The organism is Clostridium rhizosphaerae, assembly GCF_016765585.1.
In the GTDB taxonomy this organism is placed as follows: Bacteria; Bacillota; Clostridia; order Clostridiales; family Clostridiaceae; genus Clostridium_AT; species Clostridium_AT rhizosphaerae.
The window spans coordinates 173015-230685 of the sequence record NZ_JAESWC010000008.1; the positions used below are offsets into that span (position 1 = coordinate 173015).

The window sequence follows — 57671 nt, forward strand, 5'->3', positions numbered from 1 at the left end:
ACTGTCATCAGTGCAAGCATACTTTGAATTACAGTAATTATAACCATAGCAATGATTGGAGTTTCATCCTTTGTAATTTTGCTGAATATTTTAGGGAAATATCCTTCAACTGCAGAACCCTTAAACACTTGTGCAATAGTAAACTGCCAGCTGAATAAAGAACCAAAGCAGGATATAACCATAAGACCCATAACAAGTTTTCCTATAGTTGAATTAAACATAGTAGCGAAAGCTAGTCCGAAAGGCGCACTGGAATTTAATAACTGTGCATTTGGAACAATACCAGCCATTACGTTAGTTGAAATAACATATATTATTGCTGCTCCGATAGTTCCTCCTAAACACGCAATAGGCACGTTTCTCTTTGGATTTTCAACTGCATCCATATTTGCAGCAGCTGATTCAAGCCCTAAGAAAGCCCATAAAGTTATTGATATTGATTTGCTTACTGCAGTGAAGAATGGAATATGATTAGGATTCCATGCGGATGCATATAACTTTCCGCTAAAGAAGAACCATCCAAAAATAGAGATACCTACAACAGGACCAATTACTCCCCATATTGTAAAGGAACTTATTCTTCCTGTAACTCTAGCTCCCTTAAAGTTAAGTACTGTAGCCAGCCATAAAGTAAAGATTGTCCATAAACCTACTGATATAGGAGATAATTCTTTTCCTAAGAATCCGCAAGCATAACCTACAGCAGAAATAGCAATAGCAACATTAGCAATTAATAATGATACCCCATAAGTATAGTTTGCCATAAAGCTTCCTGCTTTTCCGAAGGAGTACTCTGAATATCCTCCCATACCTGCAGCCTTTCTGCTGAACATTCCTGCCTGTGCAAAAGCATACGCTAACGCCATGGAACCAACAGCAGTAACTAACCATGATAGAATTGACATTGTTCCAACTTGAGCTAAATTGGTTGGAAGCATTATTATTCCGGAACCCATCATGTTTATAACGGTTATTATTGTTAGCTGCCAAACACTCATCTTATTATTTGATTTACTCATAATTAACTACTCCCTTTTTATTTTTAGCTTAGGATATAGTCGAAGCTATATCCGTAAGCTATTAGTTTTTTTAGTTAATTTTTTCTGTCTAGTACATAGCCGTATGCTTTAACGCGGCCATTTTCTTTTTCAAGGTATACACCTTGAATTTCAGGTGCAAAACCTGGGAATTCATTAATTCCATCTTGAAGTATTAAGAAATATCTTTGAGCTACCTCGCTCCATACTTCCCCAGGAACAACACAGAAAACTCCTGGCGGATATGGTAGAGCTCCTTCTAAAGCTACTTCGCCTACTATATCCTCTAAGGCTACAAGCTTAGCCTCATTTCTTAATAGCGCCCATCTGGCTTGTTGAGGAGTAAATATTTTCTTAGTTTCTTTCTTTGAAGAAGTAGTTGCTGCAACTTCATCTAAAGCATTCCAATTAGTTTCTTCTGAAACAACTGCTCTCTTAGGTAAAAATTCAGCTCTGAACAATTTCTTTTGATAATCTTTTGCATTGTTACCTTTATAGAAATCATGCATTTCCTGGCATAATCTTCTGATTGTATATCCTTTATACCTATCCATGTTATTTCTATAAATGCTCGGAAGAACTGTGCTTAATGGTGCATCCTCTTCCACAAGTTTTTCAAACTGTGCTAGAAGTGCAACAAGGTTCTCCATCTTTGTTGATGTTTCAGCTGGCGTTAATAAGAATAATATTGAGTTCAAATCATTCTTTTCTGGTATAAGTCCATGTTCTCTTAAGAAGTTAGCTAGTATTGTAGCCGGTATACCAAACTCTTCGTATTCGCCAGTTTGAACGTTTATACCTGGTGTTGTAAGCATAAACTTGTTAGGATCAACGAAGTATTGGTTTTCACCATATCCTTCAAAAGAATGCCACTTTTCACCTGGTATGAACTTGAAGAACTCTATGTTATTAGCAATTTCTTCTGTATCATGATCTTCCCAGTTCTTTCCATTAACAGTTGGAGGTATAAAAGGTTTAAGCATTGAACAGTTTTTTAATACCGCTTTTCTAGCTTCGATACCTAATTTTATGCATTCAGCCCACAAACGTCTTCCTGCTTCACCTTCCTGCATCTTCGCATTAACATCAAGTGTTGCATATAAAGGATAAAATGGACTTGTTGAAGCATACATCATAAATGAGTTATTAAAACGCTTGTGATCAACATAACGTCTTTGTCCTTTAATATGATTGTCCTTCTTGTGAATCTGTGAAGCTTGAGAAAATCCTGCCTGCTGCTTGTGAATAGATTGAGTTACTAATATTCCAGGATCATTTTCATTTAAATCTAAAAGTAGTGGAGAACAATCTCTCATCATAGGAATAAACTGCTCATAACCAACCCACGCTGAGTCAAATAAAATATAGTCACAAAGATGTCCTATTTTATCAACTACCTGTCTTGCATTGTAAATAGTTCCATCATAAGTTCCAAGCTGAATTACAGCTAATCTAAATGGTCTCTTGTCATTAGCTCTTTCTGGAACAGTTTTAGCTATTTCTCCTCTAAGGTAAGCTTCATCAAAGCAGTGAGAATCGATACCACCGATAAATCCAAAAGGATTACGTGCTGTTTCAAGGTATACTGGATTTCCGCCTGATTGAACTAAAGCTGCATTATATACAGATTTATGATTATTTCTATCAAATAAAACCAAATCTCCTGGAGCAACTAATGCATTTATAGCTACAGTATTTGCTGTGCTTGTACCATTCATTACAAAGTAGGTTTTATCAGCGTTGTATATTCTTGCTGCATTCTGCTCTGCATCTACAGCTGGTCCTTCATGTATCAGAAGGTCTCCTAAAGCAACGTCGGCATTGCATATATCTGAACGGAATATGTTTTCTCCGTAGAACTCATAAAAATATCTTCCTGCAGGATGCTTTCTGAAATATTGACCACCTTGATGTCCAGGACAATCAAATTGAAGGTTTCCTCTTTCTACGTAATTGCTTAAAGCTTTGAAGAAAGGCGGAAGTACATTTTCCTCATATTGACTTGCAGCGTTTTCAAGTTCTCTGTTATAAAGATTTGAATCAAAATTGCTTCCGTCAATTGCACGATAAACTTTTTTTGCTAATTCGCCATCTAGCTTGTCTATGTTTTTTAAAACAACAAATACAGGTATGCCAAACTTTGTATCATATATTTTATTGATTAAGTCAGCATCCAAATCAGTTACCACAACTGCTGCTACATCTGTATAATCAGTACTTTCAGCTAATATTAAATCTCTTTTAGTTGAAAAATACTCTTTAGCTTCTGCAGTGTATGCAATTTTTAACTGCTTCATATTCGACCTCCATTATTTTAATAGTTTGAATATTTTTTTCTATAGCAATATAATACACCATTCGACAGTGTTTTAGCTTTGTAATTATTTAAATTAAAAATTATGTCATTTTGTAAAATTTACAAAGGATTATTGATAAGATTATATATTCTAATTGATAAAGCTAATTCCTCATAAAAATGATCATAGGTATTACCTTTGCATAATATTTTATTTATTTTATCTATTCTGTATCTCACAGTATTTCCATGCTGAAATAATTCCTGTGCTGTAGCTTTTATATCTCCATTATTTTCAACATACTTTACTGCAGTTTTTAAAAGCTCTGTTTCATTATCTTTATCATAAGAAACTAGTGGTTCTATCATTTCCTTATAATATTTTAGAACCCAGGGGTTATCAAGAATCGGTAGAATTACTCTATTAATTCCAATATCATGGAAGAATGAAACATCTTTATTATAAGTAACTGAATATTTGCAGGCATATAAACTTTCTTGTATTGCCTTATTCAGCTTTCCTAAGTTTTCATATAAGCTGCTTATACCTATAAAGTATTCTTTTTGAGTAAGTCCCCACCATTCCAGCCTTCTTAGTATATTTTTATCAATATGCTGCTGCCCCGCATCTTCAAAGGTATTAATAAGAATATACCCATCTTTATACGGGATAACCTTGCTAAAAGCTTCCTCCATCTCTTTATTATAAAAGCTTTTTATCCCTGTTGCTTTACCGCTTTTTTTCCTGCAAAAGGCTACTATATTTTTTTCTTTAAAATTTATATTAATTTTCCGGGCAATTTCTTTTATGCTTGGTTCATTCAAGTTATTATATAAAATGTTATCTATTATTGCTGTTAAGTTTTCATATTTCCTTTTTTCATTAATAGCTTTATTTACATATACAATTACATCCTCGGTAAAGGTATCGCTAAAGATCATGATAGGAAAATTTTCTTTATTAGAAAGTTTAATCACTTCTTCAGGAATATAATTAAAATAAATATTTTTGATAGCCAGACAGCTTATTCCTACCGCTATCATCCTTTTTACAATTCCATATAATTCATCAATATTATCTCTTATAGCAACTAATGTGCTTAAAGCAAAATCACCCGAACTAAAATTTTCTGCAATTAAGTCTCCTATTTCATAATCCCAAACTGCTACATGGGTTATTTTATTGGATAGCCCCTTTTCTCCTGCAATGACCTTAAATCCTTTAAGTATTTCAAGTTCTAAAGCTTCATGTACTGTTATAGCCATAAAATTTCCACCCCCTTCTTGCTGTAATAATTTTAGCTTATAAAAGCCCGAATATAAATTCAGTGAACCATTCACTTTACTAAATTTATTGTAAATTAATAACCATAAATAATTATAAAGAAGGATTATAATAAAATCAAATAATTATGAACTTTTTTATATTATTTTGTCTACTTTTGTCGCTAGTAATATATGGCATCTTTTTAACATCAAAAAAAATTTAAGGGTACAAGTTTAAACTTATACCCTTAATCTATATCCAGCTCCCCATACAGTTTCTATATACTGCGGTTCAGAAGGATTTGCTTCTATTTTTTCTCTCACTCTTCTTATGTGGACAGTTATTGTAGCGTTATCTCCAAGAGCTTCTAATCCCCAAACTCTTTCAAACAGTTCTTCTCTTCCAAAAACTCTGTTTGGATTCTGTGCAAAATATAAAAGCAGATCAAATTCCTTTTGAGCTAAGGTTACTTCTTTATCATTTATGAATACCTGTCTTGAATCTTTTAGTATCTTAAGCCCTCTTATTAATATGCTGTTCTTATCTTCACTACCTTTAAATTTGCTCTTTAGCCTTTCATAATTTTGGATATGAGACTTTACTCTTGCAACTAATTCCCCCGGACTAAAAGGCTTTGTAATATAATCATCCGCTCCTAAAGACAAGCCTTTTATTTTATCAATTTCCTCTTTCTTAGCTGAAACTAAAAGCACAGGAATATCTTTTATATCTTGGATTATTCTTAAAATATCAAAGCCATCTATATTAGGAAGCATTACATCAAGAATAACCAAGTCATAATTATTTTCTTTTATTTCATTTAACCCTGATACTCCATCAGTGCATATGTTAACATCAAAACCAGAAATCTCCAAATAATCTTTTTCAAGTTCTGCAATACTTAAGTCATCTTCAACTATCAATATTTTCTTCATAATCCCCTCTGACCTCTTCAACTTTTTTTAATGATATTATAATGCTTGTTCCTTCATTGTCGTGGCTGACAGCCCATATCCTTCCGTTGTGGCCTTCAACAATCTGCTTTGCTATAGCGAGGCCTAATCCGCTTCCCTTTGCTCCGCTTCTTGCAGCATCGGCTCTGTAAAACTTATCAAAAATCTTGTTTACATCTTCACTTTTAATTCCCATACCATTATCTCTAATTTCAATGATAATACTTGAATTTGTTTCTCTTAATTCTAAGCTTATTTCCCCCTGCTCTTTCCCCATATATTTTCGAGAATTGTCAATAATATTAATTATAACTCTTCTCATCCTGTCTCTATCAATCGTGACAAATTTAGAATGCTCTAAATCGTTTTTAAGAGTTATTTTTATACTATTCTTTTCTAATTCAGGCTCCATTTCACTTACACAGTAATTGAAATACTCAATTATATCTGTCTTTTCAAAATTAAAGGGGATCTGATTTAAATCAAGCTTTGAATAAAGTAGTAAATCATCAATCATAATGTCTACCTGCTCAGCCTTTGAGTAGATTGTTTTTAAATACCTTTCCATCTTTTCAGGAGTAGCAGCGACACCATCTAATATACCTTCAACATATCCTTTTATAGAAGTTATCGGAGTTTTCAAATCATGAGAAATACTTGATATAAGCATTTTCCTATTATCATCGTACTTAAGCTTCATTGCTATAGAGTCCTTAAGCTGTATTCTCATAACCTCAAAATCATGACAAAGATCTTTTATCTCCTCATCTCCTTCCTCTGTAATTTCACAGTTTAAATTACCGCTGCTTATTTCAGAGGCTGCATTCTTTAGAGAGGTTATAGGATTTAAAAATCTTTTTGAAAGCCCATAGGTCATAATAATATTAACTGCTATAAAGGATATTATATATGTCAATATAATAACTAGAATAAACTCCTGGAATAAGTTTTCATTATGTCCTATAGGAGCAAGCAGCATTATTTTGCTTTCTGAGGAATCTTTTAATGCTAAACGTGCAGTTTCAAACATATAAGAGGTAGAATTGATTTCTACAACTTTTTCAATGTGCTGATCCTCTGATTTTTCAAAAGCCTTTTCAGCATCGATTTTACTTATATCGCTAATTGAAGACATGATATTGTTATTTGCAGATATTATGTAATCTCCTTTAAGGCTTGAAAGCTTTTTAGATAATATACTTTTTAGTTCTCCTTCACTTAAAGCACCTAAATTTTGTTCAGATATACTATTAGCTGTACTAAAAAGTTCTGTTTTTACTTCTGCAATTTTTTTAATGTTATTATATCCGATTTCTTTATTTAAAAACTTCGAAGAAATAAATAAGAAAGCAATGGCAACTACTAATGTAACAATAAATGGAATTATTACTATTAATGTATTGGATATTACTAATCTTTTCTTTATATTCATTTATCCACCCTAAAAATCTTTTTTATCAAATAGGTAATAACCTAAGGTAAATAATATTATACCATAGCTTACAAGCATCATAAACTTGAGCAAAATTTTAAATACCGGAAATGGAGTTATAATCCATAAGTTATACCAGTCAAATATTGAGGTAAAAAATATGCCTGAGTATCTTGAAAAAACTATTTCAAGCACTTTAAAAACCAAGAAAATTAGTACAGAAATAAAAAAAACACTAACTCCGCTTTTTAAAATGTTGCTTATAATTGCAATAACCATAGCAAGGATAAGCATTGGTAAAGCAGTTACAAGGTAGGACAATACAATATTTATAATTGCTTTTAAGGTAAAGGAATTAGAATTAAATAAAACACCCGCAAAAATTGAAATAAGCATAACTAAAATAAGATTAAATAAAATAAAAATAAATATTGCTGTAAGCTTTGCAGTAAAATACTTGAATCGGGTTACCGGTCTTGCAAGGGATATTTTCATTGTATTCTGAGAAAATTCTCCTGAAAAACTATCAATAGTAACAAGTGCAGTAAACAAAGGCAAAATAGTATTAACCAGTATCGACAATACCAATATAGGAAACTCCATGCTTGAAGCTCCTCTAAGTCCAAATCTGCTTCTTAATGCCATAACAGCACCTTGACCTGCTATAATGAAAATAAAAGATATTATAATTGCCAGCAAAAACTTTTTCTTTTTGCATAATTTTTCAATTTCATTAATTAAAGCTACTTTAAAACCTGCCATTTCTCTCAACCTCACTAACAAAATAGTTTTCAAGCGTTGCATAATTCTTTAATATGTTCTTAGTGCTGTCTACATTAATCATTCTTCCATTATAAAGAACTCCAATGCTGGTGCAGGTAAGCTCCACATCATGGATAAGATGGCTTGATATAAAAAAGGTTGTCCTCTCTTTTTCAGCTAAATTTTTAATAATATTTCTCATAGAAATCATTCCTTCAACGTCTAGTCCATTTAAAGGTTCATCCAAAACAACTACCTCTGGTCTTCCTAAAATTGCTGCTGAAATTCCAAGACGCTGTTTCATTCCAAGTGAAAATTTTCTCGGCTTTTCATTTTTATATTTTAAAATTCCTGTTAGTTCTAAAACTTCATCAATTCTATTATCATCAACATCCTTATAATACCTTGAAAACTGCTTTAAATTTTCATAAGCTGTTAGGTAAGGATAGGCTTCTGCTGTCTCTACTATACAACCTACCTTTTCCATTGCTTTTTCAAAATCCTCAAATATGCTGAAGCCATTTATTTTCACATCTCCGCTGTCCGGTTTAACAAGTCCTGTCATGACTTTCATTGCTGTAGTTTTTCCTGCTCCATTAGGTCCTAAAAAGCCAAAAATATCACCCTTATGTATATCTAAATTTATATCCTTAATTCCTCTGCCATTTTTATATACTTTAGTTAGGTTTTTTATCTCAATAACCTTGTCCATTGTAATCTCCTCTTATAAATGAAAGTTGATTTTTCAAGGGGGGCAGCCTTATCAGCCGCCCTAATTTTTAACAGGTGTTATCAACTAATCAATTACTTTATCAAATTCTCCATCAAATATGGCGTTTCCATCAGCAGAAACTCCACTACGAGCATTATCAAAGTCAAAGTATAGTCTTGGGAACCCATAGTTCATTCCAATGTTTCCCTTTATGTTTTTGCCTTCTGAATTTGTATAAGTAAAGTTTGCATTATAAATGTTTTTATCAAACACAGCATTAAATTTAAAGCTCTTAGCCTTAGCAGCGTAATCTTCATACCCTTTTAAGTATTCTTCGCTGTATGATCCTGAAATATTCTTCTCAGTAATTTTATCAATACTTACAACTCTTTCACCGATTTTTTTAAATTTACCGTCTTTTTTAATAAATATATTATTTTTGTAGGTACCTATATAAAGTTCAGGATTGGATATTTTAGTATTGTCTTCAATGACTGTCTTTTCAACCTTCTTACCATTAAGGTCAGGCTTGTTGATAACAGTCTTATTTACATCATAAGCCTTAGCTAAAACTTCAAAGGTCAGGCTGTGTTCTTTTCCTGCATCATCCTTGCCATAAAGAACTCCTGTGCCAAGAATGTTTTGAACCAGACCATTTTTATCTACAGTCATCTTTCCCTTAAGATCTTTTACAAATATATCCTGAGTAATTTTAGGCATTAAACTTTTATTATCTTGGTTATTTGGGTTATTTTGATTATTTGAATAAAAACCAAATTGGCGTTTTAATTGATAAGAAACTATAGCATTTGCAAGCGTAGGAATTTGAGCTTCATTTAAAGAACCTGAAAACTCTTTACTTCCATCAGAATTGTCTGAAGCCACAACAGAGTCCTTAAGGTTGCCGATAAAAGCATCTGCTATTTTTTCAAGATCTCCTGCTTCCTTTTGTTTAAAAGGATTGTTTATCCAGAACTTATCATCATTTATCTTTTGTTCTGTTACATGATAAATGCCATCTTTATTGTTATAGCTGATATAGCCAGCTTTATCTCTGTAGTAGAAGCCCTCATTTTTCTCCTTGCCTTCCACAGTGGTTGTAGTATTCTCGCAGGAAAGCTTTTTTAAATCATATTTGTTAACAGAGTTTTGCGAGCTTATAACAGTTCCATTGTCCTTTAAAGCAAAAGAAACATCTACAGTATAGCTTGAAAGTTTGCTTGTATAATTGTCAGCAGAATATTTCATTGCCTCCTTAGCCTGATCATAACCACTTTTTGAAACTACTTCAGCAAATGCTGTAGTTGTAAACATTAAAGTTCCAACAGCAAGACTTACTATCATGGCAGTCTTTTTTTTCATTTTCAATTCATAACATCCCCTTACTTAAGCTAATTCCAGGAAAGCTTTCCATGTTTCTATTTTAAAGTCAATATCTCTACTTTACATAAACTAATTATAAACAAATTATAAACTTTGGGGAATATACGAAAGTTACCAAATAGAATAGCCGCAGGCTTTAAAAAAATTCAGCAAACTTAAAATATTTTTATCTTGCTCAGAAGAGAGGCTCTAAGCTTTTCAATATCACTTCGCCAAGAACATGTGTAAAGTTATCAATCAAATTGAAATATTATTTTCTACACCTGCTCTCGGTCTTTACAACCAGCCTATATATCCTATACGCAATTATAAGTATCTTTCTATACGACTTACTAAATGATTGTTTTTATGATTAAAACTTTTGGATTTGTTAAAAGCAAGTAATGGCCTTTTTATCATTCGTATATTTATATATAAACCTATAAAAATATTTACTTGAGCCATGCTGGTTTGCAGTAAATTTGCTTTCTACAATATCAAATAACCTGTTTATATAAACACTATTATTAAACAGCACCAAACTCTTTAATGCTTAATCTAGTTAATTGAAGCAAAAGTATTATAGACTTGCTTTAAAGTTTGTAGGGCAGTGTGGAAAATAATATATAAGATTAATTAAGTACTTTGCCCATGTTCTTGGTGAAATGAAATCATAATACTTAGAGCCTCTCTTCTGAGCTAACAAAATGTAAAATACGATATCCACATTTATTATAGAAGCTTCGCTTTATAATCAGAAAAAGTTAAAGCGAATTCCTAGAGACTCTTAGTTTTATGGCTTCACGAACCTTAGAACATCCGCAAAGTAATCACTAATCTTAGATATTATTTTCCACGCAAAATCCTGCGGACTTTAAAGCAAGCCTGCGTCAATTTTATTTCATAATCTACTTATTATCCAAACAGTTCTTTAGGACCTTCCTTTAAATTCATTTCCGCATTTCTTGCAGGTAATTACAACCTTACCCTTTTTTCTAGGCACTCTAAGCTTTTGAGAACAATTTGGGCACTTAAAAATTTTATATTTTCGTCTTTCCTCAATAGAAATATTGGATATATTAAATTTTCTTTTGATTATCAATATAATATTTTCATACTTGGCCAGCTCTTGATATCTTTTATATTTGTTTTTCGAACAAATTCTAAAAATTCCGTAAGCAACAAAAACAAGGCTTATACCTAATGTATACCTTGTTAAGGAAAGTACTGCCCCCAAAATTACAACATCTCGTGAAAGCCTGTCAAATCCATAGCAATCCTTAAAATAATATAAAAACTTGTTTAGATAATTATTAAACTTCAATGAAACTCCTCCCAATAATATATTCCTACCGTAAATATATAAATATGTAAATATATATTTATACGGTATCACAGCTATCTTGCTGATACAACAAAAATTCTGTTAACATTTCATTACGAAATTTAATACTCTTCTTCTTCGTATCGGCCTGCCTCTGTGGGACAATTTGACCAATCTAATAAACACGGAAATAATCTTAAACAATAAAACTCCTCTCAGTATATTTTGAGCTTTTCTTCTTTCCTACGTATTAAAATGATTCATCTTAAAATCATTGACAAAATTCATGCTTTAGAATATAATGTTATAAAATATTAAGCTTTGAACAGGAATAGTAATATTGCAATCAATTTAAGAGAGCTGTTGTCTGGTGCAAAACAGTATTTGATGAAATATGAACTCGTCTGGGAGCATACCTGCAGAAAAGCAGGTACGGTAAATCCGTTATCTTTTTAAGCTGAGATTTATGATATATTTTTTCCTTTTCATAAATCTAATTAGAGTGGTACCGCGGAATTTTAATCTTTCGTCTCTTTTATGAGATTGAAGGATTTTTTTATTTGAAGGAGGTTTTTTAAATGGCTAACTATGGTACAGACGTTGATAAGAAATGGCAGCAAAAATGGGAAGAAACAAATCTTTATAAATTTGATAAAGATAAATTAGATAAAAAGCTATATGTACTTGAAATGTTTTCTTACCCATCCGGAAGCACACTTCATGCCGGTCACTGGTTTAACTATGGTCCGGTAGATTCCTGGGCTAGAATGAAAAGAATGCAGGGTTATAATGTTTTTCAGCCAATGGGCTTTGATGCTTTTGGTCTTCCTGCTGAAAACTACGCGATTAAAACAGGAATACATCCAAAGGATTCTACACTTAAGAATATTGAAACTATGGAAAAGCAGTTAAAATCCATGGGTGCAATGTTTAACTGGGATAATGAAGTTGTAACCTGCGACCCTGAATATTATAGATGGACACAATGGGTATTTTTAAAACTATATGAAAAAGGCTTGGCTTACAGAAAGAAAGCTCCTGTAAATTGGTGCCCTAGCTGCAATACTGTTCTTGCAAATGAGCAGGTAGTTGACGGACACTGTGAGCGCTGCGAAACTGAAGTTACAAAGAAGGACTTAACTCAATGGTTCTTAAAAATAACTGATTATGCAGATGAACTTCTTGAAAAGCTTGATGATTTGGATTGGCCTGAAAAAACAAAGGCTATGCAAAGACACTGGATTGGAAAATCTACTGGTGCTGAAGTAACCTTTAAGGTAACTGATTCAGATTTAAGCTTTAATGTATTCACAACAAGAGTTGATACTTTGTTTGGAGTTACCTATGTTGTTTTAGCTCCAGAAAATGAGCTTGTTGATAAACTTACTTTAGCTGAAAGCAAGGCTGCTGTTGAAGAATATAAGGAAGCTGCCAAAAAGCAGACAGATATAGAAAGACAATCTATTACAAGAGAAAAAACCGGAGTGTTTACAGGCTCCTATGCCATAAATCCTATTAACGGAAGAAAGGTACCTATCTGGGTTGGAGACTATGTACTTGCAACATATGGTACCGGTGCAGTTATGGCTGTTCCAGCTCATGACGATAGAGACTTTGCTTTTGCATCAAAATATAAGCTTCCAATAGAAAGAGTTATAGCAAGTGATACAGAACTTCCTTATACTGAACATGGAAAGCTTGTAAACAGCGAAGAGTTTACCGGACTTACTACTGAAGAAGCAAAGGAAGCAATTGTTAAAAAGCTTGAAAGCGTAAAGCTTGGTTCAGCTAAAGTTAACTATAGATTAAGAGACTGGCTTGTATCAAGACAAAGATACTGGGGTGCTCCTATTCCTGTTGTTCACTGCGAGCACTGCGGAATAGTACCTATACCTACAAATCATCTTCCAGTAGAGCTTCCATATGCTGTAGAATTCTCACCTGACGGCAAATCACCACTTGCTAAATCAGAAGAGTTCATGCATACAACTTGTCCAAGATGCGGTCATGAAGCTTTAAGAGATGCAGATACTCTTGACACCTTTGTTGATTCATCCTGGTATTATTTAAGATATGCTGACAATAAAAACAGTGAGAAGGCTTTTGATCCAGAAATCATTAACAAAGTACTGCCTGTTGACAAGTATGTAGGCGGTCCAGAACATGCCTGCATGCATTTATTATATGCAAGATTTATTACAAAAGCTCTTAGAGATATGGGCTACTTAAACTTTGATGAACCTTTCCTTTCATTAACTCATCAAGGCTTAATACTTGGACCAGACGGACTTAAAATGAGTAAATCTAAGGGAAATACTATTACACCTGACGACTATATCAAAGACCATGGTGCTGATGTATTCAGAATGTATTTAATGTTTGGGTTTGGCTATACAGAAGGCGGAGCTTGGAGCGATGACGGGATAAAATCTATTGCCAGATTTGTAGATAGAATCGAAAGAATGTTTGACGCTTCAAGACAGGTAATAAACTCAGGAAATACCAAAACTACTATAGATAAGGCTGAAAAAGAACTTAACTACTGGAGACATTTTGCAATAAGAGGCGTAACTTCAGATACCGAAATTCTTCAGTTTAATACTGCTATAGCCAGAATGATGGAGCTTACAAATGCATTATCAAAATACTTAAATGAAGAAACTAAAAATGCCTCCTTCTTAAAGGAAGTTATTGTAGACTTCATAAAAATGCTTGCACCGTTTGCACCTCACTTTGCTGAAGAACAATGGGATCTTTTAGGTATGAACTACTCTGTATTTAACGAAGAATGGCCAAAATTTGATGCAGCTGCTCTAGTTAAAGACGAGGTTGAAATCGCTATACAAATTAACGGAAAAATAAAAGCTAGAATAAATGTTCCTTCTGATTTAAATGAAGATGGAATAAAAGAAGCTTCATTAAACAATGAAGATGTTAAAAAGGCACTTGAAGACAAAGCTGTTGCTAAGATTATTGTAATTAAAGGAAAACTTGTGAATATAGTAGCGAAGTAATTAAGAATTAAAAAATACAAATAGCTGGAGGGTTATACCCTTCCAGCTATTTGTATTTTTCCAAAGTTTTTTCCGTTGCCTGAAGCAAATTATTTAAATCGTAAACTTCTCCTTCTTCTATAAGCTTATTAAGCTGCATTTGAAATCTTGTAGATTCTCCCGGCTTGCCTATGGAAGCTAAAGTTATTATGTTATTCATTATATTTGATATTAAGCTTGACTTAACTTCAAATAATTTTTGAGCATCTTTAATCTCATCCTTTATCTCCAGCATAAGCTGATCTAAATTAGAGGCTGCATCAGCTGCATTCTTAAGCTTTTGTCTAATATCATGAGGAATCTCATGCTTATATTTATAGTTAAGTGAATGCTCAATAGTGGCCCAAAAATTCATGGCAAGAGTTCTTATTTGAAATTCTGCTAAAATATCCTTTTGACCTTCTGCTAAGTTTACGGGATATTTAATAATCATATGATAGCTTCTATAACCACTTTCCTTATAATTAGTCACATAGTCTTTCTCATACATAATCTGCATATCTTTTCTAATTCTAATAAGCTGTACTACTCTTTCTATATCATCCACAAACTGACACATTACTCTTATGCCTGCTATATCTTCCATTTCATATTCTATTCGATCTAAAGGTATATTAAATTTGTTAGCTTTTTCAAGTATACTTGCTATTTCTTTTACTCTTCCTGTGACAAACTCAATCGGTGAGTATTCATTTTTTCGTCGGAGTTCTGTTCTTATGCTTCTAAACTTTACTTTTAACTCATCAACAGCTTGTTCATAAGGTATCAGAAATGTTTTCCACTCTCTTATTGCCATAACCTTCATCCTTTACTATAAGTGTTTCAATATAATGTATTTATAATGCAATAAAATTCTTACATTAACGATGTCATAAAATATCCGATCTTCAAGGATTTTGGGGACATCTTTAATGTATTATAATTTTGCATTGTATGTATTAAAACTTTCACATTATATATTTATATTAACCTAAAAACAGATATTGTCAATGTATAAGAATTTTTTCTATAAATTAACTTTAACACTTTAAATAAAAACAATAGAATATTCCTCATATTTTGCTATAATAGAACTATAAAGAAATTCAATTTGTTAGGGTGATAATTATGAAGGAAAATATTTTTTCAGGTTTAGAAGGATTAGGTTTCAATGATATTGATGATTTAGAGCTTTTTAATAAAAAGAAAGAAGAAGAAAAGGCGGCTTCTACAGAAAAAAAAGAAGAAGATCCTAAAAATTCTCTTTACGATACTACAGTTACTTGTCCTGTATGCGAAAACAAATTTCAGGCTCACACTGTAAAAAGCTCAGCTATCAGAAGACAAAAAAGCGACAGTGACTTATTTGTAAGATACACTTCTGTAAATCCATATTTTTATGAAGTTTATCTATGCAACGTATGTGGTTATGCTGCTATGAAGCAGGATTTTGAAAAAATCAGAGATTATCAAGTAGAACTTATACAAAAAAAGATTACTCCAAGATGGCAGGGAAGACGCTATCCAGAGGTATATACTGCTGATATAGCTATCGAAAGATATAAGCTATCTTTACTAAACAGCGTAGTAATTGAAGCAAAATCCAGCAGGAAAGCCTTAAATTGTCTTAGAATAGCTTGGATGTGCAGAATAAAAGAAGATGAGACTAATGAAAAATTATTTTTAAGTCAAGCTTTAGAAGGTTTTAATGACGCCTATACTAATGAGGATTTTCCTATATGCGGTATGGACAAATTCACTTTAATGTATTTACTAGGTGAATTACATAGAAGAACCGGTAATTTAGAAGAGGCCAATCAGTGGTTCAGCAAGATTATAACTACACCAAATTCACCTCAGAAGATTAAAGATTTAGCTAGAGATCAAAGAGATTTAATCAAAGAAGAATTAACAGAGTCAATGGAAAGTCCGGAAGAACAAGCTGAGGATGTAAAAAAATCAGGATTTTTTTCAAAATTTTTTAAATAATTTTTTAAATGGTATAAAATTTATTTCAGAAGTTACGATAATTGTTGTAAGAAGTTTTCACGAAGAACAAAAGAGAGGGGATAGCTTACATGTTTTTTAGCAAAAAAAAATCCACAGAATCTTCAAGTACTAACCTACCTGTATTAGATAATTCAAGAGATACTGTTTTAAGTGAATCTCTAGCAAAGACTTACGAAAAAATTAAGGGTGAAATTGTGACGGTTGAAGAAAGTTCAAATAATATAATTTCTATTTCTTCAAATATTGAAGCGGCAGTAAATCAAATAACTTCGTCTAATTCAAGGCAAAACGAAGAAATCAGCAGTACACTTGGTATCTTAAAAGATTTCAATTTAGACATGGAGAATATGGCTGGAGGAATAACAAACGTACAAATAAAAGTATTAGATACCACTTCAATGGCTGATGAGGGGCTTAAGAGCATTGAGGAATTAGATTCTTCTCTAAATCAGCTGCAGACAGCCTTTTCTAGTTCTACTTCAACGGTAAACGACTTGGTTTCAAAAATAGATTCTGTAAATACTATTACTGATTCTATAAGCCAAATAGCAAGCCAGACAAATCTCCTTGCTTTAAATGCTGCAATAGAAGCTGCAAGAGCTGGTGAAGCAGGACGTGGTTTTTCGGTAGTTGCAGAGGAAGTTAGAAAGCTTGCAGAAAACTCCAAGCTTGCAGTTGAAAACATTACAAAAATCTTAGATGAGATAAAGATTGATATTATAAGTACTTCTAATTCTATGTCTCAAGGTGAAACTGCAATAACTAATCAAAACAGCACTTTAAAAACTACTAAAAATACCTTTATAAATATAAAAGCTTCTATAGACGAAGCTGCAGGTGAAATTGACAACAGCATAGCAACATTAGTTGAAACCTCAGAAAAAAAGAATACTATACTGTCCAAGGTTGAAGATTTATCTTCTATCTCAGAAACAAATTCTTCACTTTCAGAGGAAATAGCAGCTTCACTAGAAAGTCAAGCGCCTGCTTTCGTTCAGATTAAAAGAAATATAGACAAGCTTAACGAAACTCTTGATATGCTTAATCTAAAATAAAGGGAACTGCCCTAAGAACAATTAAATCTAGCGTGTTATTTGAATTCGTAGAAACATTTGAGCAAGCAGTAATAAGACTTTAACTAAAAAATTTATAAAGCCGTTAAGAATCCTATATTGTTTGAACGAAGAGAATTAGTAGGATTTAGGCTTTATATATTTTTTAGTTATTAGCCTTATCTGCGATGCGAAAGTTTCCCAGGATTCAAATAACACGCGGCAGATTAAAATTGATTTTAGGGCAGTCTATTTTTATTCTTCATTTAAAAGCATTTTTATAAGTTTCTCTACTCTTTCATCACATACCCTGTAATTTATCTCTAAACCGTTTCTATCCCCTTCTATTATACCTGCTGTTCTAAGCTTTTGAAGATGCTGAGAAACTGTTGATTGGGGCATATCAAGACAAGTCTGCATATAAGTCACATTACATTGTCCCTTATTTAACAATCCTTTAACAATGCAAAGCCTTACTGGATGTGCAAGTACCTTTAAAAGCTCAGCAGTATCGTTATACCTTTTATAATCCTTCTCCATAAACATTCCTCACTTCTAACTAAAAATCTTAATTGGATTAAAGTCTATATAATCAGCGGAGGTTAAAATATATTCAATACCATCAATATTTCCTACCATAACCCTGCTTAAAGCTGGTCCGTGAAGATGACCGTATATTACTTTTTCAACCCCGTATTCCTTAAATATTCTTATAAATTCTGTTTCATTAAACTTTTCATTTGTTGGAGGATAATGAACCATAGCTATAAATTTTTTAAAGCCAGCCTTAACAGCTGAATCTAAAGATAATCTTAATCTATTTAATTCTCTTGTATATATTTTTTCATCATGAGAAGTAAAATGCTCTCCCCCTGGGCAGTTCCAGCCTCTAGTACCGCATATTGCATAGTCTTCATAGCTAAAGAAATTGTTTTGTATAAAATTCATATCTCCATAAAGTGCATTAAGCTTTGAAATGCTCTGCCACCAGTAATCGTGATTTCCTTTAATAAGTATTTTAGTTCCCGGAAGCTCATGAATCCAATCCAGATCCTTTAAACCTTCTTCCATCTTCATAGACCAGGATATATCTCCGCCAATTAAAACTGTATCTTCTTTTTTTATCTTATCAAGCCAGTTACTTTTAATCTTCTCATCATGCCTATACCACTTCTCACCAAAAACATCCATTGGTTTATCACCGCTAAGAGCTAAGTGAAGGTCTGATATTGCATATAGTCCCATGCACTTCACCGTCCTTACTTGTTTCTATCCTTATCCATTACAAAAGCTATAATTTTAGCCACAGCTTCATATAGCTCTGCTGGTATATTGTCTCCAACATCTACATTTGTTAAAAGCTCAGCCATTTCTTTATTATAAACTATTGGAACATCATTATCCTCTGCTTTTTCAATAATTTTGTCTGCAATAACGCCCATACCTGCAGCTGTGACTATTGGAGCATTATATCCGCTTTCATATTTTAATGCCGCTGCCTTTTTAATCTTTTTCATAATTTACACCCTTATATTTATACTATTTATGCCGCTATCGTCAAAAAAATCACTGCAATTAGAAAGGTTTACTTCTGCTTGTTTTTCGGTAACGTCAATAAAAGCATTATAGCCTAATTCTCTGAGCTCATTTAATATTATATTCTTGCCAGAATCAAGAAGCTTAATGCTGCTCTCTTCACATTTAATATCTATATTCATACTTCGCTCTCTTACTTTAACATAAGCATCCACTGTTCCTATATTAACAGTTTTTACGCTTACAACCAAGCTTACATTTTTAGAATCTATTTTTTTCCCTGACTTTCTGTCATCTTTTATTATAAGCCTGCAGGGATATTCTTCTTTTCTTAAATTTATAGGAATATCCATATAGTAATATTGATTGCTTAAAGAATTAAAGACTTTAAAATCATTAATATTTTCTTTAATAGAAGCAAAAACCTTGCTAAAGGTTTCAGAATCAGCCTCCATATCTTCTTTAAGTAAGTTTTTTATTATAGTTTTTATTTCCTCTGTTTTATCAGAAAGCTGCTGCTTTACTTCAGCCTCTATTTCACTTCTATTTGAATTGACATTATTTTTATGCTTAATTTCGGTGTGCTTTATCTCATTATCTTGAATCTTGATATTATTTACATCATCTTCAGCTGCAGTAGAATCACCCTCAGGTTTCTTTATAGGAACTTCCTTAGTATCAGTATTCTGCTTTTTATCTACATCATCGCTCATTATTTTTTTTAAGTCCTCATAAAGTTTTATATTTTCAGAAGATAGATTGCCTTCCTCCATATCCGCTTCTAATACTTTTAAAATGCTGTAAACTTTATCTTTTTGTTCTATAATCTTCTTGTCATTGCTCTCTGCTAAAAAAGTATTTTCTTTTACAGTTTCATTATCTGATACTGCCATTTTCTTTGTAACTTCAAGCCCACTTGCTTTTTGGGCAATATTCTTTACTTCTTTATATACTACAGAATTCTCATTAACTAACTTCTTAAAGCTCTTTATATTATCTTCATTGATATCTATATTATTTTCAAGCATAGTGAAAATATCATCCTCTGATAAATTCTTAAGCTCATCAAAAAATCCTTTTAATATATTTTGGACATTTTTGCCCTTTTCACTATTTATATCTATATTTTTATTTGAAGTATATTTTAATATAAACTTATCTTCTTCGCTGCTATCACTTAATATTTTATTCTTAAAATCTATTATTGTCTTTACTTTAGAAATATTTTCTCTTGTTAGAGGCATATTATGCTTAATCATTTTCTTTAAAGTATCATAATCCTCTTTGCTTATATCAATATTGCTCTCTAAAAGCAAATCTTCTAAAGTATCCTTATTTATATCTTCATTTTCATCTTTTAAGTTTACCAATTTTATCTGAAGCTTACCGTCTTTAAAGCCTTTCACCTGAAATCTTACTAAACCGTCAGGAACAAAATCCAATGGCCTTTGAAGCTTTGCAGGAAACTGCCAGCCATCTAAAAGCTTCAGTATCAATTCTTTATTTTGCTCACTTATAGCAGCAACTCTGGCTGTAAACACTTGTCCAATTTCAAAGCTTAATTTACTGGAAACTCTTTTAGGATTTATATTATAAGCTCCTATAATACTATTTATTCCTGCCACACTTCCACCACCTTCATATTCCATTATTTAATTATCGTATAATTTTAATAAAACCTTAAGCTAATGAATATACTAATAAAATTATCGCAGGCTGAGCATAAAGACCAAAAGCAAGTGTAGAAAATAATATTTTAATTTCATTGATAACTTTGCCCATGTTCTTGGCGAAGCAATGCTGAAAAGCTTAGAGCCTCTCTTCTGAGCAAGCTAAAAGTATTTTAAGTTAACTAAAGATATTTTGAAGCCTACATCTATTAAAGAAACAAGAATCCAAAGCGAATTTATAGAGGCTATTAGCTTTTCAGCATCGCAAGCATTAGAACATACGCAATGGAATCATAAAGTAAAATATTATTTGCTACACTAGGCTCTAAGGTCTTTACCCCACAGCCTGCGGCCATTTTATTTTGCAACTTACTTATTTGTTTCATAAAAAAAACCGAGAAACTCGGTTTTTTATTCTATAACTATTTTATTGTAGTTTTTCTTTCCTCTTCTTACAAGCATGCTTCCATCTTTGAAGTGCTCCTCTGTTACAACCATATTGATATCTGTAACCTTAACATCATTTACAGTTAATCCGCCCTGCTGAATCAATCTTCTGCCTTCTCCTTTAGATGGAATAACCTTTGCTGCTGTAAGTATATCTAAAATAGTAGAGCCCACTAAGCTGCTGCTTATTGAAGCAGTTGGAACATTCGCCATGTCTCCGCCGCCTGCAAATAATGCTTCTGCTGCTGACTTAGCCTTTTGTGCTTCTTCTTCTCCATGAATAAGCTTAGTAACTTCATAAGCAAGCACTTTCTTTGCTTCATTTATTTCAGCACCTTCAAGTGCTCCAAGTCTTCTAACTTCATCCATCGGAAGGAAAGTAAGCAGTGCAAGACATTTTTCAACGTCGGCGTCGTTAACATTTCTCCAATATTGATAAAAATCATATGGAGAAGTTTTTCTGCTGTCAAGCCATAAAGCACCGCTTTCAGTTTTACCCATCTTTTTGCCTTCACTGTTAGTTAAAAGAGTGCAGGTCATAGCAAAAGCAGGCTTATTTTCTTTTCTCCTTATAAGATCCGCACCGGCAAGCATATTTGACCATTGGTCATCTCCACCAAGCTGCATAACACAGTTGTATCTTCTGTTTAATTCAAGAAAATCATAGCCCTGCATAAGCATATAGTTAAACTCTAAGAAGGAAAGTCCCTTTTCAAGCCTTTGCTTAAAGCACTCTGCTGTAAGCATTCTGTTTACAGAAAAATGAACCCCTATTTCCCTAATAAAATCTACATAATTCAAATTTAAAAGCCAATCTGCGTTGTTTTCAAGTATTGCTTTTCCATCGCTAAAGTCAATAAATCTTTCCATTTGAGCTTTAATGCATTCTACATTATGAGCAATATCTTCTTTTGTAAGCATCTTTCTCATATCTGTTTTTCCTGATGGGTCACCAACCATTGCTGTTCCGCCGCCTACTAAAGCAACAGGTCTATGTCCTGCTCTCTGCATATGTGCCATCATCATCATTGCAATAAAGTGTCCTACATGCAAGCTGTCAGCAGTTGGGTCAAAGCCTATGTAAAATGTTATCTTTTCTTTTTCCAATAATTCTTTAATTTCTTCTTCATGCGTAAATTGTTTAAGAAATCCACGCTCAATAAGTGTATCGTATACGCTTGCCATTATTATCTCTCCTTTAGTACATATCTTCTATATACAATGCAAAAATTCTATACATTTTGCTCGGCATAATGCAAGAATTTTAATGCTTCTATATAGTATATAGTTAAAATCATATTTTATCAACATTTTAGGAGATAATTAGGAGAATTTATTCGTAATATGGAATGCATAAAAAAATGATTATGCGTATATTGTACAAATTATCATTTTTATGTTAAAATTTAGTATATAATATATTTTTGAAAGGAAGTTTTAACATGCAGAGCTGGAACTTTAAGTCTCTAGTACTTTGTAATGAAATAAACCTAAATAAAATAGCTGCTCATTTTGGGATAAATAAAAAATTCAAATGGGAGGATCCATTAGTACTTCAGGATAGCACTTTAAAGGGGTTAGTTAACAACTTAGAAAATAAATACGTATATGTATATTATTATGGTTCTATTGTATTTATAAATATGGAACATCATGAAATGATGGATATAGTAAACTATCTTAAAAACGTTGATGAAAACTTGAAAAATAATTTTCCTGATGAATACATAGATGAATACAGGCTTGAGGTAGATCAAAGCTATGACTATATGCTATATAATGACTTAATGACTTCAAATGAATTTGCACCTTATTATTTAGATATTTTATCCTCAGTGCTTGCTAAGTCTACTTCTCTTAGAAAAATTGAAACTGATACTGATAAGCTTCTTGACAGTATAGAAAATGTAATAAATTATCTTGATACAGGTAAGTTTAATATGTCTGATGAAGAGATTGCCAAAACCTCTGCAAAGGTATTAAGATTTAAATATCATACAATTTCTAATCTTATGCTTCTAGATAAGCCTCGTTCAGCATGGGACAATGAAGACATTGAAAGCTTCTTTATGCAGGTTACTGAACTATTTGATTTTAAGGACAGATATCAAAAGATAACTCGTAAAACTGAAGTTCTTCAAGACATTACAGATGTATTTGCATCTTTAACTCATGAAAAAAGAGGTACTAAGCTTGAAATAATGGTTATTGTACTTATTTTATTTGAACTTTTAATTGCTTTTGCTGAATTTATTTTTAGGATCCACTAAAATCTTAAGGCTGCACAGATTGTGCAGCCTTTTAATTTATGCCACGTATTTTTTTATAAATTCCGGAACTTCCTGTTCCTCATGATTTATATTTATATAAAACTCAACATTATATTCGCTCGATAACCTTTCTAGATCAAAAAACAAATGTGCCGCATCTTTAATATTTCCCTGGACAATATTAAACAATCCATCAATGCAGATGGTGTCCACATCATAATCCTCAGAAATTATGCCGCACAAGAATCCATATAGGCAGTTATAGTCTTTTAAGCTGTACTCATTTGTTACTATAAATCTAATACTTCTGTCTAAGTCAAATAAATGTCTTTTGTCATCGTCGATATACACAACATGTCCTTTAGTGTTTAAAATCTTGTCGTTTGCCAAATTAATTAATGCTTTAGTTTTTCCTGAACCTCTCTTATTGCAGAATACATGAATCATTGTTACCACCCCTTCAAGTTATTTTTAGGTGCTATTTTCTACATTATATAATATTCAGAATATTTATTCAATATCCTTACTTATAATGTTTCTTAATAAATTGTTAACGTTTTATTCTGTCAGTTCCCGGGTAGACTACTTTAAAAAAATCAGAACTTAATGAATTAATGAACATAACCTTGCCGATATTTTTGAATGCCATTTTCATCTTGCTAAAGCCTCTCTCTTTTGTAACAAATCTGTTTTTATCATCAAGAGCTATAAGCTTTTCATAAATCCACATATTTCTTTTTACGTAATTATGGCTGCTTATATCCTTGCCTTTTACAAATATTCCTGGGCTTATAACACTAATGCTGTCATGTCCTAATACTATTTCTATTTCCTTATTAAAGATTGTGTAGTCTCTATACAAAACTGCGTTTTTTACACCTTCGTATACGGCTTCTACGGGATAATCAACAGGAAGGAGTCTTTTCAGAGTTTCTTCACATGTATCAAGCATAGAAAGTAAGTCGCCTCTTATTATAATAACTTGGGCTTCTTCTCTGTTTATCTTGTTAATTATTCTTATCATATTATGAGAAATATATACATTATTTGCCTTAGAAAATACTAAAATTCCACCGAGAGTCCCAACGTATTTTCCAAGGTCTCTGTCAAAATTAATAATACCTGCATTTTCCATAAGGGTATTTCTATTTTCTTTGTTTGATTCTATTCTGTGAAAAGAAAAATATCTATCCACAAGCTTTGTGTCAAAACATTCTACGCTGCTTCTTATGATTGGGCATAATTCTATATTAAGCACAAGGCTTTCCTGAAGTGCTGATGCTATTTCCTGCTTCCTCATAGTGTCTGTAGTAGAACCCCTTCTTATATAAAAGGCTCCATTTTCTCTTAATTGATAAGGTTTTTGCCCACCATCATAAATTGTTATTATGCCAACAGTTTTCTCTTCATAATCAATTGTCTCATAAACAACTGGAATAGGAGGCTCGCAGCGAGAACTTATTATTTGCTGTATTTGCTCTTCATTATAATTCTTTTTTTCTATGCCTACTACTTTTTTAGTCTTATCTTCAACTCCAATTACTATATAGCCTCTGCCGCCCTTTGAATTTGCTATAGCACAAACATCCTTGGCAAGTTCTTTTTTTCCGCTTTCCATATCTAACTCTAGTTTCTGCTTAAAGTCCAATTTAATACCTTCATCTTTTTTTATTAAAGTTTCAAGTCTTTTAATATCCATAGTTAAGAGCCTTCCTCGCTTAAAATTATAATGTATATATTTTATTATATTATCCTTTACCCATTTAAAGATACCTTTATATGTTAAAAGACGGTGAACAATTCACCGCCCGGTTTTATATACTTATCACTATATTTTTACCACTATTTTTTGCTGAATACATCATTAAATCAGCAAGCTTTAAAACTTCTTTTAAATCTCTATGCTCTTCATCATAATAGCTTATCCCAAAGCTCGCAGTTACTATTACCTTTTGGTCATTATAATAAAGAATATTATCGCTTATTTTGTTCCTTATATTTTCGATTTTCTTAAATACCATATCTCTGTCGTGAACATCATCTATATAAATTATTATTTCTTCGCCGCCATATCTTGCAACTATATCGCTTTTATCAATGTTTTCGCTTATTATTTTTGCTATCTGGCATAATGCCTCATCTCCAAACTGATGACCATATACATCGTTTGCCTTTTTAAAATCGTCAGCATCCACCATAACTATAGCAAAGTTCTTATGAGATGCTTTGCTGATTTTGCTTTCAACAAGCTCAAAAAAATATCCTCTATTATATATTTTAAGCAGTGAATCCTTTATAGAGCTTTCCTTAACCTTTTTATATAAAAGGCTGTTTTCTAGAGCTATAGCAATCTGATTAGCTATAGATGTAATAAATTTTATGTGGTCATTGCTAAAGAAATCTCGAATCCCATGCTCTACAATAATATATCCAATATATTTTTGTCCTAAAACCACAGGAACACCGATAACTGAATGAATATTAATCCTTCCACAGCTTTTGCAAAAGGGATCCTTCTCGCAGTTCACCACAAAAGGCTCTCCATTTTCAATTTTGCTTCCATATTCCTCATGATAAATCTTGAAACTGCTATCATTAATATTGGTAGCTTTAAGTACCAGCTTATCATCTTCTTTTAAATAAATAGAAGAATAAGTGACTCCAAGTATACCTATAATCATATCATTTATAATAGGTATTAGATTGTCATTACTAATATTTGAATTTATATATTTGCTTATTTCTACTATATTAGAAATTGAATCAAGCTTTTTTTCCAGCTTAATGTTCTTTTGAGTAATAATTTCTATTGTGTTATTAGTAAATCTTTTATAACTCTCAAACTCTTTCTTCAGCTCTCCATAATTGCCTGCCTGCAATTCATATTCCTCTGCTTTTCCCTCATACCCCATAATGTTCCATACCATCCCAACTATTTTCATTTTTAATTACCATTTATTTATAATTATTCTACGAAGATTTCAAAACTCCTGCCTTTAATGAAAACTTATTCATGTATTATTGACCAGTTATTATTTACTGATGCTTCAATAACTTTCCTTTCTAAAATATAGTTTGCTAAAAGCTCCGAAACATCTGTAGAAATGTCTTTTATTACAGGCTTGTTTTGAAACATAGTATATTCTCCTCCGCCGCCTGCTCTATAGTTGTTCATTACCACATCATATTCTTCATCCATCTCAATTTTCCTTCCATTTTTCAGAAGCTTAACAATTCTTTCACCAATAGGTTTTGAGATGTTTATTGTGTACTCAATACCTTCCCACATATCATAATTATAATGCTGTGGTTTCGGATTGGAAAACTGAGGATTCACCCTTATCCCTCTTCCATCATATTTATCAAAATAAGAAGCGCTTCTTTCTAAAGCCTCCTTTATATCTCTGCCGGTTATTTTTATAACTCTTAAGGTATTTGGGTAAATATAATTTGAAACAATGTCTCTCATCGTTACATCACTCGGGAAACCCGGAGAGTGATTATCAAACAATGCTGTATTTGAAATATCTGCTCCGGAACACTCCATTTGAACCTTGTTTATAAATTCAATAAGAGCATTATCCTTCGTTCTTACAGCCATAGGATCTTTAACTCTCATATCTCCATTTATTTTTCCTATTGGCTTATCAAGCCACCTTTGAGTGTCAGCTTCGTAGTTTGAAACCATATCTATAATCTCTTTATCCGACTCTACTCCTTTTGAAGAAATAATCTCAGAATTCTTATCTGTGACTTCCCATTTTCCATTACTTTTTACAAGTGTTATTTCAGCCTTTCCGATAGTGAATCCTTGTGCACCAGGCTGAAGTACAAGTACTCCATTTATTTTGGTTCCATAAATAGATCGATGCTGATGCCCTGTTAAGAGCACATCAATTCCTTTTACTTTTTTACAGAGTTCATAGCCTTGATTTTCGCCGGTTAAGTTTTCTGTAGGAAGTCCTGTTTCAACATCTCTTTCAAAACCGCCATGATAACTAACAACAACTAAGTCAACTTTTTCTTCTTCTCTTAAAAACTTAACATATTTTTCTGCGTAGGCTACAGCATCCTCAAACTTTAAACCTTCAATATGTTTTGGATTTTCCCAGTTTGGTATATATTTTGTAGTAAGTCCTAATACACCGATCCTTACGCCTTCTTCAAATTCCTTTATAAAATAAGCTCTACCTGTATATAAGGAGGAATCTGTTTCTTTTATTATATTTGCAGAGAGCCATGGAAAATCTGATTCCTCTATGGCTCTTTTTAAAATCTCATTTCCATAATTAAATTCATGATTGCCTATAACTGCAGCATCATACCTAAGATAATTCAAAACCTTTATAACCGGGTTCATATCTTTATTATCTATTCTTGCATAATAATATGTCAGGGGAGTACCTTGTATCAGATCTCCATTGTCTATCAAAAGTATATTATTATTCTTTTCTTTTTCCTTTTTTATAATAGTAGAAAGTTTTGCAAGCCCCAAATCTCTTTCCTTATTATCAGCATAATTAATAGGCATAACACTCCCATGAATATCACTCGTCTCTAGAATAGTTATTTTAACTTTATTGATCATTAAACTCTTTCCCCTTTCAGTCCAAATCACTATATACATATTATTTTACAAAATTTTATTTATTATATCTTGGTATCTATACTTAGATATTTATGTATTAATATGCTAAACCTGCTGCAAAGTATATATTTTTTCAACTTGCACATTCTATAATATACCATAATTTATACAAACAAATGAAAGGCAGGAGAATTTTATGCTAAATTTTAAAAAATACGTTACCTTAGGCTTAGCTTTAGCTGTTACAGGTACAGTATTAACCGGCTGTGGCCCTAAAAAGGAACAGACTAAAACAGCTTACACCCCAAAAGAATTAAAGGTTCAATTCGTTCCCTCTCAAGCTGCTGAAACCTTGGAAGCAAAGGCAAAACCTCTTGAAAAACTTCTTGGGGATAAGCTTGGCATTCCTGTAAAAGTAAGTGTTTCTACTAACTATAATACTATAATTGAAGCAATGTCCTCCAAGCAAGTTGATGTAGGTTTCTTGCCGCCTACTGCTTATGTGCTTGCTCATGATAAAAAAGCTGCTGATGTGCTTCTTCAGGCTCAGCGTTATGGAGTAAAGGAAGATGGCTCAAATACAGACCAGCTTGTAGACAATTATAAAGCAATGATAGTTGTTAAAAAGAATTCCACAATTAATTCAATCCAGGACTTAAAGGGTAAAAAAATAGCCTGGCAGGATGTTACCTCGACAGCCGGTTATATATATCCAGCTGCTGAAATGAAAAAGGCTGGTGTTGACCCCGAAAAAGATGTTCAGGGTGTAACTGTAAAAGGTCATGATAAAGGAGTTATTGCAGTATTAAATGGAGATGTAGATGCCGCCGCTGTTTTTGAAGATGCAAGAAATAATGTAAAAAAGGATTTTCCTAATGTATTTAATGATACAAAAGTTATATATCGTACTCAAGGGATACCAAACGACACTATTGCAGTGCGTTCAGATATGGATGAAGCATGGAAGGATAAAATTTCACAGGCTTTTATTGATATAGCAAAAGACCCTGATGGTCAAAAGATAGTTAAGGACATTTATACTCACGTAGGCTACGTAAAATCCAGCGACAAAAACTTTGACGTAGTTCGCGAATATCAGAAGGCTGTAAGTTCTGGAAAATAAGTAAAAATAGCTGCTGCCCGAAAAACAGCTTAACCATATTGCATATCATTTGAATTCTAGGAAACGTTCGCTTCTACGTATTCAAATAACACTCTATGTTTAGCTGTTTTTCGGGTGGCTTCTTTATACTAATTTTTTGCGTATTGTCCCTGATATTATATCAATTAGAGTAACCATTACAATTATTCCAAGTAGTATAATTCCCACTCTGCTCCAGGCTCTGGCTTCTAATGCAAATATGAGAGGAGTACCTATACCACCAGCTCCTATTATTCCTAAAATGGCAGCCGAACGAACGTTTATCTCGAATCTATAAAGACTAAAGGAAAAGAATTCAGGAAGCACCTTAGGTATTATTGCAAACCAAATTCTTTGAACTGCATTTGCCCCGCAGGCTGTCAAAGCCTCAGCAGGCTTTAAATCCATATTTTCTATAGACTCACTGAACAGTTTTCCAAGCATACCTATAGAATGAACTCCAAGTGCAAGTACTCCTGCAAAAGCTCCTGGTCCTACTGCCTTAATAAATAATATAGCCATAACAATCTCTGGAAAGGTTCTTATAAAACTTAATAAAAACTTCCCAAGTGCTGTAGCAGGTCTCCATTTAATCATATTTTGAGCCGCTAGAAAAGCAAAAGGAATGCATAAAATAGCTGACACAAAAGTACCAAGAAAAGCTATGGCTAGAGTATCTAAAAGACCTCTAAGCAAATCTTCTCCTTCCTTAATATATACATAAGACCAGTCAGGATGAAACAAACCTCGGAATATGGCTCTTGTTATTTCACCTGCTGTAGGCTTAATGCTTTGAAAGCTTACTCCTCTGAAAACCCAAACATATATAAGTACAGTTATTATTAAAACTGCAATTGTCTTTAATCTGTTTTTAGGCGGCTTTTTAATTGCTTCTGTCATCACAGTAATTTCTCCCTTATACTTGCGCTTATAAAGTCAATGAGCAGTACTAATATTAATGTAAAGATTATAATTGTTGAGGTCTGGTCATATCTCAGCCAATTTAAGGTTCTATCAAGATATAAGCCTATTCCGCCCGCTCCAACAAGACCAAGCACCGCAGCTGCTCTTACATTGATTTCAAAAGTATAAAGGACATAAGACATAAACTGTGGGAGCACCTGTGGCACAACAGCAAAATGTATCCACTGAAGTTTATTCGCTCCAGCAGCAGTCATAGCCTCTAAAGGCCCCGGATCTATTGCCTCTATAGATTCATAGGTAAGTTTAGCCACAAGTCCAAAGGAAAAAAAGGTTAAAGCTAAAATACCAGCTATTGGACCTATTCCAAAAATAGCAACAAAAACAGCAGCAAATAATAGGTCAGGCACAGTTCTTATAAGGTTTAATATAAATCTTGTACAATAATAAAGCACAGCAGATTTTGTAACATTGCTTGCAGCAAAAAGAGCTACCGGCACTGCAAGTATTGCTCCAAAGGTTGAGCCCAGTATTGCCATTCGTATCGTTTCAAGCATTGGTGTCCATATATTTGAAAAATAACTCCAATCTGGTGGAATCATCTGGGAAAGAAGCTTACCCATTTCAGGAAATCCACTGAACAATTTCGGAAAATTAGCCTCTGTTTTATAGGCACTGGCAATAAGAAGAATAAAAAACAGTATAAAATTAAGCAGGCTCTTAAGCCTGGAGGGAGGTTTTATAATACTAGTCTCACTCATAGTCTTCCCCCTCTCCAATCATTTCATCTTTTCCTATGGGGCGTCCATAAATTTCTGCAAACACTTCATCTGTTGCAGCTTCTATTGGGCCATCAAAAACTAACTCCCCTGCTCTGAAACCAAGTATATGTTCAGCGTATTTTCTTGTTAAATCTATATGATGCAGATTTACTACAGTTGTTATATGAAACTCTCGGTTTATTTTTTTCAAATCCTCCATAACTTGAATGGTTGTTATGGGGTCAAGAGAAGCAACAGGCTCATCAGCAAGTATTATCTTTGCTTCCTGAGCAAGAGCCCTTGCAATAGAAACTCTCTGCTGCTGTCCTCCAGAAAGCTCATCTGCTCTTGAATAAGCCTTTTCCTTGATATTAACCCTGTCCAGTGCCTTCATGGCAAGCTCTAAATCTTCTTTTGGAAAAGCTCCAAATAAAGTCCTGATAGTAGAATGATATCCAACCCTCCCTGACAGAACATTTCTTAGTACAGTAGAACGAGTTACCAAATTGAAATTTTGAAATATCATTCCTATGTTTCTTCTGAATTCACGGAGCTCTTTTCCACTTGCTGCAGTTATGGATTTTCCATCAATAAAAATTTCTCCTTCTGTTATATCATGAAGCCGGTTTATACATCTTAAAAAGGTTGATTTTCCGGCACCAGATAATCCTACAATAACAATGAACTCGCCATCTTCAATCTTCACGTTAATATTCTTAAGGCCAACTGTCCCATTAGGATAAACCTTAGTAACATTTTTGAATTCAATCATACTGCACCAGCTTTCCTGAATACATAAGGAACCACTCTATCTTAAGTTTAAATAAACATTTAAATTGTTTTTTATATCTTTAGCTTCACGGTCAGCAGCATTTATTATGATATGATCTCCCCGAACCTGTGAATTAAAGTTTCTGAAACCTTGTGCTTTTAAATGCTCTTCTACATCGCTGGCTTTTTCATTTTGAGCAATCAATTCCTTTCTTCCAACAAGATCTTCGTTCACATACACCTCATAGCTGTCATGCTCAAGCTTTGTTTCGCTGTTATCAAAATCTGTAATATTATAAAGCACAGGAAAAGCACCATTAGAATTAAATAAATTATTACCAAACATAAAAATTCCTCCTCTCACTGGAAAATTACTCGTTAAAGCCATTTAGGGCTTTGACTTCGCCCACGGGTCAGCCTGAACTCGCTCGTTCCCACTCGCTAGTCTGACCGTAAAAGCCCATTTATGGCTTTAACCTCAATATGTAAAACTTTGCTATATACTTTCATATTCTTATTATTCCTATTTTTAAGAAATATATAATTGTAAAGCAAAGGTTTGAAATCGTAAAACTACAAAATAAAAAGACCCACAGTTTTTACACTGAGGGCGTTTTGTTATTTATTATTAAAATTATATGCGGAAACCGTATATAAAAGTGGAGTATAGTCTACTGATAAATAGGTTTTGTAATCTACAACAGAAAACTTTTTAAAACTATCAAAAATATTTATTTCTACAAGCCAAAGCTTGTTTTCTTCATCAATACCTATATCAAATCCAAGTTCCTCTGAATAATTCGACGCTTCTTCAATAGCCTTGCAGGCTTTTAAACAAAGTCTATTTGCTTTATTCATGGTTTCGTTTAAATCAAAATGAAGAGGATAATAACTTTTTACCGCTTCCTTTAGATGAAATTTAAAGTTTCTATTTAGCACATTGGTAAAAACAAAATTATTTCCTGCAACACTGTATTCAATTCCTTTTAAGTTCCAATCACCTTGAGTTATTTTTTTCATTACAAATCTAAGATCAAATAAATCTTCCTCAACCTTTGCAAGCTTAATATACTTTTGAAGTATATAATTCTTATAGTTCTCCTCTAATTTATTCAAATAACTTTCTAAGTCTACTTCTGAAGTTAATATTGATTTTATTTTTTTCTTCCTTCTACAATCTGTAACTCTAAAATTGTCACCAAGTTTTTCGATAATACATATATTTTTTTCACTTATATTTTGAGGCTTTAATACTATTTTTTCATATCGCTCAATAAACTCCATAAACTGTTCAAAATCCTCAAATATTTGTGCAGGTGGCAGGAACTGCGAAAGCTCTTCCCTATCACTTATAATTTCATACAGATCGTATTTAGTAACCCTATTTTTTATCCCCATAAGCTTTTCTCACTCCTATCTGCATTTGCTATATTCAGTTGTCTTCATTTTAGTATATGTTACTTGCATAAATTGGTGTAAAAACAAAAGCAATCCATCAATTAATTTTTGTGGATTGCTTTTTAAGTTCTAATTTATATGCTGTTTTAGTCGTGATTTAATTGTTTTGCATCTTAAAACCGAAGCCCATGGAATATACCCAGTTCTGTATGCTTTTATTAATATCCGTAGTGATTATATGGTCTTGGTCTTGGTCTTCTTCTCCTTCTTCTTCTAATAAATTCATTAAGTAAGAGAATAGAGATCAAATCCCTTACAGCTCCTCTTCTGCCATAACGAGGTAATCTCATATTTTCCTCATCTTCCGAGCCAAACTTGCCGTCTAAATCTGCTTCAACCTTATTATATACCTTGTCAGTCATATCTTCTATGTCTTCCATCATAGGGCACTTCTCAGTTCCATGCATATGTTCATGCATATCACAGTGCTGCTTTATATATGGCATGATAAAAATATAAATTTTGGGATACATCATCTTCATCTGTTCTTCTTCCATATCCATCATTGGCTGCTGCATCATATGTGGCTGCATTGGTTCTTCCATCATTGGCTCTTGCATCATTGGCTGCTGTTCCATTGACTGCTGCATTGGCTGATAAAACATAGGTTCCTGCGCCAGTGGAATCTCCATTGACGGCTGTTCCATTATCGACTGTTGCATCATAGGTTGCTGCATTGGCTGTTGCATTGGCTGTTGCATTGGCTGTTGCGTAGGTTGCTGCATCTTTCTCATCATCATGCAATTATAGCATGGCATCGATTCATAATTATACACACGAAAACCCCCAAATAAAATACTCTAATTTTACACACAATATATAGTATGATGAAATTTTTCAATGTGTTACAGCTTTTTATAAAATAAAATGGAGCTGTTTTCAGGACAGCCCCATTTTTAATCTTCATCTTCAAGCTTTCTTCTTGCTTTATTAATATTTCTCTCATCAAGGCCTGTAGTGCTCATTATTTCGCCCATTCCTATGCCTTTATCAAGCATTTCCTTGGTGTCTTCCATAGCTACTTCATGCTTTTTCTTATCCTTATCCATAGAATCAGTACCTCCTATAGTTTAAACTTTTCTAAAAGAAAGCCTCGAAAAATTTCGAGGCTTTCTAATATGTTCTCTTATAGTCCTTTTTCGTAGGATTCAACCATTCTTTTAACCATTTGGCCGCCTACTGATCCTGCTTCTCTTGAAGTTAAATCTCCATTGTAACCTTCTTTAAGACTAACTCCTACTTCTCCTGCAGCTTCCATTTTAAATCTGTTTAAGCCTTCTTTAGCTTGTGGAACTAAAACTCTATTACTTCTGTTTGACATGTGTGTGTCCTCCTTTGTATTTAATATTTGTTTTGTTGTCCTATGGTACTAACAGTATGTGCCGTATAGAGTTTTATATTCTATGGAAGTTAAGGAATAAGTAGAAGAGGTTTCCATATTATAAAAACTTATGCAAATATGTTATTTCTAAAAAAATAAACTCTGCAAAAACTTGAAAGCTTTGCAGAGTTTATTTGGTGCACCATCAGGGATTCGAACCCGGGACCCACTGATTAAGAGTCAGTTGCTCTACCAACTGAGCTAATGGTGCATATTAACTTGTCCAAAAATATTATATTAAATTTATTATTTAAAGTCAACTAATTTCTAGGTAAACTTTACAAAAAAATTAGCCGGCAGCAAGCCAGCTAATTTTTATTCTTCTTGAGGATTAAACATAGTAGTTATTAAATTATGAAAATTATTATTTGCTTTTTCACTGCTTATTCCGATAGCTGTATTAATAATATCGTTAACCTGCTCGGAATTTAAGCCTTCTATTTTCTTTGTTATAGAATCTCTTAACGGATGATCAGGCAAATATCTGTCTATAGCTGATCTTATTCTGTCAATACTGCTGTCAGTATGTGTATCAATACCATATGCTGCAATACAATTAACAAGTTCTATAGCTTCCTTTTCTGTAAATAATCCTTTCCATGTATCCAAAAAAATCACTCCTTTTTTTCATATAGCTTTATCTTATAACCATTAAGTTTTTTTATTCATGGCATTTATTACTACTTAAAATAAACATTCACTTTAAGGCGCGTATTTATAAATATAGTAATAAATTTTAAATTTTTTATAAGGAGATGAGAATTTAGTATTAAAAGCAAAAAACAACTTAGATTCAGAGTTTCTCGACATATGGGATGATGAGGAGGACGGATTTACTGAAGGTGAAATAAATACAGACAAGGTTCTATCAACTTTCAACTTTGGAGTAAATTCAACAGCAAGCGAAAATAAATCTTTAGCTTCTATAAAAGATTATCTTAAATTTTCAAACACATTAAAAAAAGGAGTACCGCTTGATACTCCTCAAAACTATCTCACTGAAAGATCTGTAACATTTCTTTCAGTTATCTGAGCTGAATGTTTAGCTATTAAATCTCCTCCGGTTGAAGAAAATATATTTCCTGCTATTATAGTATCCATAACAACAGACACTTCCTGCTGACTTATATTATCATTAACACCTGGAAGTATAATATTGGCTCTTGCGCCTTCTTCATTTAAAAAAGTCATTACTAAACTTTTATCTGCCACTTAGATTTCCCCCTTTCTGTTAGAATCACTGAGTAGTTTAGACCACTCACTTCCGCTCGTAAAATACTCGTTAAAGCCCATTTAGGGCTTTAACCTCCTTAATCCTCGATTAGTTTAATTACTGATTAACTAAAACACTTTCGTCACTTTTTCCTACACTGACAAACTCATTCTTTAACAGGGAGCCTAAAGCTGTTCCTATTTCAAGAAGCTTGTCAGGAGCTGCTGTCACTTTTACATTTGAAAACTTTTTAGCCTTTATAATGTTCTTTCCATTTGAATCAACTACTGAATTTAAAATAAATTACTAAGAAATGTGTTTGGATTAGCTTTATTATAGACATAAACTTACGGTACGGCAGAATAAAAAAGTTGCAGCAAAATAGCATCCCTAAACGGTTTTTTAAGCTATTTTGCTGCAGCACCTTTTTATGCGGATTTTCTATCATCATTACCGCTAAGCTTAATTGAAAGTATAGTAGAAAGCTGGTTTATTGAAGCAGCCAGGTTGTCTATTTTACTTTCAACTCTAATTAAAAGATAAGCGGCAACTGCAATTGGAAAGCCAACATTTGCCACCGCCTTTAAAAAATCTTCCATGGTATCCCTCCTTCCTGCCTTAATAACAAATATGCAGGAGAGCAAAGGATTTTGGAAGATTTAGTGGTAGAAGGTAATAAGTTTTATAATTATCTTTGAGATTTATTTTATTTGATTTTATTTTTTTCAAATTTAAATTTTTTATAAAGAATATCTTTTAAAACTAATACCGTGTCCTCATCATTAAAATTAAATTCGTTTTTGCAGTCATCATACAACTTCGATAACTTTTCACAATAAGTATCTATTCCTTGCACACCTTGATAGGAAGCCAAAATCGGATATTTTTTACTCCATGCACCAGTCCAGTCAATCTCATCAACTATCATTTCGATGCTTGTAATATCACCGTTAAGATTACTTCCGCTAATGAGATAGTCATAACTTACATTATAAAGCTTACTTAGCAATTTCACTTTAATTAACTCGGGAACTGTTTGGTCAGTTTCCCACTTGCTCACTGTTTGTCTTGATACATCTAATTTGTCAGCAACATCTTCCTGAGATAACCCAGCCTTTTTACGTAAATCTAGTAGTTTATCACCTAATGACATAATGATCACCAGCCTTTCAATTATTCCAAGTTAACTTGTAGGTACAGTATACTTAAAATTGAAATAGTTTTCTACCAAGCAAAATTGGAACTTTGTCAACTAAACTTAACATCTTAATGCATTTAAGCTAATATAAATACTTTTTACTATGGAATTTCTTACGATAACAACAGCTAATAAATAAATTGCCATTCCCGCAATTCCAATTACAAGATATTTATTAACTCCATGTTACCGGATAATCCAAATGGTTTGGCAGTTTCGTATTTCTATTTCCTTTAGCAGAATTAATTTGTCCTTGTGTTAAAAAAACAGCCTCTCTTAAATCAGCATTACTAAAATTCGTATCTCTTGTATCTGCTCCTAAAAAAACTGTTCCGTCAAATATGCAACTATCAAAATTAGTTGCAATTAATAGCTTCATGCTCAAGTCTAATCCACTCATATCTTTTTTCTTGAAGTTTCTTCCTAAGAACTCTGTTAACCTCTTATTATCACTATTCTTAAAACACTTTGTAATAGAATCACAGACTTGCTTTAAAATGATATTAACTTTATTTCTATAACTTTCAATGTCAATCTCAAGGATACATTGTGGGGTAGAATTACATAAGGCTTCATTTTCGGTAATCAAATTTTCAATATCACTCCATAATTCTTTTGCTAGAATTATTATTTTTGATTCCTCTAAAAAGTAACGTATTTGATGTAATTGAAAAATAATTATAAATATATCAAATATTTCTTTTGATTGCTCCTGTGATGTTTGCCATGTCTCACCTTTATAAATATATTGTGTTACATGTTGTCCTGCCCCAAAACAATCATATCCTATGCAACCTTTCATATTACGTTTTTCCAATTCATGATGAATATCACAACGATAATCATTTCGTAGTTTTGTACAAGGCTTGCCTGCTTTTTTATTCTCTGGAAAACCATCTATTTTTGAAAAAAATAATGCTGTACAACATAAACCACTGCATTTTGAACAATCTACTTTTAATTGCTCTAATCTTCTCTTATTTTTTTCATGTATTTTCATATTTTAATCTCCTCAAATTTGGATTTCAACTTAGTTTAATTACAATGTTTCGCTAAACCTAATTAGTGAAAACTATGCGAATATTATTTACTATATAATTTTCTTCATCTTAATAAATTCAAATTCTCCGCCATTTGTTTTTTGCATATATTTTTCTTCAAACTGAAAGCCTATGCTCTCATATACTTTTATTGCTCGCTTATTAAAGGAAGCAACTGCCAAGGCAATGTATTTCTGGTTATAATTAAACCTTTTTACTCCAAAGTTAATGCCTGCAGCTGCAAATTCAGTTCCTATTTTTCTTCCTGTTAATTCAGGTTTCAAACCAAGACCTATCCACATGATTTCATCTTCAAAGAAAAATGAATAAAATCCTACCAGTTCATTACTATCATTAAGAACTGCGAAATATTGATCTGTCCAACTATTTTCATTAAGAATTTCATCTAAATCTTCTTCATCTTCTGTCATGTCATAGAATGAATAAACGCCATCATACTTCCAATTATACGCAATTTCATTGGCATAATCTTTGTTCATAGGTATAAAATTATACTGCATTGATTTCCCCCTATTTAGCTACAATATTATGCTTTTTTACTTTAAAATATTTACAAAAACATATATATCAAAAAACTCGGATACATATATTTGATAATAAAAATCTGTCTTAATCCTTATGCTACCTTGAATTTTTATTAATATATATATTTAGTGCTTGAACAACTTTAAATGATACTACTATAAGCGAAATATAGAGTAATATTTCTAAAACTGATTTTAAAATACCCGGCACACTAAAAAATAGTAATCCGCTCAAATTATCCATATTATAGTCCTCCTTTTTACTATGTTAAATTAATATAAAATTATTGATTAAATCCCCAAAGCAATATTCTTAACTATAGATCCAAGACATACTCACTCACATGACCTCTAAAATCTCCATAACTATTAATCACTCCACTTTTGATTTTTTTGAATCCAATTACCTCATGAAGCTTTATAGATGGTATATTTTTATCTGAAATATGTACATATATCTTTTCGATGGCTGAATCACGCAAAATATGTATACCTCCAGTAATTATAGATCTTCCCACACCTTTTTTCCTTTCAGGCGGTATCACTTCAAGTCCTTCTATAAGCCATTTATTATTGCAAAACGGAGTCTTCCAAAACCTTACTACTCCTATGATGTTATTTTGTACTTCAGCAATGAATGTAAATTTGTCTCCTGGCATTTTGTCCGAAAACCAGCCTTCCCACCACTTAACACAGTCTCCAAAGTTTTCCGGTTCTAAATAAGTCAAAACCTGTGCCAGCTGTTCAATTACTTGTTTGTTTACCTCTGACTTTTCAAGTTTATTAATAGATACTATCTCCATAACAGCTCACCCCTTTACTTTAGTCATATCCTGCCATTTCAACAGTTAAAGACAAGAACATTTTTTAACTTTTTTAATTTATAGATCAATTAACATTACTTTGTAAAAATAATAAATATCTCCATTAATAAACAAATCGTTATTCCTACAATTCCCATTACAAGATATTTCTTTCTTATTAATCTGTTTTCCTTTGATAAATACTTTTCGTCAGATAAGTTCTTATGCTTCTTTAATAGCTTTATCAAATTAAAAAGTACAAAGCATGATATTAATATTGTTATTGCCTTGCAGACCATAAATAATATTTTCATAAAAATATTCTCCATTTCTTCTGTCTCTAAAGAAAATATTTGATACTAAATAAAATCGATAAAACAAAGCTGAATCTAAAACTAGTTACATGAACTCTGCAAATTAGAATTTTTTACTTTATGACATCTTTATAAATTATGTCTACTATTTCATTTAGGCTTAATTCTTTATGTAGTAATATTTCAGGAATAATACCTAATAAATCTTTTTCATTCCACCATTTTCTCATTTCCTTTTCTCCAAACTCATGGGCATTGGACTTTTGCTGGTGACGATTTAGAGTTTCTTCAAAAGGTATATCGAAGTAATATGCAAAAATTTGATCCTTGAACTCAACCAGTAAATTTCCGAATAAGCTTTTATACCACTTTGAATTTAAAATTCCTTCTAAAATTACAATATCGCAATTGTTTTTTCCGTACAGTGCAAGATCCAATAATAACTGACATGCCTTTGTGTCAGGTCCATCCTTGACAAACAGCATTTCTCTTCTGACAACATCTTGTGAAATCAGCATTGTACCTTGTCCAAATTTTCTTTGCAAAGCTTTTCCTGTGGTAGTCTTACCACTCCCCGAATTGCCCCTTAATATTATTATCTGCGCTGCTTTATTCACCTAAAATCTCACCTTTCTAAGTTGATTAATGAAGTCTGTAAGGAACACTCCATAATAAAAAAGTTATATTTTAAAACCTTAATATGCTAAATTACTTGTCCACTATGGTTAATACCCCAGCACAATGCGAAATTTTAATATACATACAAAAATATTCATGATTAAGCTTTTCCATGATTTCATCTGCTACAAAATAAATTTCATCATTATCCCAAGATTCTTTATATTTTTCTTTACTTTTTTCTAATTCATAACTTGTTTCAAAAGAAATATCTCCAATAAGAATTTTCCCTTTTTTATTTAGGAAATTGGAAATCAATTTTATAAAACTAATTTTTTCTTTGTCCGCTAAATGGTGAATTGCATATGTACTAATTATATAATCATAACGATTATTTTTAATTTCATTAGGTAATCCTCTAGAAAAATCCCATTTTATTAATGTTGCATTAGGCATTTTCTGCTTCGCAATATCAATCATATTACTTGAAAAATCAATACCTGTAATATTAAAGCCAGAATTATATAATTGAGTTGTTAATATTCCAGTTCCAAATCCAATGTCCAAAACATTAGTACCATTTTGTTCTCTAACTTGATTGTAAATATAATTTAAGGCATCTTTATAACCTGCAAAGGGATACTCATTGTTCCCTTCACTGATATTTACACTTTTGTCATAACCATTAGCCCATAAATCAAAACCCTTATTATCCAACATTTTTATCTCCTATTCTTAAACCTAAATTAATTCGTACTAATTTACAGTGCTGCACTAATCAATAAAAAAGATTGATTAACGCTATAATAAGATTGCTCATTAACCTATTTTGAAATGAGTAGAAAGTTCAGCCACCTTATTAAACAATACATTATGAATTGATGGATATGTTAGGTTTTCTGGTAACCCCTCAAACAAATATCCACTTTCCTCGATATTGAGGTACAATTACAGCGCATAAGAATTTGCTATCATCCATTTGACATAATTCAATTAAGTTTACGCTTATCATTATATCGTTACCCTCTCATAATTTAATTCATCATAAATTACTTCTTTGCTCAAATATGAGAAATTCCAAAAATAATATTCTTAATAATAAGCAGATTCCTCAACTTAATTTTTACAGCTCCAGCAGCTCATAATAACATGAGATTATACCATTTTCTTTAAACTCCTCAAGTTTTTTAAATCCTGCACTTTCCAAGGTAGCAATGGAGCGCTTATTATCTTTATATGTAAATGCACATAGCCTACTTACAGCATATCTTTCGAATACAAGCTTAGAAAATTGTTTTAATGCATCTTTTCCAATTCCCTTACCCCAGTATGTTTTATCAAATATGATTATGCTTACGAATGCCTGCTTCTCAGCAGCTTCATCTATTCCATAGCACCATACATCACCTATATATTTATTATCTATATTGATAACTTTACCAAAACTCTTTGCATCAGGCTTTAATGTCTCTTCATATAATTTGATTGCATCATTTAAAGTACCCTTGTTAAATGGAAACATCCTTTCTATTTCTTGATCCTGAGATTTTTCCCAAAAAATCTTCACATGTTCAAGTGTACGCGGTTTCAATAATAACCTTTCCAAACTTATATCCCCTTCTTAACAATTAAATTATTTTAGTTAATAGCTGTTTACTAACGTGCCATATAAGAAAGTGTTGACTAAATGTTTAAAAACACATACAACCTAAATTATACCAATTGTAATTTGCAACACCAGAATAGTAATTATAATAATTAAAATCTCTATTTTATCACTATATCCGCCAAATGGTTTCCAGGTATTTTTCTTTCTACTGATATCAAAAAACCATATCAGAAACAAAATCGGTATAAAATAGACCAGCAAACTAACAAACCCAGTTTTTATATTTAGTGTAATGTTCTGAAGCTTATATAGAAATATAAAACCACCATAATAAATCACACCAAAGACTATTTTATGTATTATAAAAGCAATCCTTTCCCATTTAATATTGCTATCCAACATTATATCCCCCTGTTCCATAGTAGTTTATATTTGTGTCGCAACATATGAAGACTGTTAACTAACATTAGTAATATTAATTTTTATCTTTTAATAAGCTTACTAATCCAATACTAAAGATTAACCCACCTATTAACATAAATGAATTTATAAATCCATTTAAAATCGGAACATACTCACCCGTTAAGTTTTTATTATGATATACTATGCTAACTGCTTTATACCCTAAAGGTGTACTTATTAGAATTATAAAAAGTCCAATTAAAAAGTACTTTACTTGTTTTCTCATAAACTATCCCCCACTTCAAATATTTAATAATAAAATAATATTTCTAAGATATATTCAATATCAGCCTCCAATATATTGATTCAGCATAAGTTACAACAGTTCTCTAATATAAATTTTTTAAAATAATTTCGGACAGTATTTTACATTTTTCCTATTAACTCTATAAGTCCATTAGCTAATGTTTCACCCCAAGATAAGTAGTCGTGTCCAGATTGAAAACTTTCATACTTAACATTATAGCCTTTCTCAAGCAATACTTTATACATATTATCTATAGCATCCTTCATAACTGGTTCATCATCATATGGCTTGTCTTCAAATATACCTACATTTAAGTAGAACTTTAATGGCAGCTTATTTGATTTTTTAAACTCATTTGTTAGCCATTCTGAGTTCCACCAAAACGATGCTGATTGTGAAAGTACATTTCCAAAAATACTAGGGTTTTTAAATGCTACGTATGCTGAACTTAATCCCCCTAGACTAACCCCTCCTATAATAGTTTTACTTGCTTCTTTTGATACCGAATAGTTATCCCAAATCCAAGGAACTAATTTTTGAGCTATAAAATTTGAGAAGTCAGCATTACAAGTTAATTCCTCGAATCTATTTATACTATTATCTATTAGAACACAAACTGTTGGAAGAATTACTTTTTCATCTATAAGGTTATCAAGAACATTCTTTGCTGAAAGATAGTTTAAGTAATCAAATCCATCTGTAAGCACTACTAGATTGAATTTTTCAATACTTTTTGTATAGTTAAAAGGTGTATAAACCCATATTCTTCGATTAATGTCTGAATTTAAATTAGGAAGCCTATGCAATTCTATTTGCCCCTTATTAATCTCATTTCTAGAACTTGTCCAAATATCTTTTTTAGATTTATACAGCACAACTAAAGAGTTTATCATCTCGGCGCCGTCAGGATCTTCATCGTCTTTAGCAAACACTATTTTGTTCGGATTTAATGGGTCTAGTACTGATTTGGCCTTTATTTTTTTATAGTCATTATCGAATTCGTAGTTTAATGAAAGATTATATTTAAATTTCACATTATTTCTAACAATATAGGTCTTGTACCATATATTTGTGTCTAATAAACTATCCATAATATTTTCTGCGTACCGAAAGCCAGGGAAGGCACCATAGATTAGTATGTTTTTTATATTAGAATCACCTTTATATAAAAAAGTAATTAACACATTTCCATTATCCCCTTCTATTTCTTCAATTAAAGGTGTTCCACATCTTTGTGCATCTTGCCAAAACAAATCAATCGAATTAGTATTACCAGCACTAACTTGTTCTGCTAAAGTATTAATTGTAGGGCTGGTATATTGTAAAACTCTCATAAACAAATCAATCTCTCTTTCATCTCATATCATAATTTTTAATATCTTCTGTCCTTCTTCCATTTCCTCAGTATCAATAAATCCCATTGAAAACCAAAATGACTCTCCATTTACTTTATCAGCAGATAGCCAAACATCTTTGATTCCACAAGAAATTAATGTTTCCTTTGCGAAATTATATAACTTTCTACCAAGACCTTTTCTTCTAAAATCCGGCATTATATAAAATTCTAAAATATATCCCCAACCAATGCGTTCACTTTCGTCAACTTTAAAATGTATAAATCCAACCATATTATCGTTTACTATTAATCCAATCAACCAACGTTTATTTTTAAATTGTTTGCTTAAGATACTATTAAGAAATTTATCATGTATTTCCACTGGCATATCTGCAGCTATTTCCTTCATATACTCATATCCTAAATTTAAAAAATCTCTACACCTATCTGGATTTTCTCTGCTAATCTTTACATATTCAACATTAAAATTACTTTCCATTTTATCCCCTTTAATATTTCAGAGCATTATTTATTAACCTTTATATATCTACTTATTATCTATATCTATATAATAAAACTTGTTTTCGTGCCACTTAATAAACTTTTCCAAGTCTTTATAAGAAACACTTATTGTCGCTGTATTTACATTGGGGTGGAAATTTACTATACTCTTATCAGTCAACTCTCTATCAATTAGAACAATTACCTTTCTATCAATATCGTTTATTAAACCAAAAGGGCTAACAGAACCCGGTTTTAGTCCCAAGTATTTATGTAATCTTTCTTCGGAAGCAAAGGATAAACTTGTACTTCCTATTTGTTTAGACAATAATTTTAAATCCATATGTTTTGTTTCATCTAAAATTGCAAGATAGTGTAAATCACCTTTTCTATTTCTTAAAAAAAGATTTTTACAGTGCTGTCCCGGGATACGTATATCCAATTTGCTTGCTTCCTCAACAGTAAATACTGCTTTATGTTCATTTCTAATATAATTAATCCCTAATAAATTTAAAATATCATATAGTTTTTTCTCTTTTGCGTTAATCAATTTTCAACTCCAAGTCAAATATTAAAATGTAATTACTATTACTATCCTATATACGCAGTCTTAAGAAGCCTAAACATTTCATCGCTAAATCCATACTGTTTCTCATTCTTACTCGATATACAAGCCCTTTGATACATATTAAGAAATTCAATAGGATCTCCAACTACTTTTCCTAAAATTTCATCTCCCATCGTACTGCTTATAGTTTTTGCTAAAAAGTATCCAATAACATGAAATCTCACATCTTCACTAAGAAATTGAACCAGTTCGTCTGATGTCTTTTTTCCTTTAAGAACATCTGTTAACGAATATAAACTTTCTCAAGTTTTCCCCACCCTTTCTTAAAACCTTCTCCAATTTTTCTAATGCATTAAATACACTTGTAAATGAAGTCCATATTCTAATCCCCAAAAATAAACATTCCTATTGTCTGATTTTTTACCACTTATGAATGATATCTGGTTTTGCGAAAATTTCATCAAGCCTTTTTAGAAAGGGAATAATGGAACTAAAATCAACGGCTCTATGGTCAAATGCCAAACACATAGGAAGAATTTTTCTTATACCAATTTCTTTATTTCCATTTTCATTTACATATATGCCAGGCCGCTCTTGAACTGATCCGAGACCGATAGCAAGAACCTGTGGTGGTATAATTTCAAGCAGTGCAAAGAAGCCCCTCTGTTGTTTGTATAAAGAACCTATATTGGACACAGTCACAGTGCCTGACATAATATCTTTTTCAGTCAAACGCTCATTTTCTGGTATTTTATAATAATCTTCTTTTTCCTTACCTTTACGCCTCCTCACCTTATGTCGGGTAACTTGAGAAGCAATAATTCTTCTCAGTATACTTAAATGAAATTTCTTTAATTCATTAACAGCGTCATCAAAGGCTGCTCTATATAGCATTTCATCAACATTTGTTTTTTCTATTCTCTTGGATAGATTTAAAATATAATCAGAAATATCATTTAACGACATTTTACCAGCATTAGGGATAGATGGAGTTATCATTTTACCATCGGGTAAAAGCCATGGTATTGAAACATTTATTTCACCTAAAATGTGTGTCATCCCTTCGGCTTTCTTGTGATTATACTCTACATAAGAATTCAAATCAGGTGCTACTAGCAGCCCCTCAACAATAACTTTAATCATTACAGTATTAAATGTAATCTTGAAACCTGTATTTTTTCTTTCTTTGGCAAGCTGTATAAATTCACTATAAAAGTCAGTTATATCAGGCTCATATACATATGATACATGTGGCACACTCTTCCATGAAGTCGAAGTCATATGTGCGACCACTCTTCTTTGCAAGTTAAACCTTTCAGATTTTCTTATTCTAATTTTTTTATCAGGCATGAATTCGCTCCCTATTACTTATATTTACAATTTCTAATATATTCTCCAAGTCTTAATATGTATATTATATTTTTCTTTTATTTTCATAATGCGGCCCTATTTCATCTGATTATATAATTAGCATTATCCTATATAACTTCACAAATAAAGTTTACGTAACAAATAAAGAAGCAGATAATTGATTCATAATTAGTTACTATGATAATCAATCCATATACCTGAATTAAAGCATCTCATAAGAAAGTTGTAAGTTAATGTTTTTTTATTAAGCACGGGAAATACGGAGAACACTGAATACGCTGAAGGGGATATTTTATAAAACACTCTCTTCCGTATCTTCTGCGTTCTCTTTCTTTTCTTTCGCGTTTAAATAATTCTTTTTACTGCATCTTATCTCACAATTACTCAATTATCATATATCATAACTAATGTTTATTTCTGAGAATCTCTAAGTAATACCCAATCTCTTCCTGTAAGTTAATAATTCAATTATATATTTTATGGATAATTTTGTATATAGGTAATAGATTCTGCTTTCACCATCATTCTCTAGCAAATACCTAATCAATATATTCCGTGATGATGATTTTGTTATAGTATATGGTATCAATCACAAACGAGCCGGAAAAGCAATTTATTCAAATGCAAGCTTTTACGAGGTAGAGCTTCTCAATGGAGTTGCCGGGGCCTTCAGTACAGGGATACTGCTCTTCAATACTTCCCTGAAAGATATGAAAACGCAGGCTACTATTATGTATATAAAATTGCAAGGAAAGCTGATGAAGACAATGTTGTTATCATCCCTTACAGCACAGGGAACCATCTTGGGAGCTGCTACGGAGTCGATAATAACCAGAACGTTCGTATAGTCTTTAGAGTTTATTTGGATCAATTAACTATGGTTGGCCCCTATATTTTTGATGTCATCTAGGATCGTGTACTCCTTTTTAAAAGAAAGAAAAAACTTGAGCTTAATAGAAATAATTAATAACAGCAGAAAACCTGCTTTTAGATATATTGGTAAAACATACTTGATTCTTTCGTTTTAACTAAATTATAATAGAAATATTGTATTACATTTTACTTTAGGAAAGGGGTGAATTTCTATGTCATACTTATTTTTAGGACTTAGTTTACTAATAGGATTATTATTAATAGTTTCAAGAAGTGTTTTTTACAGGTATTATGATAAAATTAATTTCAATATTAAAAAGTCATTGGATAAAATGCTGAGAATTATTTATTTTGCACCCGTAATAGTTTTATTTATAATCCTTATATTAACCTTTACCTATTTTAAATCAAAGGGTTTTATTAGACTATCGCATGCATGGCTTGTAGTTAATTTTTGGGTAGGTAGCGTTATATTTTATTATATCGCCATTGAAACAGCAAAAATACAAAAATTAGTTATACTGCTGCCTGTTGCGGGAATGGTAATATCTATGTTTGCTGCAATATACTTAACGCCTCTGCAGCACTATGAAAGCGTGTTTTATAATATTAATATAATGATTCCAAATGTTTTTGGATTGATTATGTTAATAACATCCTATTATACAAATCATAAGCTTTTGACAAAAGAAGCTAAGAAATAATTTATTTTACGTTTCGAGTAAAATCGGACAACCTTGCTAGGATTAAACCATCTTATTACAACGCAATCTTGAATATATTTCATGAACTCCTGAACCTTTTGCTTATCATCCACCGCGTAAAATCATATGTCCAAGATATACAAAATCAGTTTTTTGCATTATAATGTAAAATATAGATTATTAAGGTTTTACCTATGGAATTGAAAGGAGCTTTATTATGGAGGAATTAAAAAACATTTTGAGGAAATTCGCTGAATCCGGATGGGATTTAATTGCTATTCCGTCAGAAGCTTATCTTGATGGAAATGGAACGAAAGAAGATTTAATAAGCGCAATTGAGCAGGCAGACAAAGAGTGCGGAAGCTGCGGCTGTGAATTCGATCCCCTCTATAAAAGATGCCTTGAGCTTAAAGCGTTACTATAGTCTGAAACTTTTTCTTATATAGGTATATTAGGCATATCATATATACCTATATTTTTTATTTATTATTTATATATAGTATAATGTTAACAGTTTTAAATTTATTCAAAACTCTTTGATGACAAAATAAAAACACCGTAGAATTCATGATTGAATGATACGGTGTCTTACGTGAGCTCTTTCTCTTTTTCTGCTAATCCTTCACTATCCTTTTATCTGTCTTTCATCTTTTTAATTCCCAAAGATATAGACATTATAGATAGACCAATACATACAATAGCTAAACATATGTAAGTACTTCCAAATGGTTTTTTATTAATAAAATAATTTCTTGAAATCACGGCATTCAGTATAGCTGCAATTAACCACATTACTCCTGATACAAAAAATAAATAACCAGCATATTTTTTATTCATTAAAGTATCCTTTCCACACAATACACTATTTTTTTCTTATATAAATATATAATGGTACCTTTAGTCATATTATTAAGTTTGCAAATTATAGATTCAATTACAATTGTTTGGTATTTGTTTATTGTGCTGCTCTAACCTATAAAAAAGATTAATGAATCTCATAAGAAAATTATCACCTAACCCGCTACCCATACTATATTATTATTTAGGAAAACTCCTAAAGTATATATGGTTACCATCTGGGTCGCAAAAGTGCACATTCTTTGCTCCCCATGGTTGTAGTTTGGGAGGATCAATAATATGTATTCCTAATTTCAATAATCTTTTATATTCTTCATCTACATCATCAACAGTAAAAGCTACGCTAATATTCTGGTTTTGATTATTTTTTACTTCTCCATTATTGTAGATACTTAGAGTTATAACATCTTCAATAATAGACTGATGCACTTCGTCTCTACAATCCGAGTAAATATTTAAGATATTTCTATAAAAATCCGCCATTTTTACTACGTCATTTGTTTCTAAACAAATTTCTCCTAACTTCATTTTTTTCTTCCTTTCCAATGGGTTTATATAAAATCTTAGTTCACAATTAATTACAATCTAATATTAATTGTTTAGACATTTTTCTACACAAATTAAAACACAACCTTATTTTTCATTTACTTCGATTAAGAAATAATATATTCCTAGACCTTCATCATAGTCGGCTGAAATACTAAATAAATATTTACCTGGCTTATCGGGTGTAATAAAAGTTCCGTTTGTGCTTTCATTTGAGTCAAATATTTTTTCATAATTACCATTCTCAAGCCTTTTAAAAAGTGAATAATGCAAATATTCATGATTAAATATAATTTTTAGTTCCGTATTAGGCTGGACTGATGTTAATTTTGTATTTATTAATTCGTTATCAACATCAATGTGGAAATTGCGCCTGCGTTTAAGAAAATCACTATAAATAAAGTCTGTTTTGAAAGTAGGAATTTCAACAGTAGGACACCTTACTATTGGATTATCTATTTGCGGAATAACACCAACTCTTACCGCAAAGTTAATAATCAATATCAAACAAAGTACAGATATTACTAACCACAATACCTTTTTATTGCTAATCGTTCCCGCCCCCTATGATTATTTGCATAAACTATTTTTATAATTGATTCACCATATTCTGCAAATATGAATCACCTGATTGCTGAATATCTACCTTAAATGCCTCATAACTTTGAATTCATAACGCTAAATTTTTTTATTAAACACTCTTCATTAATTCAATTTGAAATTTTATTTCTTTTCTTACTTCCTCTAAATCTTTAGGATACATTAAATTTATTAAAGTTATTTCATACTCTGATGCTATCAACGCATGTCTCTTAACGTGAGATGTCTTTTTTGCTTTTACTTTCAAACACTGCAATAAGTTCATCTTATAATTCGGGAATATCATCAATTTTTCTTATATTCCTACGTTACTCATATTACTAGTTTCTTTCTTATTTCTCATAATTGCACCTCTTTGAATTTCTGTTTGTACATCAGTCATAAAATGTAAACAGTCTTTGTTTTACATTTTATTTATATGACTAAAGTGAATCTATATCTAAAAAACTCATTAACTATTATTTTCTTATTCCATCCTTATCGAATAACTTTCTTAAATGTATTTCTGTAAATATGATACTTGCTATAAAAAGAATAACCAAGCCTAATATTGATATACTTTTCGATAAATTTACGTTATTAGTATATAAATACCTGATTAATATTGAGAAGGGTATAAAAATAATACCGCTAAATAAAAGCATTCTTCCACATAAACGATTTCCTTCACACCAGGTGTCCTTATTCTTCATAGAAAAAGGTGTTTTATACCCAATGCTATTATTTATATGTTCGGGTGGATATGTTCTTAATATGAGTCCAATTATAGCTACAAATGCCCCGGTTATACAACTTGTTAAAATCCCCATAATTCCCCTCCATTTTGTTTCATATTGTTATACAATTCAAAATTACATTCCAACTAAATCATACCATATTTTTGAAACTAATACACTAATATACTTATCAAAGCAATAGCCATCATTTCTAATAATTAATAAGCTCAAACTTAAAAATTCACAAGAAGCTTTTACAATACAACTTGGAGAAAATGATTTAAGAAGATATAATATAATAAAAAATGTAAAGGAGGTTGAAGTCTTAAATGGACTTCAACGGGTAACTTATGAGCGAAGCGAATGTTTTAAGTTACCCAGTGTTCCGAATGAAGGGAGAAATAAAATGGAACTTAGTGCTTTTAATTATGGAGCTAATGCTGTTGGCTTCGTCAAAGACGAAAAGAAATACGGAATGATATGCGCTTGGGCTATGCAGGCAGACTATGATAAGATTCTGATGCTTTTAGGAGCTCAAAGCGTAACGGGGAAAAATATTAAAAAATGTGATATTATCGGAGTCAGCGCCCTCTCTGAAAATCAGCAGGACGTAGTGGACGCCTTAGGCTCCAGCCATTCTGACGCTTCTGATAAATTCACAAACATCAAATACACATTAAAAGATTCTGCCATATTAATTGATAATGCCAGCAATTATATGATAGTAGAAGTTCTTGATGTGCTTCATCTTAACGGAATTGAAGAAGATAATTTAATCTATGGTCTTATAAAATCCTATACAAGCAGCGATTTTAAAAAATACACCCTAGAAATATAAGAAGTTTTATTCTTAAGAAGTTAAGAAGTTTTATATATAAATAGTTATATATAGTTAGTGTTAAATAAGTATTGAATAAAAAGAGCATCATCCGCAGAGGAGTTGATGTTCTTTTTAGTTTGATCTTCAGAAGAATGTCTTGAAAGTAAATGTTTTATTTTTAATTAAAGCTATTAATATTTGAAATAAATAATCCTATAATGATTTAAAAAAACGATTAGACGACTACGAAAGCATTTGTTAATATAAAAAATAATAGATACTAAATAATTTATGACTCCTTGGTCAAGCGATTAAGACACCATCCTCTCACGGCGGTATCAGGTGTTCGATTTCCCTTAGAGTCACCAGCTTTATTGGGATGTGGCTAAGTGGTACGGCGCCAGACTCTGACTCTGGCATTCGCAGGTTCGAATCCTTCCATCCCAGCCATTTGATAAAACAAAGGATTATAAATACTCTATAAAATGCAAGGTTTTGTAGGGTATTTTTCTATTGAAAATAAAAAGAAGTGATTTTGAGCTTTATGTGATATGGGGGGAAAGCTGTGGGCTACGAAGCGCTGAGGGCTGTAAATCTGGAAGATAGAGAGAAATATTTGAGAGAACAGCTTGGAGAAGAAAAATGCAGAGTGCTAGATAAATTTAGTCTTCATTTAAATGACAGGTTTTATTGGGAAAGACATCAGGAAAAATACCCTGTCCAGGAGTATTTCAGTCACAAGTTCGCAGAAAAATCCAGTCCTTTAGGAATGATTTTTCATATTAACAGACTCTGTTTTGCCAAGGTCAAATATTTCGAGCAGCACTGGGATGAATATATACCATGCATTCATGATTGTAAAAAGGGTTTTATAACAAGTGATCTTTTCGATATGGAATTTATTAAACAGAAGGATACCGGCATAGTTATTGATTTAAGAGAATTGGCTAAGATACATTGGCTAAAGGATTTTAAGGAACTTTGTTTCTACTTGGAAGTTGAACGACAAAAGGTGTTATCTGAGAAGAAAGTATTATAATAACAGATGATAATCCAACTATATATTATATTCATGTTATCAACCTCCCAGTTTATCTTATTTAAAAAGAGCATTCTTCTCATAAGAGGAAGATGCTCTTTTCTATAACTTATATTTTCAAATAAATTTATCTGGAAATTGATTTACAATACCTACTGCGTTCTTAATTATCAATTCTAAACCAAATATCCTTTTTAAAGCCAAGACCTTGTCTCGAATAATATTCAATAACCGAGTTGAAATCCGGCAAATAATTATATTTCGTAACAAAATTCTTATATACATCTTCATAATCATATGGATTTAATTTAGCAGTATTAAATTCACATTGATGCAGCTGTTTTGAATAATTTTCTTTAAGGTAATTATACACTTTGCTCCATTCAGAATATGTTATAACCTCATCATGGGAATTTATGACGTCATCTATTTTATCGCTCCATTCTCCGGGCGACATATGATTAAATGCACAGCCTATTGTATCCGCAAGCATAATAAGCAATGAGCCATAATTACTTAAATCCTCTGCATTGTTTCCAGATGCCTTCATCTTTTTACCTGCATACTTCCATAATAATAGAGCTCCTGCAAATTCAAAGCTTCCATACTCCCCCATATATGGCGATAAATCAGATGTTCCCTTCAGCTTATAATATTCCTCATTAACAGTGTTAAGAAGTTCCCTATCAGACATACCTGAAACATAAGGATAAAACTTCTCGTTACTAACTGATTCTTTAAAAAAATTATCAAACATACCCATTTCTTTTTCCTCCAAATTTTCAAATATAAACTTACAAATTCCAAAAACATTATCAATCTCTGATTTTTTATATATTGCATCATCTTTTATTGTAAATAAACCATTAGTTAACTCTGATAATTCTTTATTTGCTTTATAATACTCAAAATCATACATTAGCTTTAATAGTTCTACTAATCTTTCAGCCTTTTCAAGCCAATCATTATTACTTTTTAACGACTGCTGGAGCGCTTGTCCTGTAGAAAAGATATCCTTATAAAACTTTTCATCTTTATAATCCAAGCTTCCGTATTTATATATCCTATTTAATATTTTTTCCGTAAATAAGACTCTCCCTGATACATGATATCCATCTAAATACTTCCATACTGTAAGCCACATATTATCACAGACGCAATAGCAGATATCCTCATCAATTGGTATGCTTATATACTTCTTGCCGGAATACTCTACAAACTTAATCTTCATACTGTTATCATCCTTAAAATATTGATTTAGGCTATTATCTAATTCGACACAATATGATAAATCCCTTTTTTATAATCATGTTTTATAGTTAAATCATAGTTGAAAAAACTGGTACACTTTCATTTATATTTCATAAAATAATAATGGATGAATTCTTAAGTGAGGAGATATTATGCAAATCCACGTTGTTCAAACTGGACAGTCCCTATTTGATATTGCGAGAATATATAACACTACAGTTGGAGCCATTTCCGGGGCAAATGAACTTCCAAACCCAAATAATTTAGTTGTAGGTCAAGCGATGGTAATTCCTATTGTGGGAAGCTTTTATTGGGTTCAATCAGGTGACAGTCTGTATAGTATTGCAAGGAAATTCGGAATTAACTACCAAACCCTTGCAAGAGTTAACGGAATACAGCCTACAAGACCTCTTACTGTTGGTTTTAAACTGTATATTCCGCCACAGCCTAAAAGAAGTGCTGAAACAAACGCTTATGTAGAACCTACTGGTGGAAGAGTTGCCCCTGAACTGGAGCAGTCTGCCCGAACTGCAGCACCGCACCTTACCTATCTGGCACCCTTTAGTTTTCAAATTCAAAGGGATGGAACCCTAAAAGAGCCGCCGCTAAACAATTTCAGAACCATCGCATCAAACAGCGGTGCTATTTTACTGATGGCAGTTACTAACCTTGAAAATGGTCAATTCAGTACAGAGCTTGGAAGAATTATTCTTACTAACCCTCAACTGCAGGATACTTTGCTAAACAATATTATCGCTACAGCAAAGCGTCTCAACTTTAAAGATATACACTTTGATATGGAGCATTTACCTCGTGAATTAAGAGAAAATTATAATGCTTTTCTTAGAAAGGCTAAAGCAAGGTTGAGTGCTCAAGGCTTCTTAATGTCTACAGCCTTAGCACCAAAAACCAGTGCTACTCAGGCAGGAGAATGGTATGAGGCTCACGACTATAGAGCTCATGGCCAAATTTCTGATTTTGTTGTAATAATGACTTATGAATGGGGCTACAGCGGCGGTCCTGCAATGCCTGTATCCCCGCTGCCTCAAGTTAGGCAGGTTATTGAATATGCTTTAACAGAAATGCCTGCTTCAAAAATCATGATGGGGCAAAACTTGTACGGATATGACTGGACTCTTCCTTTTGTACCAGGAAGTACAGCAAGAGCAGTCAGCCCTCAGCAGGCTATTATGCTTGCAGCTGACAATAATGTACCGATAAGCTATGACACCAGAGCTCAGGCGCCTCATTTTGACTATACAGCTTCAAATGGAAAACGTCATACAGTTTGGTTTGAAGATGCAAGGTCAATCCAAGCAAAGTTTAATTTAATAAAAGAGCTTGGTCTTAGAGGAATAAGCTACTGGAAGCTTGGAATTTCCTTCCCTCAAAACTGGCTGCTTATCGAGGACAACTTTAATGTAGTTAAGAGATAATTATAGTAATTAATTAAAAGCCGGGTGAAATCACCTGGCTTTTAGCATCCTTTATACTTTATATTCTAATCAAAAATATTATTTCATATCAACTAAATTACTTCATTTCTCATATGTAAACACTCTTAATTCCCACATTTTAAAAACCTAACTGCAATTTTCATGCTATCATAAATTTTCCGCAGTACAATTAGAACTAATGATAGTATAATTAAAGGGACAGTCTCAAAATAGCTAAACTTAGCTGCTTTGAAACTGCCCCTATAAACCTCATCAATAGCCTGCACTTAAAATTATAATTATATTTTATCCTTTTAGTCCATTAGCCTGTCTTACCATATTTTCTACTACAATATCATGAATATCTCCTAATGAAGCACAATACTCAAGCACTTTCCATGGAGTATTTGTATGATAATGAATTTTAATCAGTTCGTCATCACCAACTGCAAGTAGGCAGTCGCCTTCAATGTTATTTGTAATATAATCGTTTATTTCATCCTCTGAAAGATTTTTTCCTTCAATTAATAACTGAGTATCAAATATGTATTCAATCATAACTATTCTCCTTTTCTGATCTACAAATTCTAATATTTTCTTTGGTTAATTATAACATATTGTATGCTTATTAATATACTTATTAAATAATTTAGTGGTTTATTATAAAATATAACTCAAAACATATTGAATTTAGTTAAATAACGCGGCAATCTAATTTTCACATAAAAAACACATTAAAAAACCATCTTATAAACATAAACTTACATTAATATATACACATAGGATTATTAAAGAAATCCCCCCTTAACATAAAAGGCAGTTGGTTGTTCCCCCTTCCAACTGTTTTTTATATTATTATTTACTTTATATTTAGCATTGATTGTTATGATTGCAGATTTAACATTTTATTTTCAAGTTTGACACCATAATGTCATATTCTACATCTAACATAAAGACATAAAGATAATTTTTTTCACTATTTAACTTCTTTTAATATAGTTCGGAGCAACTACCCGAACTTTTTTTATTGTAATAAAAAAGCTTCACCTCATGGGGTAAAGCTCCAATGTAAAAAATATTATTTTTATTTGGAGGTATATAATGAGATTACCATTAGTCAATTCACAAAGCACTAAAATTATTAATAATAAATCACTGCTTCATAAACTGGGATACTCTGTAGTTCTTTTATTATTGATTCCATTTATTATTTTGGTATCTTTAGAACTATTCTACACAGGAAATATTCACAGTGTAACAGCATGGATTATAAATTATTCAAAGGAATTTATCCTTAGCTATATTGTGACATTTGCTCTAGCAAACATCTTTTATATCTTTCCGCGAAAGATATACTTAATAATTTCCAGTATTATATTTACACTTTTTTCTATATTGGGATTTGTCAGCCGTCAAAAATTAATTAATAAGGGCTCTCCACTCGTTCCTTCAGATTTGCTTTTAGCCAAAGAAGCTCTTGAAATTTCAGAAGCATTTAAAGGGGTTACTGCTGCAGTGGCACTCATTATTTTTGCATCTATTTGTATAATTTTTCTTATTATTAAATTTATACCTGCTGCGAAATATAAATGCTCCAGAAAAATCGCCGTATTTTCTCTTTCAGCTCTGCTTCTATTTTTTCTTTACACATATTTTGGCCAGATTCAAAGGGTTTTTGCACTTGAACTTATTAATTATAGCCAAGCAATGAATTATGATCAGAACGGAATGATGCTAGGATTTATACTGGAAGCTAAAAACCAAAAAATTAGTAGTCCATCTGACTACCAGCAAGATACTATAAATAATATTGTACAAAATAATAAAGCATCATATACCATTAACCCTGACTTTAAACCTAATATTATTTTTGTTATGAGTGAAGCTTTTTGGGATCCTACTCTTATGAAAAACGTAACCTTCAATCAAGATCCCATTCCATTCTTTCACTCTCTTCAAAAGAGCCAAACCAGTGGTACTATGTTGTCCGCAGTTTACGGGGGAGGTACGGCCAACACTGAATTTGAGGCATTGACGGGATTTTCTACTCAGTTTTTACCAGCTGGCACAATTGCTTACTCACAATATATAAACAGGCCCATTGAAGCCTTACCTACAGTATTAAAAAGCCAGGGTTACTCAGCAGCAGCAATTCACACCTATGACAATTGGTTTTATGGCAGGAACAGCGTATATAAAAGTTTTGGTTTTGACAAATTTATAAGTAAGGAATTTCTGAATAGTCCAAAGTTCCACGGAAACTATATCAGTGACATTGAATTAACTAATCAAATACTTAAAGAAGTAAATAACACAAATAAACCAGACTTTATTTATGCAGTTTCAATGGAGGACCATGGTCCTTACGGAACATCCGAAAACCCAGATAATACAATAAAGACCCAAGCTTCAAATTTAACTCCTGAATCCCAGGCAATATTGAATAACTATGCTAACACAATAAATGATGTTGATAAATCTCTTCAGCAGCTTATAGAAGGATTGCAAAAGTCAAACCAACCTACCTTGGTGGTGTTTTACGGCGACCATCTGCCTCTCTTGGGCGACAATTACAGCGTGTATAAAGATGCAGATTTTATTACTGACGCCAATTCCTATGAGGATTATCTAAACCTTCACAGTGTACCATTTGTAACTTGGAATAACTTCGGTTTAGAAACAACCAGCAACTTGCGTCTATCTGCTAACTACATGGGAACACTTGCTTTAGAAATGACGCAAAAATCTGGCAGTCCTATGACAGACTTTCTTTCTAATCTTATGAAAGATGATTCTGATACTATAATCGATCCAGTTTAT

At 32.0% G+C, this 57671-nt stretch carries 65 protein-coding genes, 2 tRNA genes, 1 pseudogene and 1 other annotated feature (2 of these 69 running past the window's edge); of the genes and pseudogenes, 12 read left to right on the top strand and 56 right to left on the bottom strand.

Translation table 11 applies throughout. The annotated features are described in order from the left end of the window. From potE to JK636_RS13620, 9 genes are all read right to left on the bottom strand, one after another. Window positions 1-1019 carry the 5' portion of a putrescine-ornithine antiporter gene (potE, locus tag JK636_RS13580; protein WP_202749551.1) on the bottom strand. 313 nt of this gene lie to the left of the window's left edge, so the window shows 1019 of its 1332 coding nt (coding positions 1-1019); it begins with the start codon at window positions 1017-1019; the stop codon falls past the left edge of the window. A gap of 74 nt (window positions 1020-1093) precedes the next feature. Beyond that, window positions 1094-3334: an ornithine decarboxylase gene (locus tag JK636_RS13585; RefSeq protein WP_202749552.1), complete on the bottom strand. Its 2241-nt coding sequence runs from the start codon at window positions 3332-3334 to the stop codon at window positions 1094-1096. A 119-nt stretch (window positions 3335-3453) separates the two neighbouring features. Beyond that, entirely contained in the window at window positions 3454-4599 is a 1146-nt protein-coding gene (locus JK636_RS13590; protein ID WP_202749553.1) for a PucR family transcriptional regulator, read from the bottom strand. Window positions 4600-4839: 240 nt separating this feature from the next. Continuing rightward, window positions 4840-5535, bottom strand: coding sequence for a response regulator transcription factor (locus JK636_RS13595; RefSeq protein ID WP_202749554.1), 696 nt, complete (start codon window positions 5533-5535; stop codon window positions 4840-4842). Then, entirely contained in the window at window positions 5513-6985 is a 1473-nt protein-coding gene (locus JK636_RS13600; protein WP_202749555.1) for a sensor histidine kinase, read from the bottom strand. The genes JK636_RS13595 and JK636_RS13600 overlap by 23 nt, the downstream gene beginning before the upstream one ends. 9 nt (window positions 6986-6994) lie before the next feature. Beyond that, entirely contained in the window at window positions 6995-7747 is a 753-nt protein-coding gene (locus JK636_RS13605) for an ABC transporter permease (RefSeq protein ID WP_202749556.1), read from the bottom strand. After that, window positions 7734-8459 (bottom strand): ABC transporter ATP-binding protein, encoded by a 726-nt coding sequence (locus JK636_RS13610; protein ID WP_202749557.1) that lies wholly within the window; start codon window positions 8457-8459, stop codon window positions 7734-7736. The genes JK636_RS13605 and JK636_RS13610 overlap by 14 nt, the downstream gene beginning before the upstream one ends. A gap of 84 nt (window positions 8460-8543) precedes the next feature. After that, window positions 8544-9827 (bottom strand): hypothetical protein, encoded by a 1284-nt coding sequence (locus JK636_RS13615; protein WP_243428230.1) that lies wholly within the window; start codon window positions 9825-9827, stop codon window positions 8544-8546. A 925-nt stretch (window positions 9828-10752) separates the two neighbouring features. After that, complete coding sequence (locus tag JK636_RS13620; protein ID WP_202749558.1) at window positions 10753-11145, bottom strand: hypothetical protein; 393 nt, start codon at window positions 11143-11145, stop codon at window positions 10753-10755. A gap of 312 nt (window positions 11146-11457) precedes the next feature. Further along, window positions 11458-11682: a binding site (T-box leader), on the top strand. 41 nt (window positions 11683-11723) lie between these two features. Between JK636_RS13620 and leuS the strand changes: the two genes are divergently transcribed. Further along, window positions 11724-14159, top strand: coding sequence for a leucine--tRNA ligase (gene leuS / locus JK636_RS13625; protein WP_202749559.1), 2436 nt, complete (start codon window positions 11724-11726; stop codon window positions 14157-14159). 46 nt (window positions 14160-14205) lie between these two features. Here leuS and yjbM read toward each other — a convergent pair whose 3' ends face one another. Continuing rightward, a complete protein-coding gene (gene yjbM / locus JK636_RS13630; RefSeq protein WP_202749560.1) occupies window positions 14206-14994 on the bottom strand; it encodes a GTP diphosphokinase in 789 nt (262 codons plus the stop codon). A 311-nt stretch (window positions 14995-15305) separates the two neighbouring features. Between yjbM and JK636_RS13635 the strand changes: the two genes are divergently transcribed. Both JK636_RS13635 and JK636_RS13640 read left to right on the top strand, forming a co-directional pair. Continuing rightward, window positions 15306-16166: a DUF2225 domain-containing protein gene (locus JK636_RS13635; protein WP_202749561.1), complete on the top strand. Its 861-nt coding sequence runs from the start codon at window positions 15306-15308 to the stop codon at window positions 16164-16166. An 89-nt stretch (window positions 16167-16255) separates the two neighbouring features. Continuing rightward, a complete protein-coding gene (locus JK636_RS13640; RefSeq protein ID WP_202749562.1) occupies window positions 16256-17242 on the top strand; it encodes a methyl-accepting chemotaxis protein in 987 nt (328 codons plus the stop codon). Between the two features lie 252 nt (window positions 17243-17494). Here JK636_RS13640 and JK636_RS13645 read toward each other — a convergent pair whose 3' ends face one another. The 5 genes from JK636_RS13645 to tyrS all read right to left on the bottom strand — a co-directional run bounded on the left by JK636_RS13645 (window position 17495) and on the right by tyrS (window position 22077). Next, a complete protein-coding gene (locus JK636_RS13645) occupies window positions 17495-17779 on the bottom strand; it encodes an ArsR/SmtB family transcription factor (RefSeq protein WP_202749563.1) in 285 nt (94 codons plus the stop codon). Window positions 17780-17794: 15 nt separating this feature from the next. Further along, window positions 17795-18484, bottom strand: a complete 690-nt coding sequence (locus JK636_RS13650) for a metallophosphoesterase (RefSeq protein WP_202749564.1) — start codon at window positions 18482-18484, stop codon at window positions 17795-17797. Between the two features lie 14 nt (window positions 18485-18498). Beyond that, window positions 18499-18756 carry an EscU/YscU/HrcU family type III secretion system export apparatus switch protein gene (locus JK636_RS13655; RefSeq protein WP_202749565.1) on the bottom strand — a complete coding sequence of 86 codons (258 nt, stop codon included), beginning with the start codon at window positions 18754-18756 and terminating at the stop codon, window positions 18499-18501. Window positions 18757-18759: 3 nt separating this feature from the next. Next, window positions 18760-20400 carry a hypothetical protein gene (locus JK636_RS13660; RefSeq protein WP_202749566.1) on the bottom strand — a complete coding sequence of 547 codons (1641 nt, stop codon included), beginning with the start codon at window positions 20398-20400 and terminating at the stop codon, window positions 18760-18762. A 456-nt stretch (window positions 20401-20856) separates the two neighbouring features. After that, window positions 20857-22077 carry a tyrosine--tRNA ligase gene (gene tyrS, locus JK636_RS13665; RefSeq protein WP_202749567.1) on the bottom strand — a complete coding sequence of 407 codons (1221 nt, stop codon included), beginning with the start codon at window positions 22075-22077 and terminating at the stop codon, window positions 20857-20859. A 257-nt stretch (window positions 22078-22334) separates the two neighbouring features. Between tyrS and JK636_RS13670 the strand changes: the two genes are divergently transcribed. Then, on the top strand, window positions 22335-23162 hold the full coding sequence (locus JK636_RS13670; protein WP_202749568.1) for an RMD1 family protein: 828 nt from the start codon (window positions 22335-22337) through the stop codon (window positions 23160-23162). Window positions 23163-23198: 36 nt separating this feature from the next. Here the strand turns inward: JK636_RS13670 and JK636_RS13675 are convergent, their stop codons facing one another. The 4 genes from JK636_RS13675 to JK636_RS13690 form a co-directional block, all read right to left on the bottom strand. Further along, the gene (locus JK636_RS13675; RefSeq protein WP_202749569.1) at window positions 23199-23609 is read right to left on the bottom strand and encodes a hypothetical protein; all 411 of its coding nucleotides are present in this window, start codon (window positions 23607-23609) and stop codon (window positions 23199-23201) included. Between the two features lie 103 nt (window positions 23610-23712). Further along, the gene (locus tag JK636_RS13680; RefSeq protein WP_202749570.1) at window positions 23713-24861 is read right to left on the bottom strand and encodes an AlbA family DNA-binding domain-containing protein; all 1149 of its coding nucleotides are present in this window, start codon (window positions 24859-24861) and stop codon (window positions 23713-23715) included. A gap of 115 nt (window positions 24862-24976) precedes the next feature. Further along, the gene (locus JK636_RS13685) at window positions 24977-26104 is read right to left on the bottom strand and encodes a sensor domain-containing diguanylate cyclase (RefSeq protein WP_243428231.1); all 1128 of its coding nucleotides are present in this window, start codon (window positions 26102-26104) and stop codon (window positions 24977-24979) included. Window positions 26105-26169: 65 nt separating this feature from the next. Continuing rightward, window positions 26170-27750, bottom strand: a complete 1581-nt coding sequence (locus JK636_RS13690) for a bifunctional metallophosphatase/5'-nucleotidase (RefSeq protein ID WP_202749571.1) — start codon at window positions 27748-27750, stop codon at window positions 26170-26172. A 196-nt stretch (window positions 27751-27946) separates the two neighbouring features. Here JK636_RS13690 and JK636_RS13695 point away from each other — a divergent pair, with 196 nt between their 5' ends. Further along, entirely contained in the window at window positions 27947-28873 is a 927-nt protein-coding gene (locus JK636_RS13695; protein ID WP_202749572.1) for a phosphate/phosphite/phosphonate ABC transporter substrate-binding protein, read from the top strand. A gap of 123 nt (window positions 28874-28996) precedes the next feature. Here JK636_RS13695 and phnE (JK636_RS13700) read toward each other — a convergent pair whose 3' ends face one another. The 30 genes and pseudogenes from phnE (JK636_RS13700) to JK636_RS13845 form a co-directional block, all read right to left on the bottom strand. Next, window positions 28997-29791, bottom strand: a complete 795-nt coding sequence (phnE, locus tag JK636_RS13700) for a phosphonate ABC transporter, permease protein PhnE (protein WP_202749620.1) — start codon at window positions 29789-29791, stop codon at window positions 28997-28999. Further along, entirely contained in the window at window positions 29791-30573 is a 783-nt protein-coding gene (gene phnE / locus JK636_RS13705; protein WP_202749573.1) for a phosphonate ABC transporter, permease protein PhnE, read from the bottom strand. Before phnE (JK636_RS13705) ends, phnE (JK636_RS13700) begins: the two co-directional genes overlap by 1 nt. Beyond that, window positions 30566-31345: a phosphonate ABC transporter ATP-binding protein gene (gene phnC / locus JK636_RS13710; protein ID WP_202749574.1), complete on the bottom strand. Its 780-nt coding sequence runs from the start codon at window positions 31343-31345 to the stop codon at window positions 30566-30568. Before phnC ends, phnE (JK636_RS13705) begins: the two co-directional genes overlap by 8 nt. A 36-nt stretch (window positions 31346-31381) precedes the next feature. After that, entirely contained in the window at window positions 31382-31690 is a 309-nt protein-coding gene (locus JK636_RS13715) for a hypothetical protein (RefSeq protein ID WP_202749575.1), read from the bottom strand. Between the two features lie 272 nt (window positions 31691-31962). Further along, a complete protein-coding gene (locus JK636_RS13720; RefSeq protein ID WP_202749576.1) occupies window positions 31963-32742 on the bottom strand; it encodes a YheC/YheD family protein in 780 nt (259 codons plus the stop codon). 218 nt (window positions 32743-32960) lie between these two features. Next, window positions 32961-33221, bottom strand: a complete 261-nt coding sequence (locus JK636_RS13725; protein ID WP_202749577.1) for a hypothetical protein — start codon at window positions 33219-33221, stop codon at window positions 32961-32963. Window position 33222: 1 nt separating this feature from the next. Beyond that, a complete protein-coding gene (locus JK636_RS13730; protein ID WP_202749578.1) occupies window positions 33223-33546 on the bottom strand; it encodes a hypothetical protein in 324 nt (107 codons plus the stop codon). Window positions 33547-33698: 152 nt separating this feature from the next. Next, the gene (locus JK636_RS13735) at window positions 33699-33851 is read right to left on the bottom strand and encodes a hypothetical protein (protein WP_202749579.1); all 153 of its coding nucleotides are present in this window, start codon (window positions 33849-33851) and stop codon (window positions 33699-33701) included. Between the two features lie 77 nt (window positions 33852-33928). Then, entirely contained in the window at window positions 33929-34123 is a 195-nt protein-coding gene (locus JK636_RS13740; RefSeq protein WP_202749580.1) for an alpha/beta-type small acid-soluble spore protein, read from the bottom strand. A 195-nt stretch (window positions 34124-34318) separates the two neighbouring features. Next, window positions 34319-34394: transfer RNA gene (locus tag JK636_RS13745), tRNA-Lys, on the bottom strand. 104 nt (window positions 34395-34498) lie between these two features. Beyond that, complete coding sequence (locus JK636_RS13750) at window positions 34499-34792, bottom strand: hypothetical protein (protein WP_202749581.1); 294 nt, start codon at window positions 34790-34792, stop codon at window positions 34499-34501. A gap of 381 nt (window positions 34793-35173) precedes the next feature. Next, entirely contained in the window at window positions 35174-35395 is a 222-nt protein-coding gene (locus tag JK636_RS13755; protein WP_338025781.1) for a DUF2922 domain-containing protein, read from the bottom strand. Window positions 35396-35513: 118 nt separating this feature from the next. Further along, the gene (locus JK636_RS24150) at window positions 35514-35696 is read right to left on the bottom strand and encodes a DUF1659 domain-containing protein (protein WP_202749622.1); all 183 of its coding nucleotides are present in this window, start codon (window positions 35694-35696) and stop codon (window positions 35514-35516) included. Window positions 35697-35824: 128 nt separating this feature from the next. Beyond that, window positions 35825-35995 (bottom strand): YvrJ family protein, encoded by a 171-nt coding sequence (locus JK636_RS13765; RefSeq protein ID WP_202749582.1) that lies wholly within the window; start codon window positions 35993-35995, stop codon window positions 35825-35827. Between the two features lie 107 nt (window positions 35996-36102). After that, entirely contained in the window at window positions 36103-36549 is a 447-nt protein-coding gene (locus JK636_RS13770; protein WP_202749583.1) for a helix-turn-helix domain-containing protein, read from the bottom strand. A 220-nt stretch (window positions 36550-36769) separates the two neighbouring features. Then, window positions 36770-37594, bottom strand: coding sequence for a pentapeptide repeat-containing protein (locus tag JK636_RS13775; protein ID WP_243428232.1), 825 nt, complete (start codon window positions 37592-37594; stop codon window positions 36770-36772). 90 nt (window positions 37595-37684) lie between these two features. Beyond that, window positions 37685-38155, bottom strand: coding sequence for a GNAT family N-acetyltransferase (locus JK636_RS13780; RefSeq protein WP_202749584.1), 471 nt, complete (start codon window positions 38153-38155; stop codon window positions 37685-37687). A 121-nt stretch (window positions 38156-38276) separates the two neighbouring features. After that, complete coding sequence (locus JK636_RS13785; protein WP_202749585.1) at window positions 38277-38423, bottom strand: hypothetical protein; 147 nt, start codon at window positions 38421-38423, stop codon at window positions 38277-38279. Window positions 38424-38496: 73 nt separating this feature from the next. Continuing rightward, entirely contained in the window at window positions 38497-38982 is a 486-nt protein-coding gene (locus JK636_RS13790; protein WP_202749586.1) for a GNAT family N-acetyltransferase, read from the bottom strand. A 95-nt stretch (window positions 38983-39077) separates the two neighbouring features. After that, window positions 39078-39296 carry a hypothetical protein gene (locus JK636_RS13795; RefSeq protein WP_202749587.1) on the bottom strand — a complete coding sequence of 73 codons (219 nt, stop codon included), beginning with the start codon at window positions 39294-39296 and terminating at the stop codon, window positions 39078-39080. A 113-nt stretch (window positions 39297-39409) separates the two neighbouring features. Beyond that, entirely contained in the window at window positions 39410-39913 is a 504-nt protein-coding gene (locus JK636_RS13800) for an AAA family ATPase (RefSeq protein WP_202749588.1), read from the bottom strand. A gap of 91 nt (window positions 39914-40004) precedes the next feature. Next, window positions 40005-40634 (bottom strand): class I SAM-dependent methyltransferase, encoded by a 630-nt coding sequence (locus JK636_RS13805; protein WP_202749589.1) that lies wholly within the window; start codon window positions 40632-40634, stop codon window positions 40005-40007. Window positions 40635-41037: 403 nt separating this feature from the next. After that, the gene (locus JK636_RS13810; protein WP_202749590.1) at window positions 41038-41520 is read right to left on the bottom strand and encodes a GNAT family N-acetyltransferase; all 483 of its coding nucleotides are present in this window, start codon (window positions 41518-41520) and stop codon (window positions 41038-41040) included. Between the two features lie 102 nt (window positions 41521-41622). After that, window positions 41623-41925, bottom strand: a complete 303-nt coding sequence (locus JK636_RS13815; RefSeq protein ID WP_202749591.1) for a hypothetical protein — start codon at window positions 41923-41925, stop codon at window positions 41623-41625. A 73-nt stretch (window positions 41926-41998) separates the two neighbouring features. Beyond that, window positions 41999-42211 carry a hypothetical protein gene (locus JK636_RS13820; RefSeq protein WP_202749592.1) on the bottom strand — a complete coding sequence of 71 codons (213 nt, stop codon included), beginning with the start codon at window positions 42209-42211 and terminating at the stop codon, window positions 41999-42001. A gap of 140 nt (window positions 42212-42351) precedes the next feature. Further along, entirely contained in the window at window positions 42352-43566 is a 1215-nt protein-coding gene (locus JK636_RS13825) for an alpha/beta hydrolase (RefSeq protein ID WP_202749593.1), read from the bottom strand. 24 nt (window positions 43567-43590) lie between these two features. Next, window positions 43591-44067, bottom strand: coding sequence for a GNAT family N-acetyltransferase (locus tag JK636_RS13830; protein ID WP_202749594.1), 477 nt, complete (start codon window positions 44065-44067; stop codon window positions 43591-43593). A 48-nt stretch (window positions 44068-44115) separates the two neighbouring features. Then, window positions 44116-44616, bottom strand: a complete 501-nt coding sequence (locus tag JK636_RS13835; protein WP_202749624.1) for a YbaK/EbsC family protein — start codon at window positions 44614-44616, stop codon at window positions 44116-44118. Between the two features lie 44 nt (window positions 44617-44660). After that, window positions 44661-44909: pseudogene (locus JK636_RS13840) on the bottom strand (DUF5700 domain-containing putative Zn-dependent protease); the annotation flags it as partial. Window positions 44910-45057: 148 nt separating this feature from the next. Continuing rightward, window positions 45058-45987, bottom strand: coding sequence for a 2-oxo acid dehydrogenase subunit E2 (locus tag JK636_RS13845; RefSeq protein ID WP_202749596.1), 930 nt, complete (start codon window positions 45985-45987; stop codon window positions 45058-45060). A gap of 1106 nt (window positions 45988-47093) precedes the next feature. On the opposite strand from JK636_RS13845, the gene JK636_RS13850 reads away from it, so the two are divergent. Together JK636_RS13850 and JK636_RS13855 are read left to right on the top strand one after the other, a co-directional pair. Then, a complete protein-coding gene (locus JK636_RS13850; RefSeq protein ID WP_202749597.1) occupies window positions 47094-47585 on the top strand; it encodes a hypothetical protein in 492 nt (163 codons plus the stop codon). 238 nt (window positions 47586-47823) lie between these two features. Beyond that, window positions 47824-48009, top strand: a complete 186-nt coding sequence (locus tag JK636_RS13855) for a hypothetical protein (RefSeq protein ID WP_243428233.1) — start codon at window positions 47824-47826, stop codon at window positions 48007-48009. A 209-nt stretch (window positions 48010-48218) separates the two neighbouring features. On the opposite strand, the gene JK636_RS13860 is transcribed toward JK636_RS13855, so the two are convergent. The 5 genes from JK636_RS13860 to JK636_RS13880 all read right to left on the bottom strand — a co-directional run bounded on the left by JK636_RS13860 (window position 48219) and on the right by JK636_RS13880 (window position 50398). Further along, window positions 48219-48422, bottom strand: coding sequence for a hypothetical protein (locus JK636_RS13860; protein WP_202749599.1), 204 nt, complete (start codon window positions 48420-48422; stop codon window positions 48219-48221). Between the two features lie 201 nt (window positions 48423-48623). Then, entirely contained in the window at window positions 48624-48971 is a 348-nt protein-coding gene (locus JK636_RS13865) for a VOC family protein (protein WP_202749600.1), read from the bottom strand. 105 nt (window positions 48972-49076) lie between these two features. Beyond that, window positions 49077-49523, bottom strand: a complete 447-nt coding sequence (locus JK636_RS13870; protein WP_202749601.1) for a hypothetical protein — start codon at window positions 49521-49523, stop codon at window positions 49077-49079. A 157-nt stretch (window positions 49524-49680) separates the two neighbouring features. Then, window positions 49681-49845, bottom strand: coding sequence for a putative immunity protein (locus JK636_RS13875; RefSeq protein WP_202749602.1), 165 nt, complete (start codon window positions 49843-49845; stop codon window positions 49681-49683). Window positions 49846-50047: 202 nt separating this feature from the next. Further along, window positions 50048-50398 carry an SdpI family protein gene (locus JK636_RS13880; RefSeq protein ID WP_202749603.1) on the bottom strand — a complete coding sequence of 117 codons (351 nt, stop codon included), beginning with the start codon at window positions 50396-50398 and terminating at the stop codon, window positions 50048-50050. A gap of 313 nt (window positions 50399-50711) precedes the next feature. On the opposite strand from JK636_RS13880, the gene JK636_RS13885 reads away from it, so the two are divergent. From JK636_RS13885 to JK636_RS13895, 3 genes are all read left to right on the top strand, one after another. Beyond that, window positions 50712-51143 (top strand): flavin reductase, encoded by a 432-nt coding sequence (locus JK636_RS13885; protein ID WP_202749604.1) that lies wholly within the window; start codon window positions 50712-50714, stop codon window positions 51141-51143. 357 nt (window positions 51144-51500) lie between these two features. Then, window positions 51501-51575 (top strand) — tRNA-Gln (locus JK636_RS13890). A 115-nt stretch (window positions 51576-51690) separates the two neighbouring features. Then, window positions 51691-52164 (top strand): hypothetical protein, encoded by a 474-nt coding sequence (locus JK636_RS13895; protein WP_202749605.1) that lies wholly within the window; start codon window positions 51691-51693, stop codon window positions 52162-52164. 163 nt (window positions 52165-52327) lie between these two features. Here JK636_RS13895 and JK636_RS13900 read toward each other — a convergent pair whose 3' ends face one another. Next, complete coding sequence (locus tag JK636_RS13900) at window positions 52328-53395, bottom strand: hypothetical protein (protein WP_202749606.1); 1068 nt, start codon at window positions 53393-53395, stop codon at window positions 52328-52330. A gap of 172 nt (window positions 53396-53567) precedes the next feature. Between JK636_RS13900 and JK636_RS13905 the strand changes: the two genes are divergently transcribed. After that, window positions 53568-54851 (top strand): glycoside hydrolase family 18 protein, encoded by a 1284-nt coding sequence (locus JK636_RS13905; RefSeq protein WP_202749607.1) that lies wholly within the window; start codon window positions 53568-53570, stop codon window positions 54849-54851. A gap of 306 nt (window positions 54852-55157) precedes the next feature. On the opposite strand, the gene JK636_RS13910 is transcribed toward JK636_RS13905, so the two are convergent. Next, complete coding sequence (locus JK636_RS13910) at window positions 55158-55409, bottom strand: kinase to dihydroxyacetone kinase (protein ID WP_202749608.1); 252 nt, start codon at window positions 55407-55409, stop codon at window positions 55158-55160. 543 nt (window positions 55410-55952) lie between these two features. Here JK636_RS13910 and JK636_RS13915 point away from each other — a divergent pair. Continuing rightward, a protein-coding gene (locus tag JK636_RS13915; protein ID WP_202749609.1) for an LTA synthase family protein crosses the window boundary here: on the top strand, window positions 55953-57671 show its 5' portion. The gene runs 387 nt beyond the window's last position; 1719 of the gene's 2106 nt are visible here — the first part of the coding sequence; the start codon lies at window positions 55953-55955; its stop codon lies off the right edge, out of view.

Bases quoted from the DNA above. Each gene is read 5' to 3' on its own strand.
- JK636_RS13655 (WP_202749565.1), bottom strand. From the start codon at position 18,756: ATGAAAAAGATTAAAAAGGCAGCGGCATTAAAATATGAAAGCGGATAT.
- JK636_RS13605 (WP_202749556.1), bottom strand. From the start codon at position 7,747: ATGGCAGGTTTTAAAGTAGCTTTAATTAATGAAATTGAAAAATTATGC.
- JK636_RS13805 (WP_202749589.1), bottom strand. From the start codon at position 40,634: ATGTTGGATAATAAGGGTTTTGATTTATGGGCTAATGGTTATGACAAA.
- JK636_RS13780 (WP_202749584.1), bottom strand. From the start codon at position 38,155: ATGCAGTATAATTTTATACCTATGAACAAAGATTATGCCAATGAAATT.
- JK636_RS13790 (WP_202749586.1), bottom strand. From the start codon at position 38,982: ATGGAGATAGTATCTATTAATAAACTTGAAAAGTCAGAGGTAAACAAA.
- JK636_RS13910 (WP_202749608.1), bottom strand. From the start codon at position 55,409: ATGATTGAATACATATTTGATACTCAGTTATTAATTGAAGGAAAAAAT.
- JK636_RS13795 (WP_202749587.1), bottom strand. From the start codon at position 39,296: ATGAAAATATTATTTATGGTCTGCAAGGCAATAACAATATTAATATCA.
- JK636_RS13675 (WP_202749569.1), bottom strand. From the start codon at position 23,609: ATGATTCATGTATTCTGCAATAAGAGAGGTTCAGGAAAAACTAAAGCA.
- JK636_RS13635 (WP_202749561.1), top strand. From the start codon at position 15,306: ATGAAGGAAAATATTTTTTCAGGTTTAGAAGGATTAGGTTTCAATGAT.
- JK636_RS13740 (WP_202749580.1), bottom strand. From the start codon at position 34,123: ATGTCAAACAGAAGTAATAGAGTTTTAGTTCCACAAGCTAAAGAAGGC.
- JK636_RS13715 (WP_202749575.1), bottom strand. From the start codon at position 31,690: ATGTTTGGTAATAATTTATTTAATTCTAATGGTGCTTTTCCTGTGCTT.
- JK636_RS13885 (WP_202749604.1), top strand. From the start codon at position 50,712: ATGGAACTTAGTGCTTTTAATTATGGAGCTAATGCTGTTGGCTTCGTC.
- JK636_RS13770 (WP_202749583.1), bottom strand. From the start codon at position 36,549: ATGTCATTAGGTGATAAACTACTAGATTTACGTAAAAAGGCTGGGTTA.
- JK636_RS13690 (WP_202749571.1), bottom strand. From the start codon at position 27,750: ATGATCAATAAAGTTAAAATAACTATTCTAGAGACGAGTGATATTCAT.
- JK636_RS13680 (WP_202749570.1), bottom strand. From the start codon at position 24,861: ATGGATATTAAAAGACTTGAAACTTTAATAAAAAAAGATGAAGGTATT.
- JK636_RS13830 (WP_202749594.1), bottom strand. From the start codon at position 44,067: ATGGAAAGTAATTTTAATGTTGAATATGTAAAGATTAGCAGAGAAAAT.
- JK636_RS13720 (WP_202749576.1), bottom strand. From the start codon at position 32,742: ATGGGGATAAAAAATAGGGTTACTAAATACGATCTGTATGAAATTATA.
- JK636_RS13600 (WP_202749555.1), bottom strand. From the start codon at position 6,985: ATGAATATAAAGAAAAGATTAGTAATATCCAATACATTAATAGTAATA.
- tyrS (WP_202749567.1), bottom strand. From the start codon at position 22,077: ATGGCAAGCGTATACGATACACTTATTGAGCGTGGATTTCTTAAACAA.
- JK636_RS13900 (WP_202749606.1), bottom strand. From the start codon at position 53,395: ATGAAGATTAAGTTTGTAGAGTATTCCGGCAAGAAGTATATAAGCATA.
- phnE (WP_202749620.1), bottom strand. From the start codon at position 29,791: ATGACAGAAGCAATTAAAAAGCCGCCTAAAAACAGATTAAAGACAATT.
- phnC (WP_202749574.1), bottom strand. From the start codon at position 31,345: ATGATTGAATTCAAAAATGTTACTAAGGTTTATCCTAATGGGACAGTT.
- JK636_RS13785 (WP_202749585.1), bottom strand. From the start codon at position 38,423: ATGGATAATTTGAGCGGATTACTATTTTTTAGTGTGCCGGGTATTTTA.
- JK636_RS13815 (WP_202749591.1), bottom strand. From the start codon at position 41,925: ATGTTGGATAGCAATATTAAATGGGAAAGGATTGCTTTTATAATACAT.
- JK636_RS13880 (WP_202749603.1), bottom strand. From the start codon at position 50,398: ATGGGGATTTTAACAAGTTGTATAACCGGGGCATTTGTAGCTATAATT.
- JK636_RS13735 (WP_202749579.1), bottom strand. From the start codon at position 33,851: ATGGATAAGGATAAGAAAAAGCATGAAGTAGCTATGGAAGACACCAAG.
- JK636_RS13865 (WP_202749600.1), bottom strand. From the start codon at position 48,971: ATGAAGTTAGGAGAAATTTGTTTAGAAACAAATGACGTAGTAAAAATG.
- leuS (WP_202749559.1), top strand. From the start codon at position 11,724: ATGGCTAACTATGGTACAGACGTTGATAAGAAATGGCAGCAAAAATGG.
- JK636_RS13825 (WP_202749593.1), bottom strand. From the start codon at position 43,566: ATGAGAGTTTTACAATATACCAGCCCTACAATTAATACTTTAGCAGAA.
- JK636_RS13645 (WP_202749563.1), bottom strand. From the start codon at position 17,779: ATGGAGAAGGATTATAAAAGGTATAACGATACTGCTGAGCTTTTAAAG.
- JK636_RS13670 (WP_202749568.1), top strand. From the start codon at position 22,335: ATGCAGAGCTGGAACTTTAAGTCTCTAGTACTTTGTAATGAAATAAAC.
- JK636_RS13850 (WP_202749597.1), top strand. From the start codon at position 47,094: ATGTCATACTTATTTTTAGGACTTAGTTTACTAATAGGATTATTATTA.
- JK636_RS13765 (WP_202749582.1), bottom strand. From the start codon at position 35,995: ATGGAAGATTTTTTAAAGGCGGTGGCAAATGTTGGCTTTCCAATTGCA.
- JK636_RS13650 (WP_202749564.1), bottom strand. From the start codon at position 18,484: ATGGGACTATATGCAATATCAGACCTTCACTTAGCTCTTAGCGGTGAT.
- JK636_RS13860 (WP_202749599.1), bottom strand. From the start codon at position 48,422: ATGAATAAAAAATATGCTGGTTATTTATTTTTTGTATCAGGAGTAATG.
- yjbM (WP_202749560.1), bottom strand. From the start codon at position 14,994: ATGGCAATAAGAGAGTGGAAAACATTTCTGATACCTTATGAACAAGCT.
- JK636_RS13820 (WP_202749592.1), bottom strand. From the start codon at position 42,211: ATGAGAAAACAAGTAAAGTACTTTTTAATTGGACTTTTTATAATTCTA.
- JK636_RS13905 (WP_202749607.1), top strand. From the start codon at position 53,568: ATGCAAATCCACGTTGTTCAAACTGGACAGTCCCTATTTGATATTGCG.
- JK636_RS13695 (WP_202749572.1), top strand. From the start codon at position 27,947: ATGCTAAATTTTAAAAAATACGTTACCTTAGGCTTAGCTTTAGCTGTT.
- JK636_RS13590 (WP_202749553.1), bottom strand. From the start codon at position 4,599: ATGGCTATAACAGTACATGAAGCTTTAGAACTTGAAATACTTAAAGGA.
- JK636_RS13640 (WP_202749562.1), top strand. From the start codon at position 16,256: ATGTTTTTTAGCAAAAAAAAATCCACAGAATCTTCAAGTACTAACCTA.
- JK636_RS13775 (WP_243428232.1), bottom strand. From the start codon at position 37,594: ATGAAAATACATGAAAAAAATAAGAGAAGATTAGAGCAATTAAAAGTA.
- JK636_RS13725 (WP_202749577.1), bottom strand. From the start codon at position 33,221: ATGCATGAACATATGCATGGAACTGAGAAGTGCCCTATGATGGAAGAC.
- JK636_RS13585 (WP_202749552.1), bottom strand. From the start codon at position 3,334: ATGAAGCAGTTAAAAATTGCATACACTGCAGAAGCTAAAGAGTATTTT.
- phnE (WP_202749573.1), bottom strand. From the start codon at position 30,573: ATGAGTGAGACTAGTATTATAAAACCTCCCTCCAGGCTTAAGAGCCTG.
- JK636_RS13685 (WP_243428231.1), bottom strand. From the start codon at position 26,104: ATGAAAATAGTTGGGATGGTATGGAACATTATGGGGTATGAGGGAAAA.
- JK636_RS13845 (WP_202749596.1), bottom strand. From the start codon at position 45,987: ATGCCTGATAAAAAAATTAGAATAAGAAAATCTGAAAGGTTTAACTTG.
- JK636_RS13595 (WP_202749554.1), bottom strand. From the start codon at position 5,535: ATGAAGAAAATATTGATAGTTGAAGATGACTTAAGTATTGCAGAACTT.
- JK636_RS13610 (WP_202749557.1), bottom strand. From the start codon at position 8,459: ATGGACAAGGTTATTGAGATAAAAAACCTAACTAAAGTATATAAAAAT.